At 52.3% G+C, this 56,690-nt stretch carries 55 protein-coding genes and 7 pseudogenes (2 of these 62 only partly in view); 24 read left to right on the top strand and 38 right to left on the bottom strand.

The genetic code is table 11. The features are described from left to right. Positions 1-2,556, bottom strand: partial view of a transcription-repair coupling factor gene (gene mfd / locus ADH66_RS01445; RefSeq protein WP_066536641.1) — the 5' portion only. The gene continues 912 nt to the left of window position 1, outside the view; 2,556 of the gene's 3,468 nt are visible here — the first part of the coding sequence; it begins with the start codon at positions 2,554-2,556; its stop codon lies off the left edge, out of view. A gap of 10 nt (positions 2,557-2,566) precedes the next feature. Next, the gene (gene pth / locus ADH66_RS01440) at positions 2,567-3,166 is read right to left on the bottom strand and encodes an aminoacyl-tRNA hydrolase (RefSeq protein ID WP_066536643.1); all 600 of its coding nucleotides are present in this window, start codon (positions 3,164-3,166) and stop codon (positions 2,567-2,569) included. A 765-nt stretch (positions 3,167-3,931) separates the two neighbouring features. Here pth and ppdK point away from each other — a divergent pair. Next, entirely contained in the window at positions 3,932-6,562 is a 2,631-nt protein-coding gene (ppdK, locus tag ADH66_RS01435; RefSeq protein ID WP_066536646.1) for a pyruvate, phosphate dikinase, read from the top strand. Here ppdK and ADH66_RS01430 read toward each other — a convergent pair. The 5 genes and pseudogenes from ADH66_RS01430 to ADH66_RS01410 all read right to left on the bottom strand — a co-directional run bounded on the left by ADH66_RS01430 (position 6,487) and on the right by ADH66_RS01410 (position 9,365). Then, the gene (locus tag ADH66_RS01430) at positions 6,487-7,020 is read right to left on the bottom strand and encodes a hypothetical protein (protein WP_157130613.1); all 534 of its coding nucleotides are present in this window, start codon (positions 7,018-7,020) and stop codon (positions 6,487-6,489) included. The genes ppdK and ADH66_RS01430 overlap by 76 nt on opposite strands. Next, positions 7,008-7,427 (bottom strand): type II toxin-antitoxin system PemK/MazF family toxin, encoded by a 420-nt coding sequence (locus tag ADH66_RS01425; RefSeq protein WP_084384295.1) that lies wholly within the window; start codon positions 7,425-7,427, stop codon positions 7,008-7,010. Before ADH66_RS01425 ends, ADH66_RS01430 begins: the two co-directional genes overlap by 13 nt. Positions 7,428-7,925: 498 nt before the next feature. Next, complete coding sequence (locus tag ADH66_RS01420) at positions 7,926-8,210, bottom strand: sigma-70 family RNA polymerase sigma factor (RefSeq protein ID WP_236757160.1); 285 nt, start codon at positions 8,208-8,210, stop codon at positions 7,926-7,928. 111 nt (positions 8,211-8,321) lie between these two features. Beyond that, a pseudogene (locus tag ADH66_RS01415) lies at positions 8,322-8,891 on the bottom strand (IS630 family transposase); the annotation flags it as partial. Between the two features lie 21 nt (positions 8,892-8,912). Continuing rightward, complete coding sequence (locus ADH66_RS01410) at positions 8,913-9,365, bottom strand: winged helix-turn-helix domain-containing protein (RefSeq protein WP_084384191.1); 453 nt, start codon at positions 9,363-9,365, stop codon at positions 8,913-8,915. 435 nt (positions 9,366-9,800) lie between these two features. Between ADH66_RS01410 and ADH66_RS01405 the strand changes: the two genes are divergently transcribed. Beyond that, positions 9,801-10,193: a helix-turn-helix domain-containing protein gene (locus ADH66_RS01405; RefSeq protein ID WP_236757159.1), complete on the top strand. Its 393-nt coding sequence runs from the start codon at positions 9,801-9,803 to the stop codon at positions 10,191-10,193. Between the two features lie 57 nt (positions 10,194-10,250). On the opposite strand, the pseudogene ADH66_RS21435 reads toward ADH66_RS01405, so the two are convergent. From ADH66_RS21435 to ADH66_RS20775, 10 genes and pseudogenes are all read right to left on the bottom strand, one after another. Next, a pseudogene (locus ADH66_RS21435) lies at positions 10,251-10,397 on the bottom strand (cysteine-rich KTR domain-containing protein); the annotation flags it as partial. Positions 10,398-10,455: 58 nt separating this feature from the next. Then, entirely contained in the window at positions 10,456-10,695 is a 240-nt protein-coding gene (locus ADH66_RS01395) for a hypothetical protein (protein WP_066536660.1), read from the bottom strand. Continuing rightward, positions 10,692-11,330 carry an ABC transporter ATP-binding protein gene (locus tag ADH66_RS01390; protein ID WP_066536663.1) on the bottom strand — a complete coding sequence of 213 codons (639 nt, stop codon included), beginning with the start codon at positions 11,328-11,330 and terminating at the stop codon, positions 10,692-10,694. The genes ADH66_RS01395 and ADH66_RS01390 overlap by 4 nt, the downstream gene beginning before the upstream one ends. A 13-nt stretch (positions 11,331-11,343) precedes the next feature. After that, positions 11,344-12,780: an ABC transporter permease gene (locus tag ADH66_RS01385; RefSeq protein ID WP_066536666.1), complete on the bottom strand. Its 1,437-nt coding sequence runs from the start codon at positions 12,778-12,780 to the stop codon at positions 11,344-11,346. Between the two features lie 104 nt (positions 12,781-12,884). Next, entirely contained in the window at positions 12,885-13,142 is a 258-nt protein-coding gene (locus tag ADH66_RS01380; RefSeq protein WP_066536669.1) for a hypothetical protein, read from the bottom strand. 20 nt (positions 13,143-13,162) lie between these two features. Continuing rightward, positions 13,163-13,585, bottom strand: a complete 423-nt coding sequence (locus tag ADH66_RS01375; protein ID WP_066536672.1) for a DUF2000 domain-containing protein — start codon at positions 13,583-13,585, stop codon at positions 13,163-13,165. Between the two features lie 10 nt (positions 13,586-13,595). Continuing rightward, positions 13,596-14,408 (bottom strand): helix-turn-helix domain-containing protein, encoded by an 813-nt coding sequence (locus tag ADH66_RS01370; RefSeq protein ID WP_066536674.1) that lies wholly within the window; start codon positions 14,406-14,408, stop codon positions 13,596-13,598. A gap of 28 nt (positions 14,409-14,436) precedes the next feature. Further along, positions 14,437-15,969 carry a response regulator gene (locus ADH66_RS21570; protein WP_084384297.1) on the bottom strand — a complete coding sequence of 511 codons (1,533 nt, stop codon included), beginning with the start codon at positions 15,967-15,969 and terminating at the stop codon, positions 14,437-14,439. A 182-nt stretch (positions 15,970-16,151) separates the two neighbouring features. Beyond that, positions 16,152-16,622, bottom strand: a complete 471-nt coding sequence (locus ADH66_RS01360) for a YbaK/EbsC family protein (RefSeq protein WP_066536676.1) — start codon at positions 16,620-16,622, stop codon at positions 16,152-16,154. Between the two features lie 11 nt (positions 16,623-16,633). Next, complete coding sequence (locus ADH66_RS20775) at positions 16,634-16,810, bottom strand: cupin domain-containing protein (protein WP_236757157.1); 177 nt, start codon at positions 16,808-16,810, stop codon at positions 16,634-16,636. Between ADH66_RS20775 and ADH66_RS20770 the strand changes: the two genes are divergently transcribed. From ADH66_RS20770 to ADH66_RS01345, 3 genes and pseudogenes are all read left to right on the top strand, one after another. Beyond that, entirely contained in the window at positions 16,799-17,113 is a 315-nt protein-coding gene (locus tag ADH66_RS20770) for a DUF7768 domain-containing protein (protein WP_066541720.1), read from the top strand. The two genes, ADH66_RS20775 and ADH66_RS20770, sit on opposite strands and share 12 nt — an antisense overlap. Next, positions 17,097-17,357, top strand: a pseudogene (locus ADH66_RS01350) (DNA cytosine methyltransferase); the annotation flags it as partial. The gene ADH66_RS20770 and the pseudogene ADH66_RS01350, both read left to right, overlap by 17 nt. A 194-nt stretch (positions 17,358-17,551) precedes the next feature. Continuing rightward, entirely contained in the window at positions 17,552-17,806 is a 255-nt protein-coding gene (locus tag ADH66_RS01345) for a hypothetical protein (protein WP_066536678.1), read from the top strand. 151 nt (positions 17,807-17,957) lie between these two features. On the opposite strand, the gene ADH66_RS01340 is transcribed toward ADH66_RS01345, so the two are convergent. The 6 genes and pseudogenes from ADH66_RS01340 to ADH66_RS01320 form a co-directional block, all read right to left on the bottom strand. Next, positions 17,958-18,548 (bottom strand): sortase domain-containing protein, encoded by a 591-nt coding sequence (locus ADH66_RS01340; RefSeq protein ID WP_066536680.1) that lies wholly within the window; start codon positions 18,546-18,548, stop codon positions 17,958-17,960. 26 nt (positions 18,549-18,574) lie between these two features. Continuing rightward, a complete protein-coding gene (locus ADH66_RS19780) occupies positions 18,575-18,733 on the bottom strand; it encodes a hypothetical protein (RefSeq protein WP_157130614.1) in 159 nt (52 codons plus the stop codon). A gap of 37 nt (positions 18,734-18,770) precedes the next feature. Beyond that, a pseudogene (locus ADH66_RS01335) lies at positions 18,771-19,010 on the bottom strand (topoisomerase); the annotation flags it as partial. 76 nt (positions 19,011-19,086) lie between these two features. Next, the gene (locus tag ADH66_RS01330) at positions 19,087-19,464 is read right to left on the bottom strand and encodes a DUF3783 domain-containing protein (protein ID WP_066536682.1); all 378 of its coding nucleotides are present in this window, start codon (positions 19,462-19,464) and stop codon (positions 19,087-19,089) included. Between the two features lie 24 nt (positions 19,465-19,488). Then, positions 19,489-20,124: a hypothetical protein gene (locus tag ADH66_RS01325; RefSeq protein ID WP_084384300.1), complete on the bottom strand. Its 636-nt coding sequence runs from the start codon at positions 20,122-20,124 to the stop codon at positions 19,489-19,491. A gap of 72 nt (positions 20,125-20,196) precedes the next feature. Further along, positions 20,197-20,520 carry a DUF6664 family protein gene (locus tag ADH66_RS01320; RefSeq protein ID WP_066536686.1) on the bottom strand — a complete coding sequence of 108 codons (324 nt, stop codon included), beginning with the start codon at positions 20,518-20,520 and terminating at the stop codon, positions 20,197-20,199. Between the two features lie 251 nt (positions 20,521-20,771). Here ADH66_RS01320 and ADH66_RS01315 point away from each other — a divergent pair, with 251 nt between their 5' ends. The 4 genes and pseudogenes from ADH66_RS01315 to ADH66_RS01300 all read left to right on the top strand — a co-directional run bounded on the left by ADH66_RS01315 (position 20,772) and on the right by ADH66_RS01300 (position 25,874). After that, positions 20,772-21,374, top strand: coding sequence for an MptD family putative ECF transporter S component (locus ADH66_RS01315; protein ID WP_066536688.1), 603 nt, complete (start codon positions 20,772-20,774; stop codon positions 21,372-21,374). 271 nt (positions 21,375-21,645) lie between these two features. Further along, positions 21,646-22,239, top strand: a pseudogene (locus ADH66_RS01310) (ABC transporter ATP-binding protein); the annotation flags it as partial. 104 nt (positions 22,240-22,343) lie between these two features. Further along, positions 22,344-24,125: an ABC transporter ATP-binding protein gene (locus ADH66_RS01305; protein WP_066536693.1), complete on the top strand. Its 1,782-nt coding sequence runs from the start codon at positions 22,344-22,346 to the stop codon at positions 24,123-24,125. A 1-nt stretch (position 24,126) separates the two neighbouring features. Next, positions 24,127-25,874: pseudogene (locus tag ADH66_RS01300) on the top strand (ABC transporter ATP-binding protein). Positions 25,875-26,267: 393 nt separating this feature from the next. On the opposite strand, the gene ADH66_RS01295 reads toward ADH66_RS01300, so the two are convergent. From ADH66_RS01295 to ADH66_RS01285, 4 genes are all read right to left on the bottom strand, one after another. After that, complete coding sequence (locus ADH66_RS01295; protein WP_236757259.1) at positions 26,268-26,975, bottom strand: relaxase/mobilization nuclease domain-containing protein; 708 nt, start codon at positions 26,973-26,975, stop codon at positions 26,268-26,270. Between the two features lie 19 nt (positions 26,976-26,994). Further along, positions 26,995-27,075 (bottom strand): hypothetical protein, encoded by an 81-nt coding sequence (locus tag ADH66_RS20765; RefSeq protein ID WP_236757260.1) that lies wholly within the window; start codon positions 27,073-27,075, stop codon positions 26,995-26,997. Next, on the bottom strand, positions 27,072-27,287 hold the full coding sequence (locus tag ADH66_RS01290; protein ID WP_236757101.1) for a plasmid mobilization protein: 216 nt from the start codon (positions 27,285-27,287) through the stop codon (positions 27,072-27,074). Before ADH66_RS01290 ends, ADH66_RS20765 begins: the two co-directional genes overlap by 4 nt. 270 nt (positions 27,288-27,557) lie before the next feature. Next, complete coding sequence (locus ADH66_RS01285; protein ID WP_066536697.1) at positions 27,558-28,670, bottom strand: AAA family ATPase; 1,113 nt, start codon at positions 28,668-28,670, stop codon at positions 27,558-27,560. Positions 28,671-28,764: 94 nt separating this feature from the next. Here ADH66_RS01285 and ADH66_RS01280 point away from each other — a divergent pair, with 94 nt between their 5' ends. The 11 genes and pseudogenes from ADH66_RS01280 (at position 28,765) to ADH66_RS20465 (ending at position 39,614) form a co-directional block, all read left to right on the top strand. After that, positions 28,765-31,845 carry an RNA dependent RNA polymerase gene (locus ADH66_RS01280; protein ID WP_236757103.1) on the top strand — a complete coding sequence of 1,027 codons (3,081 nt, stop codon included), beginning with the start codon at positions 28,765-28,767 and terminating at the stop codon, positions 31,843-31,845. Beyond that, positions 31,835-32,695 (top strand): hypothetical protein, encoded by an 861-nt coding sequence (locus tag ADH66_RS01275; RefSeq protein WP_066541723.1) that lies wholly within the window; start codon positions 31,835-31,837, stop codon positions 32,693-32,695. The genes ADH66_RS01280 and ADH66_RS01275 overlap by 11 nt, the downstream gene beginning before the upstream one ends. Before the next feature lie 181 nt (positions 32,696-32,876). Next, complete coding sequence (locus ADH66_RS01270; RefSeq protein WP_066536705.1) at positions 32,877-33,434, top strand: DUF3793 family protein; 558 nt, start codon at positions 32,877-32,879, stop codon at positions 33,432-33,434. A 35-nt stretch (positions 33,435-33,469) separates the two neighbouring features. After that, positions 33,470-33,904 carry a flavodoxin gene (locus ADH66_RS01265; RefSeq protein WP_066536708.1) on the top strand — a complete coding sequence of 145 codons (435 nt, stop codon included), beginning with the start codon at positions 33,470-33,472 and terminating at the stop codon, positions 33,902-33,904. Positions 33,905-34,226: 322 nt separating this feature from the next. Beyond that, positions 34,227-35,276, top strand: a complete 1,050-nt coding sequence (locus ADH66_RS01260) for an iron-siderophore ABC transporter substrate-binding protein (RefSeq protein WP_066536711.1) — start codon at positions 34,227-34,229, stop codon at positions 35,274-35,276. Then, the gene (locus ADH66_RS01255) at positions 35,273-36,268 is read left to right on the top strand and encodes a FecCD family ABC transporter permease (RefSeq protein WP_066536714.1); all 996 of its coding nucleotides are present in this window, start codon (positions 35,273-35,275) and stop codon (positions 36,266-36,268) included. The genes ADH66_RS01260 and ADH66_RS01255 overlap by 4 nt, the downstream gene beginning before the upstream one ends. After that, positions 36,265-37,293, top strand: a complete 1,029-nt coding sequence (locus tag ADH66_RS01250) for a FecCD family ABC transporter permease (protein ID WP_066536716.1) — start codon at positions 36,265-36,267, stop codon at positions 37,291-37,293. Before ADH66_RS01255 ends, ADH66_RS01250 begins: the two co-directional genes overlap by 4 nt. A gap of 56 nt (positions 37,294-37,349) precedes the next feature. Continuing rightward, a pseudogene (locus ADH66_RS01245) lies at positions 37,350-38,109 on the top strand (IS5 family transposase). 99 nt (positions 38,110-38,208) lie between these two features. After that, entirely contained in the window at positions 38,209-38,511 is a 303-nt protein-coding gene (locus tag ADH66_RS01240; RefSeq protein WP_066536723.1) for a hypothetical protein, read from the top strand. A gap of 465 nt (positions 38,512-38,976) precedes the next feature. Next, positions 38,977-39,243 carry a hypothetical protein gene (locus tag ADH66_RS20760; protein WP_084384302.1) on the top strand — a complete coding sequence of 89 codons (267 nt, stop codon included), beginning with the start codon at positions 38,977-38,979 and terminating at the stop codon, positions 39,241-39,243. After that, on the top strand, positions 39,144-39,614 hold the full coding sequence (locus ADH66_RS20465) for a restriction endonuclease subunit S (RefSeq protein ID WP_201448094.1): 471 nt from the start codon (positions 39,144-39,146) through the stop codon (positions 39,612-39,614). Before ADH66_RS20760 ends, ADH66_RS20465 begins: the two co-directional genes overlap by 100 nt. A gap of 279 nt (positions 39,615-39,893) precedes the next feature. On the opposite strand, the gene ADH66_RS01225 is transcribed toward ADH66_RS20465, so the two are convergent. The 6 genes from ADH66_RS01225 to ADH66_RS01200 form a co-directional block, all read right to left on the bottom strand. Next, positions 39,894-43,412 (bottom strand): S-layer homology domain-containing protein, encoded by a 3,519-nt coding sequence (locus ADH66_RS01225; RefSeq protein WP_066536727.1) that lies wholly within the window; start codon positions 43,410-43,412, stop codon positions 39,894-39,896. Between the two features lie 107 nt (positions 43,413-43,519). Next, positions 43,520-44,788, bottom strand: a complete 1,269-nt coding sequence (locus tag ADH66_RS01220) for an O-antigen ligase family protein (protein ID WP_207653021.1) — start codon at positions 44,786-44,788, stop codon at positions 43,520-43,522. Positions 44,789-45,046: 258 nt separating this feature from the next. Beyond that, positions 45,047-45,661, bottom strand: coding sequence for a recombinase family protein (locus tag ADH66_RS01215; protein WP_084384304.1), 615 nt, complete (start codon positions 45,659-45,661; stop codon positions 45,047-45,049). Positions 45,662-45,781: 120 nt separating this feature from the next. Then, entirely contained in the window at positions 45,782-46,750 is a 969-nt protein-coding gene (locus ADH66_RS01210) for a MerR family transcriptional regulator (protein WP_066536736.1), read from the bottom strand. A gap of 88 nt (positions 46,751-46,838) precedes the next feature. Then, a complete protein-coding gene (gene arfA / locus ADH66_RS01205; protein WP_066536737.1) occupies positions 46,839-48,362 on the bottom strand; it encodes an arabinosylfuranosidase ArfA in 1,524 nt (507 codons plus the stop codon). Between the two features lie 93 nt (positions 48,363-48,455). Then, positions 48,456-50,006 carry a glycoside hydrolase family 43 protein gene (locus ADH66_RS01200; RefSeq protein WP_066536738.1) on the bottom strand — a complete coding sequence of 517 codons (1,551 nt, stop codon included), beginning with the start codon at positions 50,004-50,006 and terminating at the stop codon, positions 48,456-48,458. A gap of 215 nt (positions 50,007-50,221) precedes the next feature. On the opposite strand from ADH66_RS01200, the gene ADH66_RS21935 reads away from it, so the two are divergent. Both ADH66_RS21935 and ADH66_RS21930 read left to right on the top strand, forming a co-directional pair. Beyond that, positions 50,222-50,683 (top strand): hypothetical protein, encoded by a 462-nt coding sequence (locus ADH66_RS21935; RefSeq protein WP_456236487.1) that lies wholly within the window; start codon positions 50,222-50,224, stop codon positions 50,681-50,683. Positions 50,684-50,698: 15 nt separating this feature from the next. Next, positions 50,699-51,184 carry an MFS transporter gene (locus ADH66_RS21930; RefSeq protein WP_456236486.1) on the top strand — a complete coding sequence of 162 codons (486 nt, stop codon included), beginning with the start codon at positions 50,699-50,701 and terminating at the stop codon, positions 51,182-51,184. Between the two features lie 68 nt (positions 51,185-51,252). On the opposite strand, the gene spoVAC is transcribed toward ADH66_RS21930, so the two are convergent. The 3 genes from spoVAC to ADH66_RS01180 form a co-directional block, all read right to left on the bottom strand. Continuing rightward, on the bottom strand, positions 51,253-51,696 hold the full coding sequence (spoVAC, locus tag ADH66_RS01190) for a stage V sporulation protein AC (protein ID WP_066536740.1): 444 nt from the start codon (positions 51,694-51,696) through the stop codon (positions 51,253-51,255). Between the two features lie 135 nt (positions 51,697-51,831). Beyond that, positions 51,832-53,655 carry an asparagine synthase (glutamine-hydrolyzing) gene (asnB, locus tag ADH66_RS01185; protein WP_066536742.1) on the bottom strand — a complete coding sequence of 608 codons (1,824 nt, stop codon included), beginning with the start codon at positions 53,653-53,655 and terminating at the stop codon, positions 51,832-51,834. A 108-nt stretch (positions 53,656-53,763) separates the two neighbouring features. Next, positions 53,764-54,630 carry a glycoside hydrolase family 25 protein gene (locus ADH66_RS01180; protein WP_066536743.1) on the bottom strand — a complete coding sequence of 289 codons (867 nt, stop codon included), beginning with the start codon at positions 54,628-54,630 and terminating at the stop codon, positions 53,764-53,766. A gap of 118 nt (positions 54,631-54,748) precedes the next feature. Between ADH66_RS01180 and ADH66_RS01175 the strand changes: the two genes are divergently transcribed. Together ADH66_RS01175 and ADH66_RS20560 are read left to right on the top strand one after the other, a co-directional pair. Continuing rightward, positions 54,749-55,567 (top strand): hypothetical protein, encoded by an 819-nt coding sequence (locus ADH66_RS01175; protein WP_066536744.1) that lies wholly within the window; start codon positions 54,749-54,751, stop codon positions 55,565-55,567. A gap of 153 nt (positions 55,568-55,720) precedes the next feature. Continuing rightward, complete coding sequence (locus ADH66_RS20560) at positions 55,721-55,915, top strand: hypothetical protein (protein WP_084384306.1); 195 nt, start codon at positions 55,721-55,723, stop codon at positions 55,913-55,915. Between the two features lie 162 nt (positions 55,916-56,077). Here the strand turns inward: ADH66_RS20560 and ADH66_RS01165 are convergent, their stop codons facing one another. Together ADH66_RS01165 and ADH66_RS01160 are read right to left on the bottom strand one after the other, a co-directional pair. After that, positions 56,078-56,602: a Gx transporter family protein gene (locus ADH66_RS01165; RefSeq protein WP_066536745.1), complete on the bottom strand. Its 525-nt coding sequence runs from the start codon at positions 56,600-56,602 to the stop codon at positions 56,078-56,080. Between the two features lie 9 nt (positions 56,603-56,611). Then, positions 56,612-56,690, bottom strand: the end of a protein-coding gene (locus tag ADH66_RS01160; protein WP_157130615.1) for a NusG domain II-containing protein. Its footprint extends 275 nt past the window's final position; only the last 79 of its 354 coding nucleotides appear in the window; its start codon lies off the right edge, out of view; its stop codon occupies positions 56,612-56,614.

The raw sequence follows: 56,690 nt of genomic DNA, 5'->3' as shown, positions 1-56,690 counted from the left end.
CGCTTCGGGTATGGCCTCCTGGAGCCTTGCCGCCGTGCGGGAGATGGAGGCGGTGTCGTTATGGAGATAGTACACCTGCCCGCCGCGCCGGAGCTCCCTTCTGATGGCGTCACATATCACGCCGTTGTCGTGCTCCATCACATAGGTCTGCACCGGGTGCCGGTCCTGTGGGGCCTCCTCTATCACCGACATATCGCGGATACCCGACAGGGCCATGTTAAGGGTCCGGGGAATAGGTGTGGCCGAGAGGGTCAGCACGTCCGCCCGGCTGCAAAGTGCCTTCAGCTTTTCCTTCTGTGCCACGCCGAAGCGCTGCTCCTCGTCGATTATCACCAGCCCCAGGTCCTTGAACTTCACGTCCTTTGACACCAGCCTGTGGGTGCCCACCACTATATCCACGGCCCCGCGCTTCAGACGCTTTAAAGTTTCCTCCTGCTGCTTGGGGCTTCTGAACCGGGAGAGAAGCCCCACGTCAATGGGAAAGCCCTCCATGCGTCTTAAAATGGTCTGGTAATGCTGCCAGGCGAGAATGGTGGTGGGCACCAAGATCGCGCACTGCTTGCCCCCGGTCACACACTTGAACGCCGCCCGCAGCGCCACCTCGGTCTTGCCAAAACCCACGTCCCCGCATAAGAGCCGGTCCATGGGCACGGCGCGCTCCATGTCGGATTTTATTTCTCCCACACAGCGCAGCTGGTCGTCGGTCTCCTCGAACTCGAACCGGCTCTCAAAGTCCCGCTGCCATTCCCCGTCCTCCGGGAAGGGGAAGCCCTCCTGCTGCATACGCTTGGCGTAGAGCTCTATAAGCTCCTTGGCTATATTCTTTACCGCCGCACGGACCCGCTGCTTTTTCTGCTGCCAGTCCGCGCCGCCCAATCTGCTGAGCCTTATGCCGGAGTCCTCCCTGGGGCCGATATACTTCGATACCATATCAAGCTGGGTAACCGGCACGTATAAAGAGTCGTTGCGCGCATAGCGTATCAGTATATAGTCCTTCTCAATGCCGTTCATCTCCACCTTATGGATGCCCTCAAATACGCCGATGCCGTGGGTGGCGTGTACCACGTAATCCCCGGGAGAGAGCTCCGACAGGCTGGAGATCTCCCTGGCGTTCTTATTCTTCTTTATCTTTTTTACGGCGGCCCCGGCGGCTATCCTTCCTCGGGAAATAAGGGCAAAGTCCGCGTCCGGCCAGTCGAAGCCCGCCGAAAGGGAGCCCGGCACCACCGTCACGGTGCCCTTCGCGGCGGTGGAGGGGTCCTCAATATACGCCGCCGGAAGTCCCGACTGCTTTAAGTCCTCCGCAAGGGCCTTGCCCGCCCGCTCCGTGCCCGAAAGCACCACGCAGGCCCGCCCCTGCCTGAGCAGGGCCGAAAGGTCCTCCTGCAAAAGCTGGACCCCGCCGCCCCAGGCCGGGAACTGCCGGACGGTGATGTTCACAAGGGTTTTGGTGGGTATCTCATAGGTGCCCCGGGCGAACACGTCCATAAAGAAGCTGGGCGCCCGCTGGGCCTGCGAGAGAGCATACTCCCAGGTCTCGGAATATTTGTCCAGCCCCTTGCAGAGCAGCCCGTCCTCAAGATATGAGGTCAGGTCCTCGGACCACTGGACCAGGGTTGTCCTCACCCGCTCCTTTAATCTTGTGCCCTCTGAGAAAACAATCAAGCTGTCCCTTTCGTTGAAGTAGTCGAACAGCGTGGCCGGGCGCTCGTACACCAGCGGGAGATATTTGTCCATACACCCAATACTAAGGCCGTCAGCAAGCTTTTGGGCTTCGGCCATAAGTATCTCTTTGGCCTTGGGGGCCCTCTTGCCCCTGAGGGACTTCGAGAGGGCCTCTATCCTCTTTATAAGCGCGGCGCGGTTCTGAGGTATCACCTCCGTGCAGGGGGCAAGGGTGACCTCCGGGAGTGGGTCCGTGCGCCGCTGGGTGGCGGGGTCGAAGCTGGAGATAGAGTCTATCTCGTCCCCCCAGAACTCCACCCGCACCGGCAGCGGGGCATTGGGGGAGAAAAAGTCCACTATCCCGCCCCGGCGGCTGAACTGGCCCGGGCCCTCTATCTGGTCCTCCCGGGTATAGCCGCAGGAGGTAAGGGCGGATAAAAGCTGGTCTATGGAAAGGGCCTGGCCGGAGCTTAAAGTGAATAACCGCCGGTCCAGCTCCTCCGGGCCCAGAGTGAGCTGCAGTGCCGCGTCTATACAGCTTACAATGCAGTCGCAGGAGCCGTCACGAAGCCGGGAGAGGGCCCGTAAGCGCTGGCGCTCATATTCGTGGGAGGACACGGCGGAGTCCCGGAAGTTAAAGTCCCTCAGAGGGTAATTTGCCGGGTTAAGTCCCAGGCTCTTCAAGTCCTCGGTAAAGCGCTGGGCCTCCGCCTCGTCGGCGGCGACAACAAGAGCCCTTTTGCCGGAACCCTTCATGAGCCCCGCAGTCAGTACGCATTTGTGCACCCCGGACACTCCCGCCGCCACGGCAGGGGTGTCCCCGGAGCTAAGCGCTCTTTGCAGCTGAACGTATTCGGGAGAGCGGGAGAGGGCTGAAAAAATTGACCTCATAATATCGACCTCAGTTATATAAATTCATGGCCCGGTCGGTTTCGCCCCGGACTATGAGCTCTGCGGCGGCCGAGGCCTTGTCAAGGGCGGCATCCAGCTCCTTAAGGTCGGCGTCACTGAATTTTGAGAGCACCCAGTCGGCAAGGTTAAAGTCCGGGTGGGGCTTCTGCCCCACGCCAAGCTTTATCCGGGGGAACTGGTCGGAACCGGAGAGGTATATGATATTCTTCATGCCGTTATGCCCGCCGTCGCTGCCCTTGCGCCGCACCCGAAGCTTCCCCGGCGGCAGGTTTATGTCGTCGAAAATTATCAGCGTGCGCTCAGGCGGAACCTTGTAAAAGCCCATGGCCTCCCGCACGGACTGACCGCTCAAATTCATGAAGGTGCCGGGCTTCAGCAGCAGCACGTGCCCGCCCCCAAGGGCGCACTCCCCGGTGACTCCCTTGAAGCGTATCCTGCGCATATCCGCGCCCATCTTCTGCGCCAGCCGGTCCACGGCCATGAAGCCCGCGTTATGCCTTGTGCCCTCATATTCCCTCCCCGGGTTTCCAAGGCCCGCTATGATAAAGTCCACCGGCCCCGGGGCCGCCTGCCTTCCAGAAAAAAACATCGGTATCTCCTCCTTGAACACGACAACCTGGCGGGAGGGAGGGCCCGCCCGCCTGTGCGTGGACTATTTTAGCATGGTTTTCGGGGGTTTGCAAGGGATATATAGGGGACCTGCGCGGCCTCGCTGATATTATTCTTGCATTTGGCAGGAATATCTGGTATCATGTCGGTAAGGAGTTCGCCAGACACGGTGGACGGTTGGTGGACGCTGGCTTCGCCAGGTCCCGGAGATTTCCCTCGGCTCTGAAAGAGCCGCCCCCGCTTCGCGGGGTATCGGAAAACTCCGCCCTCAACAGGGGGCCTGGACCCTCTGATAACATAGAAACCCGCAAGGGAAGCTATAGTAAAGGGGGCGAGCTTATGTGTGTTCCGATAGGAGATGTACTGGGAATAATGGTGACCTTGATTGGTACCATCGTTTTACTCCTGGTGGAACTGATAAATGCACATAAAAAGTAACCGTTCCAGGCCAAGGGCACGGTTACTTTTAAAAATAACTTATAACCTGGGCCAGCCGTCTATCGGCGGGCTCCGCTTTTTTCTGTCTCTATTATACCCCCGTCCCGCCGTTTTGTCAAGCGGAACCTCTCGTTTGCCGGACAGATTACAGTTTACGCCGCCCAAAAATGAGGTTTTTGCAAAAAAATTTGAAAAACTTACGGTTTCCTATGGAATTTTTCGGAAATCTTTGGTATAATCGGACTGTAATCGGAGAGTAAAGATATTTTCAGATTCCGGTTGAGTATTCTTTAGGAGGTTGTTACCAATGAGCCACAAGTATGTGTACCTGTTTACTGAGGGCAACGGTTCCATGCGCGAGCTGCTGGGCGGCAAGGGCGCGAACCTTGCCGAGATGACCAGTCTCGGTCTGCCCGTGCCCCAGGGCTTCACCATCAGCACCGAGGCCTGCACACAGTATTACGAGGACGGCCGGAAGATCAACGATGAGATCCAGGCGCAGATCATGGAGTATGTTGGAAAGATGGAGGAGATCACCGGCAAGAAGTTCGGCGATAAGGAAAATCCGCTTCTGGTGTCCGTGCGCTCCGGCGCCCGCGCTTCCATGCCCGGCATGATGGATACCATCCTGAACCTGGGCCTTAACGAGGAGGTGGTGGAGTATATGGCCAAGGCCTCGGGAAATCCCCGCTGGGCCTATGACTGCTACCGCCGCTTTATCCAGATGTATTCCGACGTGGTCATGGAGGTGGGCAAGAAGTATTTCGAGGAGCTCATCGACCAGATGAAGGAGAAGAAGGGCGTTACCCAGGACACCGAGCTGGACGAGAACGACCTGAAGGAGCTGGCTGAGCAGTTCAAGGCCGAGTATAAGGAGAAGATCGGCGCAGACTTCCCCACCGACCCCAAGGAGCAGCTCATGGGCGCCGTCAAGGCCGTGTTCCGTTCCTGGGACAACCCCCGCGCCAACGTGTACCGCCGCATGAACGAGATACCCTACAGCTGGGGCACCGCCGTTAACGTGCAGATGATGGCCTTCGGCAACATGGGCGATGACTGCGGCACTGGCGTCGCCTTTACCCGCGACCCCGCCACCGGCGAGAAGAAGCTGATGGGCGAGTTCCTCACAAACGCCCAGGGCGAGGACGTTGTGGCCGGCGTGCGCACTCCCATGCCCATCGCCCAAATGGCCGAGAAGTTCCCCGAGGCCTTCGAGCAGTTCCAGAAGGTCTGCAAGCTTCTTGAGGACCACTATAAGGATATGCAGGACATGGAGTTCACCGTGGAGCACGGCAAGCTCTACATGCTCCAGACCCGCAACGGCAAGCGCACTGCTACAGCCGCCATCAAAATCGCCTGTGACCTTATTGACGAGGGCATGAAGACCGAGGAGGAGGCCCTTTTGATGATCGATCCCAAGCAGCTGGACGCTCTGCTGCATCCCCAGTTCGACGCGGCAGCCCTGAAGGCCGCCACACCCGTAGCCAGCGCTCTGGCCGCCTCTCCCGGAGCCGCCTGCGGCAAGATCGTCTTCACCGCCGAGGACGCCGTTGAGCAGGGACAGGCTGGCGAGAAGGTAGTGCTCGTGCGCCTGGAGACCTCTCCCGAGGACATCGAGGGTATGCACTTCTCCCAGGGCATCCTCACCGTGCGCGGCGGCATGACCAGCCACGCGGCCGTTGTGGCTCGGGGCATGGGCACCTGCTGTGTATCTGGCTGCGGCGCTATAAAGATGGACGAGGCCAACAAGAAGTTTACCCTTAATGGCCGCGAGTACCACGAGGGTGACTATATCTCCCTGGACGGCACCACCGGCAATATCTACGGCGAGGCCCTCCCCACCGTGCCCGCCTCCACCGAGGGCGGCTACTTCGGCCGTATCATGGAGCTCTCTGACAAGTACCGCACCCTCCAGGTGCGTACCAACGCCGACACCCCCAAGGATGCCGCCCAGGCCGTGGCCTTCGGCGCAGAGGGCATCGGCCTTTGCCGCACCGAGCACATGTTCTTTGACCCTGACCGCATCGCGGCCATCCGCGAGATGATCTGCTCCGACACCGTGGAGCAGCGCAAGGCGGCTCTCAGTAAGCTGGAGCCCATGCAGCAGGGCGACTTCGAGAAGCTCTACGAGGCTCTCGAGGGCAAGCACGTGAACATCCGCTTCCTGGATCCTCCGCTGCACGAGTTCGTCCCCACCGAGGAGAAGGACATCGAGCTGCTGGCCGAGGCCCAGGGCAAGACCGTTGAGGATATCAAGGCCATTATCGCCGGCCTGCATGAGTTTAACCCCATGATGGGCCACCGCGGCTGCCGTCTGGCTGTCACCTATCCCGAGATCGCCGAAATGCAGACCGAGGCCGTCATCAAGGCTGCCATCAAGGTGAACAAGGCTCATCCCGACTGGCACATCGTGCCCGAGATCATGATCCCCTTAGTTGGCGAGATCAAGGAGCTGAAGTTCGTGAAGAAGACTGTCGTCGAGACCGCCGACAGGATCATCGCCGAGGAGGGCGCGGACCTGAAGTACAAGGTCGGCACCATGATCGAGATCCCCAGGGCCGCCCTCACTGCGGACAAGATCGCCGAGGAAGCCGAGTTCTTCAGCTTCGGCACCAACGACCTGACCCAGATGACCTTCGGCTTCAGCCGCGACGACGCGGGCAAGTTCCTCTCCAGCTACTACGAGAATAAGATCTACGAGAACGATCCGTTTGCCCGCCTTGACCAGGAGGGCGTAGGCCAGCTGGTCAAGCTTGCCGCCGAGAAGGGCAAGTCCGTGCGTCCCGACATCATCTTAGGCATCTGCGGCGAGCACGGCGGCGACCCGACCACCATCGAGTTCTGCCACAACGTGGGCCTGACCTATGTGTCCTGCTCACCCTTCCGCGTGCCGATCGCAAGGCTGGCCGCGGCCCAGGCGGCTATTAAACAAAAGTAGGCCAATTTCCCGTTAGGGAACATTGTTGTTTCCGTTGACGCAAACTGAATAGCTCTGTCATATGTATGGTGAGGACGTCCGTTGTCCTCACCATATTCTTTTATTTGGACGGTGGCCTTGTTCCTACGGCCCTCCACCTGCCCGATGATGGCCTGTTTTGGGCCGGGGGCAAGGTTCAAATCCCAGCGGAAGTGGGTGTTGTCCAGTGGGGTAATGCGGCACACGAACTTGTCCAGAACCTTTTCATCAATGCTGGGGCCAGAGAAGTCCAACATTTCATTGAGGGCGGCTTCGATAGCGGTCATGTTGAGGGAGTTGTCGCTTTCTCCGCCGACAGCGTTGATTCTCTCCAATTCCTCATTTAAGGAGGCGAGGTCGGCTTCGGCTTTCTGACGCAGGTCTTGGAACTGCTCTTTGGAGATTTCACCGTCGGCGAGCATGGGTATCAGATTTCCCATCCTTTCCTCGGCCCGGGCGATTTTGCCCTGGATAGCGGCGGCAGCGGCCTTGTTATTGTTCGTATCGGACTGATAGCACTCTTGGAGTAGCCGGTAGGCTTCCAGGACGGCGGCTTTAAGTGGCCGATGTACTTGCCCAACCTATGTTTGTCGATGGTGTGAAGCTGCTCCATCAAAATAACAGAGGGCTGTTCCAAACCGTCCTCGCTATCAATAAAATAATGCGTAGGCAACCGCGGCTTTACACCGACCTTGCTGGTAATGGCGGCTATAATAACGGTAGGACTGAACCGGTTGCCCACATTATTCTGGATAATCACCACCGGGCGGTAGCCCTCCTGTTCTGAGCCAACACCCTTGCCGAGATTAGCATAATACATATCGCCGCGCGAGTATGTTCTTTGCATGATAAGACCTCCTTTGAAATTATAGGCAGCACAAAGCCGCCTATGTAAAGCCAAGCAGCAGAGCAGAGTTGGCCTGCTACTTGGCTGAATTTCTATGCAAAAATCCATCAAACGGCTGGCAGCGTACCAGCTCCACGGGAATCTCATCCCCGCATGGTTCTCATGCGACCGCCCCCATTGCCTGCGACGGCTTCACGACCGAAAACCGCTGTCACGCTCGGGCTGTGGCTGGACGGGAGTATCCTTGTCCCCATTACCGGTCATCGCCCCACCGGGAGCTGCCCGGTGGTTATAGCTTGGCTGTGGTCGCTCCCTAGCGGTGAAACAACAGAAGTCAGAAAAATAGTGTCCCTTCGTTGCTTTTCACCGGCAGATCATGGCGCAGCCGCTATGGTGGCTTTTGCTCGTCACAAAGGTAATGGGAAAGTATTTGATGGATGGGTATTCGGTTGTCAAAATTCAGACCTGTTTCCTAACTCAAAAGGCCAATTTAGCCCATCAACTCAAATATTTTTTGAGATTTTCGATTGCCGCGTCAATCGAGCGCTTGACGGGCATAATCGTACACCCCTCCATCTCCGCGATTTGTGCGTAGGTCAACCCACTGAAATAGTAGAGTGTCAAGCGTTTCCGCTGTTTTGCTGGGAGCATGGCGATTGCCCTATGTAGCCTTTCGTTCTCATCGCGCTGCATGACAGTTTCTTCAACCGTTTCCGGCAGTTCAAACGCCCGGGCGTTAATAGAAGCCTCGGTCAGCTCTGAGCGCTCATAATGGTTGTCCACCTCGTTGAGAAAAGAGAGGTCGTCCAGTTCAAACCTGTCCAGTACATCAAAGAGGGCATTGTCAATTTCTAACTCCTGTCGGACACCGGTGCTGTCCGTAAAAGCTATATATTACCCCCGAACAAGAATATAGGAAATCTGATTATGTTGAAAGAAAGCGGAGACCTTATCAGGAGAATGTTGTAATGTTCGCATGAAGGAAGTAGTTTTATGGCGGATATCGTATATGGTCCGAGGTAAGTCGCCAGAATGGACCGAAAGTTTCAGCGCGTGATTGAGATATTCGTCCGGATTGCTCTCGGGAGCATAGGGCGGCAGAAAGAACAGCTCGATTTTATCCCGATGCTTGTCTAGCCAGGCTGCGGCTTTCTTCCCGTGGTGCACCTTTAAGTTGTCCAAAATCAGGAAAACCTTTTGGTTGGAGGTCCGAATCAACCGGTCCATAAATTGGATCAGGCGCTGCTGGTTCATGGAATCCTCGTACATCATAAAGCGAACGTCCCCCTGCCTGCTCAGGGCGGAAAGCATATTCAGCCTCTCTCTTTTCGTTTCCACCGACAGAACAGGAGGCTGTCCTTTGGGTGCAAACCCGCGCTCACAGTTCGAGCAGTTGTCGATTCCAGTCTCGTCTCCCCAGTAAATCACGGCATTTTCTGCCTTGGCCCGCTGGTCGATGGCCGGATATTCTTCCTCCCGCCACCTTTAGATACGGGAAGGATTCTGTTTCCGGGCACGCTTGACCGGACGCTGGCACGTCAAGCCCCAGCGCCGCATATAATCCGACACACTGCCGTCCGAGATCTTTTTCCGATACCTTTTCCAGACGTATGCACACACTTTCTTCAGCGTCCACAGACTCCCAGGAATGCCGAATTCCTCTGGGCGGCGGGTAACAATCGTTTCCCGTATTTCCGCCTGCTCCTCCGGTGTCAGAAGCAGATGCGTCCCCTTCTGGAATCCGTGTTTCTTCGGTTCCAGCGCTTTGTCTCCCTCTCGCTTATATGCCGTCCATATTTCGCTGGCGCGACTCTGCCGTACTCCGGTTAATTCCTCTATTTCTTTCCCGGTTTTCCCCATCTTTTTGAGGCGTACGACCTGCCGGCGTATCTGCTTGAGTTCTCCACTTTTCAGTTTTCGTAAATCTATGTATTCCATACTCTCTATTTTACCACTTTCTACTGCTTTTTTCTAGGTCGTTTTTCAGGAATAATAATAATGAGGCCGGTCGGTATGGGCACCAACCGAGTAAATCTCATACGGGTTATCCTTGCTCCGCCGCCGTTTGGGGCGCGGGTCGCTGCTTTTCGGATAGTGCTTATCCAATGTCTGTTCCTCCAATCAATCTGAAATTTTCGAGTTTCAGATTGATTGGGGAGGGCCACGGCAGCGAAGGATAACAATAGACATAAAAATACACCTACATAGCGGCGTGGGCCGCTGTACAAGTGCATTTATTTCATCGAATATATGGACTGTTAGTTCAGAATCGAGGAGCAAAAGCCCCTGGGCCGGACGATAGATTTTTTTATTTGGTGGGGTCAGTGGAAGTATTCAGTTTGGGAGAGCAGAGAACAATTCGTTCAGTACAGTTTGAACCTATATGCCATTATCAAAACTCCCATAATCGCTATAATGGTTATAGAAAGTGAACCCACAGTGCAGAATGAAGCTGAAATATTTGGCGCGGTACTGAAAAGCGCCCGGCTAAAAGCTGGGCTTACGGTAGAAGCCCTGGCAGAAAGGGTTGGCGTTACGGATAGGTACATATACCGGCTTGAGAACAACGGCAAAACGCCGGGGTATGCCGTCTTGTGCAGGCTGATTCGAGAGTTGGCCATATCGCCGGACTTGCTTTTCTATCCGGAGAAGCCATCGCAAGATTCTGAGGTGGACACCTTGATTCGCAAGCTGGCTACCTGTGACGAGCGGGCCATTAAGGTGGCCAGAGCTACTATTCAATCCTTGATTGACACCGCACCATAGCCTAAAAGCAAGAGAGCCGATGACCTGTGATTGCTCACAAACTCATCGGCTCTGCGTCTATGCGTCTGGCTCTTTGATGACGGTAATTTTTTGTTGTTGCACCTCAATAAGCGTTTCCTGCTTGCATTTTGGGCAAAAGAGTGGGAAATTCACCAGAATGGAATCTTTCCGCAGTTTTACCCGCGTTTGGGTGCCGCAAACAGGTCAATGTATCCTTTGGGTTTCTAACATAAACAGCCATCTTTCTTTTGCCTATGCGATGTCACTCCCTGGGCGTAATCACGATTCCATCGGCATTATCCGGGTCTTTCAGCGTATAAGTAAAATCGCCATCTGATTGAACATCTGAGCTATCCTCCCCGCCCGGCTCCAACGCAGAAGCGTCAATTTCAACAGATTTTGCCCCGGCGTTATCATCATTGCCGCTGTCGTTGTTATTGCAGGCAGACAGCAGCATCAGGCAGACCAGTATGCTCATAAAGATGATTGATAGTTTCTTCATTTATATTCCCTCTCTTTCAAATGTCCAAGTTTGATTTCCAGCACCACATCCGCCTGCTTTGCCACCTCGCGGTCGTGGGTCACGACCACCACGCACTTCCCGAACGCATGGGCGCTCTCCTTCAAAATCGCCGTGATTTCCTCGGCGGTGTCGGCATCCAGGTTCCCGGTCGGCTCATCTGCTAGAATGACCGGGGCATCGGAAGCCAGCGCCCGCGCAATCGCCACCCGCTGCTGTTGTCCGCCGGACAGTTTCAGTACATTCCGGGTGATCTCGTCCCGCTCCAGCCCCAGTCGTTCCAGAATGGGGGCGGCATCCAGCTTGGCAGTAAGCCGCACATTTTCAACGGGGGTCATGTAGTCAATCAGATTATAGCTTTGGAATATCAGCGAGATATGGTTCCTGCGGTGGTGTTCCAGTCCTTTTGCCGTAATGTCCTCGCTGTCAAACAGGACGCTGCCCTGTGTCGGCACATCCAGCCCACCCAGCAGGGACAGTAACGTGGTCTTGCCAGACCCGGACGGGCCGAGGATGGCGTACATTTTCCCGGTTTCCAGCGGCCCGCTGACGTTCTGCAAAACCGCCTTGCCTTTTTCATAGGCGTAAGAAACATTTTTCAATTCCAGTGTAGGCATGATAGTCCCTCCTTCAGCTCATTTTTGACAAGATTTCACGGGGTTTCAGCCGCATGACCGTGATAGACGATGCGCTGACCGCCACAATGATGATGGCAAATCCGATCAAGTAGAGCTGGGCAAGGTTATCCAGCCCAACCGATACCTGGAGGCCGTTTTCAGTGGGTAAGGGCTTTTGCACGAGATTATCCGCGCCTATCTCAACGGAGGCGGCAACGGAAACAACATCGTTATCGTCCTCCGGCCCGGTCTGCATACTCTGCTCCAACAGGTGGTTGCCGATCTGCCCCGCTATGGCGTTGCTGGTGAAGTAGGACAGGCCAAAGGCGAGGACGGCAATCAGCAGCACCTCAATCAAATACTGCCCGATAATAGCCGATTTCCTGATACCCACGGACAGGAATACGCCGATCTCATGGATGCGGGTCTTTGTCCAAAGGGTCAATATCAGGGCCAGAATGATGGCGCTGACAACGATAATCACCACCAGCAGGGTCACGACCAATTCATTCAGCGTAGCCAGCGGAGCGGCGGCGTTCTCGTAAGTTTCATTGTCCATCTCCACGGTAAAGGCGTTCCAGTCAATTCCCGGCAGGGCCTTGACTTCGGCCACCACCCGCGCCATGTCCTGCGGGTCGTCTATGGTAACGTGGAGCGCGGAAAAGCCGTAGTTGATCTCTCCGCCGTCCAATTTCTTTGAGGACTGCAAATCCACAAATACACGGTTCTGGATTTTGTCGTAGGTGGTGACAGTTTCCCCAAACTGCTCCACCGCATGAGGGGTAAACAGTCCAATAATCTGTACCCTGATTTCCGGCCCGGTAAAGCCCTGATCTTCCACGCTGTAACTGTGGGCGGTGAGATAGTCCCCGATCTTCAACTCGTTTCTTTCCGCCAAGTCCTGGCTGATGATTGCCACATGAGTATCGCCGGCGGAGATATGCCGCCCCTCTGCCAGCGTCACTGTGCCGGTGGTAAAAAGTTCCTCGTCCTCCGTGCTGCAAACGCCCAACACCTTTGTGTAGCCCTGATACTTCGCATCGGTTGAGATCGTTCCGGGGAACAGGGAAAGCCCGTCAAACGGGAGAAGATTATCCTGCCTTGCGCTGCAATACTTCACCCCAGAAATGCCCTTAATGGCCGCGATATTTTCCGGGGTAAATTGTACGGTGGAGTACATGAGAAAGCTGCTTGATGTCTTGCCGGTTTCCTCGTTCACTTCATCTTTGACGGGTTCTTTCACTACATAGGGGCTGTTGCTCCAATCCACGAAAACGTCAAATTTACCGCCCAGGCTCTGCCGCAGGTCGAGTTGCGTGGCCTCCGACGCTTTCCAGATGGAGAGGCCCGTCAGGACAAGGGTTGCCATAATCAGCAGGAGGGCGAACAGGAGAAGTGTTTTCCCCCGTTTTCGCGTGATGTACAGAAGTGCTCGTTTGCATATGCTCATACCGCATACCTCCTTATGGGATTTGCCTGCATGATAGCAGCCCAATGTGGAATGGGTATGAAACGGCAAAAGAAAAACTCCCGGAAAGGGAGTTTTCTATAGCTCTATAACGCGCTTCGAGCATCCGCTTTTGTAGGAAAAATACGATTCCCCCAATCGGCTATCATATCTACTGTGAATTTGTCAGCCTTCACCACACAACGAGGAGTCTGAGCCTCCCCAAACAGAAACTTTTCCGCCGATTCCACGCCGCTGTTCCACGCGGGGTTATTGCAGATTTTCCACACGTCTGTACCAAGCGGCACCGGCAGCCGCACCAATAAATTGGCCCTGTCAGCGGCGCGGTAATTCTCCAGCGCCATCTCTCCGAGTTGCTCATAACTTATCGCAAAAGCGGCAGACTGCCGGTCAGCTTATTGACTTTTTTCTTTGTCCCGCAAACGGCCACGCCAAAATACCGCAGGCCGCTTTCAGGCACACCACCCATCTTCTCAATAAACTCATTGTATGTTTTGCAGCCCTGGGCCAGATCGGAAAAGTCCACTATCGTCAAATCCATAAACTCGGGCTGATAAAGCTTTTCTCTTATCGCCTTAATATCCTCGGCTGACCCACGCAGTATTGGTACTGGAAACTCGATAATGCCAAGATGTTTGTTTCCGCTCTGGTCGGTGACGTCAGCGCCCACCACCTCCGGCATTTGCTTTCCAAGGGTGATACCCATGATGGCCGCCGTGTTTGCAATCAAGCCCAGCGGCAGGCTCTCATCGATCACCATCACGCATTTTTCATTTTGCAAGTCCATAGTCGTCCCTCTATCTGCTGAAAATTTCCTGGTACGCTCCCGGCGTTAGCCCGATGAATCGGCTGAAATAATTGGTGAAGTGGCTCTGGTCAGAGAAGCCGGCCTGCAGCGCCGCCTCTACGGGAGGAACACCCTGTTCCAGCAGCTTTTTTGCCCTGCCGATGCGGACGTTTTCCAAATAGCTGTACGGGGTTACGCCCTTTGATTTGGTAAATGCCCGCAATAGCGTGGACTTGCTAAGGCCCACATAACGGCAGATCTCAGTGAGATAAATTCGTCCGGCATAGTGCTGTTCCATGAAAGCACAGGCTTTCTCAATTTCCTCCCGGCACTCGGGAACATAGGCTCCAAAGGACTCGCCGTACTGCTGGACCAGCCGGGAAATCAGCAGCAGGAGATTCTCCTCTTTCCCAAACCCCCTGTCATCATTCATCACCGATTCATGAAGTGTGCGCAGACAGCGGGCGGTTTCCTCGTCAGAAATTACACTTGGGAAAAATCCGGGCAATTCCCGCCTGCCGGTGACTTCCTCGGCCAAGTCCAGCATGACCTCTTTGGTGATGTTGAGGCTGCGGTAGTCCAGGGCCCCCTCGTCGCTCTGCACACAGGCGTGATTATCTCCCGGGTTGAACAGCAGGATATTACCCTTTCGGATGGTGTATTCCCGATTCTTACAGGACAGCGCCCTTTCACCCTTTTCAACAAAGCCAATCACATAGTATTCGTGAAAGTGGTTGGGGAAGGGCTGGGCCAGACCTTCAAAGCGGTACGCTTCCATGTGCAGGTCATCGTCATAGACTACCGTGCGCACTTCCTTTTTCATGGTGTCCCTTCCTTTCTGGACTATTATATCAGCAAAGAGGAGGGCTGGCTTGTAAAATATCTTCATTTTTTGTACGGGAAGTGAAAAGGCCGTAGATGGTAAACCGCATCCCCGCCGGCATCTCCAAAGGCTTAAACGAATAGGGAATATCCATTGATTTCAAAAGCGTATCCACAATATAAAGCCCCAGCCCATTCCCTCCATCCTCTCTGCTCCTGGAAAAATCCGGGCGGTAGAAAGGCTCGAACAGGCGGTGAATTTCGCAATCGGGGATAGGCTCACATTCGTTTTCAATAATTAGCCGCTCACCATCCATATAAACGGAAACGTCCTTCCCCGCCTCCGTATAGGCCACCGCGTTTGCAACAATATTGGACACCGCCTTGCTGAACGGGCCAACAGGCAATTTCGCCGGGCTCTGCTCCGGCAGGTCAAGCGTAAATGTGACTTGATGCGCCGCCGCTATAAGCCGATAGGGTTCGCAAAGCTCCGTCAGCAGCTCAGACAAGTCAACCTTGGCCGGTGATTCACCGGCCAAATTCAGCCTGGAGGTTTCCAGTATCTCTTGTATCATCCCGGAAAGCTGCTCTACCATCTCCTTGCACTCCGGGAGATAGATCGCATAGTCCTGATATTTGCCAACGCCCAAAATCATGTTTTCCAAAGTGGCGTTCAGCGCGGTCACCGGTGTTTTCAGCTCATGGGACGCGGCCCGCAGGAAGTCCACCTTGGCCCGCTCCATCTCCTGCACATTTTCCTTTTCCTGCTCCAAATGCTCAATGGTAGAGAGCAGATTGGAATAGAGCGCATTGACATTTTGCGCCAATGTGCCGATTTCATCCTTTGAACAAACAGGGCAGCTTGCAACCCTGTCCAGCTTCATCATCTTTTCGGTGGAAGTGGAAATTTTCTTTATGGGGTCGGTGACCGCTTTGGAAAACAGCAGCGAACACACAAGGGAGATCAGCAGATTTTTGATGTATGTGTCCACTGTGCGGTCGGTTATAGGGCAGTCCACGCCCCATAGGTCGTCCAGAATCTGCGAGCGTGTCAGCACCAGCCCTTTATGCTCCACCAGCAGACGAAGCAGGTCGATTTCTTTGGGCATAATGTCGATTTTGCCGCTCTCATCGCTGGCAGTGTAGCCCGAAAAATCCACGGTCACATTGCCGAAGGACATTTTCTGAAGCTGAGGACTTTGCCCGCTCCGACGAAGGAGTGCGGTGATACGCCGACCTAACAGCACCATTGAGAAGGGCTTTGTCATATAATCGTCAGCCTGCTGGTCGAAGCTCTTGACTTGGGTGTGTTCGTCCCCGACGGCGGTGAGCATGAGAACAGGTACGGCGCTTTCACTCCGTATTTTTTGCAGGACTGACAGCCCGCTAATTTTCGGGAGCATGATGTCCAGTACCACGAGATCAATGCTGTTCACACCGAAAAGCCGGAAGGCTTCTTCGCCATCGTAGGCGGGAATAAGGGTATGGCCGGCAGGCTTGAGGTATTCACAGATTGCCTCATTGGTCTTGCGGTCGTCCTCGACTATGAGTATGGTTGCCATTTGCGCACTTCCTTTGGTTGATAGTTAACACAGTTCAAAAGAGGTATCCTACCTCTTTTGAACCAGGCAGCGTAGCTGCCCAGCTAAAAAATCAGTATATACCGATTTTTTAGTGTGTTTACTATAGTGTAGCATGGCAATGTGGAGTGGGTGTGAAATGGCTGAAAATTTTTGTATAGCCGTCAGCTCCAGCCCTTACAAACGTCCACCCAGGCCACATAACCGGAATATTTCTCCAACTCCCCGATAGTCAGCTCAATGGCACTGTTGCTGCTGCCGCAGGCAGGGAAAACGGTCTCAAACCGTTTTAAGGACTCGTCTAGGTAGACTGTCACTCCTTCATTGACCGCGAACGGACACACGCCGCCCACCCTGTGGCCCACCAGCGTTTGGGCTTCATCGGGCGTGAGCATTTTCGCCTTTGTGCTAAATTGTGCCTTATACTTGGGATTGTCGATTTTAGCGTCCCCTGCTGTGACAATCAGAATGGCGTGACTGTTTACCATAAATGAGAGCGTCTTTGCGATTCGACAAGGCTCACAGTTTAGCGCCTGTGCCGCCAATTCAACGGTGGCGCTGGACACTTCAAATTCCCGCACCCGGTCTGCCATACCAAATTCTGCGAAATATTCCTTGACTTTTTCGATAGCCATAATGCCCTCCTTTAGTGATGGGGATAGAAAATCGTGTTATAAACCGCGCACCCGCACTTGCCCAAATTCTGGTAGGAGTGTGGAATATCTGCGCGGAACCGGACAGCCTGCTTCTCACCGACATCCACGGTTTTATCGCCCAGGACAAGCCGAAGTGTCCCGCGCAAAACAAAAATGTGTTCCTCCACACCGTCACAGAGATGGGAACCCGCTACAGCCGCATGGCATACGAGGCGGGCTTCTCCCCCGTCTGCCCCGTCCTCTACATGCCGCTGTTCCTCAACGACAGCGTACCCGAAGAGCACAAGGCCGGGATTGACATGCGCCGGGACCTGCTCCGGCGCTCCCATGTGCTGGTGGTCTGCGGCGGGGACGTGGACGAGGACGTGAAGAACGACATAGCGGTGGCCGGGCGGCTGGGGATCGCCGCCACCACCCTTGACGGAATCCTGGCCGTGAAAGGGCTGGGGAAGGATGGCGGCGGACATTAGGCTGGGGAGCCTCTTTGACGGGATAGGGGTATTCCCCCTTGCGGCCTCACGCTGCGGCATACGCCCGGTGTGGGCCAGCGAGATCGAGAAGGCCCCGGTCTCCATCACAAAGAGGCACTTCCCGGACATGCTGCACCTGGGGGACATCACGAAGCTGGACGGGGTGAAGGTCCCTCCCGTCCATGTGATAACCTTCGGCTCCCCCTGCCAGAACCTTTCCCTGATCGGGAACCGCAAGGGCCTTGACGGGGCGAAGTCCAGCCTCTTCTACCAGGCCATGCGTATCATACAGGAAAGAACGCCGTGGATTACATGTTCGACGGCCTCGCCAGGAGGAGCCCCCAGCACTTCGCCGTGCGCCAATATGCCAAATACAAGCTGGCCAGCGGTGATATATGCTCTAAATGACTTCTTAATCACGAGATTTTCTCATGGTTAGTGAAGGACACATTTACCCTGCTTGCCTACGCCAACAAGAAAATCGAGGAACTGGACACACGCCGCCAGAAAATCACAAAGGCGATTGCCGATTTATCCGTGGAGACCATTTCCCAGCAGCAGATTGATTTGCTGTCCGGCTATCTGGATGACTGGGAGAATATCAGTTTTGAGGATAAGAGGAAAGCCACGGACGGCCTGATTTCATCAATCAGCGCGACCAGCGAGTATGTAAAAATAGAGTGGAAAATCTGACTTTTCCACTCTGCATATCTGAAACATTTCTTTATATCGTTTGTAGCCCCTTGTACACTGATGTTTCATAAACCGATTATAACATACAGAAGTCAGAGATTCAACTGTAAAAATGCAAGTATGTACCAGCCGCCTTATGGCGGCTGTCGTTCTAATATGCTGGTGTACCATACCCCAGGATTTCATAATACCCTACGGTATATCGGTTCTCCTGGCACATATCGCCGGAGTTCCCCTCAACAGTGTACACGACACCACCCTCAACTTTCTCCACAGTTCCCACATGGTCGGAATCACCGTCCTGCCCATATTCATCATTCCAGTTAAAGAATGCAAGTTCTTTGCACTTAGCTATAAAATCATCAAAATCCTCGAGTTTATCAGCTTTTACAAACAGGAAATAAGGAAAGCCTGCATTGGAATAAGCTACCGTCTTGAAAGCTGCGACAATCTCATACTCGCCAAAGCCGTCCAGTGTATCAAACCGAATCGTCTTATGCTCCCGGTAGAAATCCTCGCTTTCATATTTGCAGAGGTCGGCAAACATGGAGCCGTCGTTCATGTGGTGCCCATAGATGGTGATATTGTCCGACACGCCCAGCTCACAGTTCTCCTGCACATAAGGAACACCGTAATTGCTGTATTCCTTATCAAAGCTGTGTTTCAGATAAAAATTTGGGTTGTTTGGGGACTGCATAACCGGGTAGTTGATGTTTGTGCCACCAATACTGACCCAGCCCACAAAATCCCTTGCTCATAAATTGCCGCTTACTTATCTGCGGCAGTCACTTGCGGAGCGGATTCATTTATGATATTATCTCCATGGGGCTCACTGTCCTCGCCCTCTGGCGGGATAGTCAATTCCGGCTTATCTACCACAAGATTAGCCAGCGTTTCAATGGCCAGCGCACTTTGCTGCACGCCCATAAGCGGCTCCATCCCGGCGGCGGTCAGCATGACAGGGTACTGCGTCCAGAAAAGGTATTTCTTTTACCTTGATAAGATAATCCAGCGCCGACGTGCCGCCGATTCCCCGCGAGAACCAGCACCATTTTCCATTGGAGATTTTCAGGCTGTCATGCTCACGGGTGCAGTAGGTGTTGCCGCTGAAGTGTACCAGCTCGTCCGGCTCATAGTTGCGCAGGTAGGTCAGTAAGTCCATCTCGCGGGCCTTGGACACGGTTTCGGATGGAATATATGGCATAATTTTCACCTCCGCTTCAAATAAAAATAGCCGGGGGATTTCATGAGAAAATCTCCTGGCTATGTAATTAAAACTACTATTTCTTTTGAAACGCTTGGTGCTCTTTGAAAAGCTCCTCATATAAATCCGCAGCGCTCCAAAATATATTGTGCGGTGTAATGACGGCTTTCAACCCTATAGGAGGTATACCGGATTTTTTGTATTCGCTCAGAAACTGGTCGAGCATATCTGCCATATTAGCAAATACCATCATTTCAGACGGAAACTCCGGGCCAGTGTAGTCGGTATCTTCTCTGAGAAAGCCCGGTATTCCGGCAAGATACGCCAGCTTTTGGGAGTAATCCGCCAGTTTAATTCGGGAAGTGCGTATACTGAGATTTTTGCACAGGCTCTCAATGTGCGCGGCCTTGAGCGACTCTACATGAAATAGTAGGATGTGTGCATTATTCGCCATGAAGATTTCCCTCCGCATGATCTATCATTTTTGCAATCCAAGCTCCCGCTCCACTAAAGCGAAAGTTTTCTCAATGCTCCGGCTATCGTCCCTTAAAATCACCCGAAACCCCGAGTGGAAAAACTCCTCATACACGGCGGAGGAGTTGATACGCTCCAAGCATTGCCGGAAATTCTCAAGCGCCCTCTCCGGCTCCGGTTCCTCCATCATCAGCTTATAGAGAAATTGCTTCTCCTTGTCGGGCCTCTCAAAAAAGCGTTTCACCGAAACCTTCGGGTTAGCCAGCATGATAAGCACATGGTCGTAGTCAGAAATCTCCCGCAGCGTTCCCAGGGAGATGTTGGTGTCCACAAACACCGGTTTATCCGTCGCGGCCAGCTTTTCCAGAATTTGCAGCTCAAGAACCTCGCACTCTTTTGATACGCCCCTTACCCAAGCCTCATACTCATCCGGCGTCCGCCTGATAAAGTCGTGCCAGTCCTGCAAGTCCCGGGTGTAGGTCAAACATGGGAACTCCCGGCTGTCCAAACCGGGCAGCATAGAATCGTGATAATTTTCCTCGCAGGCGATACCGTTGTGCCTTTCAGCCAGCAGCTTCACCATGGTGGATTTCCCAGCGTAGGCCGTCCCATTGATGAAGAACACATTGTTAAATTTCAAGCTGCTCATCTCCTCTATAACCAGCTACCATTATATTGGTATTCCCTCCCAAAGTCAACAGAAACCTCTCCATTAGAGCGCTTTTATCTTCTTTAAATACGCCACCGCGTCCGTATGCCCTCTAAAATAGATTTGCAGCCGCTCCATATCATCCAAGCTAAACCTAAGCCGCAAATACTCCGTCAGCACAGCGTGTTCCTCGGCTGTCAGATGAACCTCTCCGCTGCCATTTAGCACCTGCTCGATAAAGTTGTGCTTATTCTCTATGTCGGAAATCTTACCGCGCAGAGCAGCATAGTCCCCGTTATTCTCCCGCAGGTAAACAATAATCTCATTTTCTATTTCGGGAAAAGAATCCTCCAAACGTTCTGCCAGGTCAAAATATGTGTCGTTCATGGTGAACCTCCTGTTTTTTCTCTTACTATACCCTGTCAAAATGGGAATATCAAATGTGCGCCTTGCTATATCTGTAGTATACGGATATAGCCATTATGTAAGACTCTTTGAACTTATCGTCCAAACGGTGAAAAAATGACCTTTTGGAGAAGAATATGTTTCTTGCTTCTGGTACAATATCTATCAATGCCACCATTGGCATTTTATAAAACGCAACGGTTAGCTATGTCTAACCAAAAGGAGGTTATTTTATGCATCAACAGAAAAACAGCTTGAAGCTCACAGGAAAGGATTTAATCAACATTGGTATTTTCTCCGCGATTTATTTTGTAATCAGCTTTATTGGAATGCTTCTTGGCATTATCCCTATTTTGTGGATTCTCATGCCCGGAGTAATTGCTATTCTTGCCGGGATTCCTTTCATGCTTCTTAGTGCAAAGGTGCAAAAGCCGGGCGTTCCTCTGCTTATGGGAATTATAACAGGGCTTCTTTATTTCATTACGGGGCAATTTACGGTAGTTATCTTGATAACATTTATAATATCTTGTTTGCTTGCAGAACTTTTACGCTTTTTGACGCATTATAGTAGTTTTAAGGGAAATGCTATTGCGTTCATCTTATTTTCTTATGGTATGGTAGGCTCACCGCTTCCTATTTGGCTGTTTAAAAGCAGCTTTTTCATGCAGATTGCAGAACAGGGAATGCCGGAAACTTATGTTACTGCTTTGGAAATGTTGTCGTCTGCCCCTATGTTGATTGTTATGCTTGTTACGCCCATCGTAGGCGGTCTGATCGGGGTAATGATTGCAAGGGCAATGTTCAAAAAACATTTTCAGAAAGCAGGAATGATTTGAAACGGATAAAGAAAACCATAGCAGACATTTACAGATTGACCCCCGAACAAAAATATTATTATTGCTTTTATCAAACTTTATTATTTATGGGAAGCTCTACAGAACTGATTTGGGGAGCTGTCTGCGGCTGCTGTCACAAGAGGAATTGAAAATCCCTCAAAAAAGACAAGTATCATTCGACTTCGGTTCAGAGCAATAGACTACTTGATTTTGACGGGGGAATTATTTTTTGTCTTTGCAGCTTTTGTGATATAATGAGAGGTACAGAACTATGGTAGATTTAGAAAATGTAAATTTCTCCTATGATGAACAGTATGGTACATTACGAGATATTTCTTTGCACATACGACAAGGGGAGTGCCTTTTATTGTGTGGAGAAAGCGGCTGTGGTAAAACAACAATAACGAAACTAATCAATGGCTTAATTCCATACTTTACTCCCGGTGAGTATTTATCGGGGAAAGTATGCGTTAGCGGTAAGGTAGTTGCAGATACAAAAATATATGAGCTGGCAAAAACAGTTGGTTCTGTTTTCCAAAACCCGAAATCACAATTTTTTAATTTAGATTCCGACAGTGGGCTTGCTTTTGGATTGGAAAATGAAGGACTTCCACCTGTGAAAATTGCAGAGCGCATTTCAAAAACCATACATGATTTGCATATCGAGAGCTTAGAACATAGAGGTATCTTTTCTATGTCCGGCGGTGAAAAACAATCATTAGCGTTTGCTTCCGTATTTGCTATGCAACCAAAAGTATTTGTTTTAGACGAGCCATCTGCTAATTTAGATATGAGCGCGATTGAAATACTGCGGAAGCAGATTGCAAAAATCAAACAGAGGGGACACACGGTTATTATTGCAGAAAAAGTGACTGGATAGAGAAGATAAAAAAATCAAATACCATTATAATTTAGATTGGCTGGTGAACAGTCAATCTATTTTTTTACATCAATGAAAGGAGTTTGATTATGAACGACAACAAAAATCAAGAAAGTTGGCTGCATACCCTCTTTAATTTTGTTGCGCCATGTAAAGGGAAAATGCTATTGTCCATCCTCTGCTCGCTTATCAGTGTTGCAGGAAGTTTTATTCCCTACTTTTGCCTTTATCAGATTATTTCCATGTTCCTTTTTGGAACGCCCAGCATGGAAACACTGATTTTCTGGTGCGGTGTTGGATTGTGCGGCTATGTAACCCAAATTGTGTTTTTCGGAATCTCAACGGCAGTATCACATGATTTGTCCTACCATATCCTTTATGGGCTACGGTTGAAAATTGCTGACCGGCTTATGCGTGCGCCGCTGGGAAATGTAACGGGAAATGCAATCGGTCATTTGAAAAGTATTATGCTGGATAAGGTAGAAGGGGTTGAGCGTCCTTTAGCGCATATGATCCCCGAATTGGGTGGAAATCTTGTGCTTGTCATATTGATCTTTGGCTATCTTCTCTCTATCGACTGGCGCATGGCATTAGCTTCTATGGCAACGCTTCCTTTTGCTGCTGCTCCAATGATGGCATCCATGAAAGCCTTTAACACAAAATACACGGAATATATGAAAGCAAACGATCATGTAAACAGCGTTATCATTGAATATGTAGAAGGAATTGAGGTTGTCAAAACTTTCAATCAAAGTACCAGTTCTTATGCAAAATTTGCAAATGCGGTGAACTCATTCAAGGATTACACGCTTGACTGGTTTCAAAGCTCTTGGAAGTCTATGAATTTGATTTTTTCTATTCTTCCTACCACATTTTTAGGGACGCTGCCTATTGGTGTAATCTTGTATAAGATAGGAGCAATTACACCCGTAGAACTTACAATATGCTTGGTGCTTGCATTAAGTCTGTTGCCCCCGCTGATTAAAACTACCGCCTTCATTACTGAGATTAAGGCTATGCAGTATTCAGTGGAAGGCTCAAAAGAACTTCTTGATATGGACGTACTACCGGATAAAAAAGAAAAAGTTAGTCCCCGGAAGTATGATATTACGTTTCATGATGTTGCGTTTTCATACACAGGGAATAATTCGGACAATGTGTTAGAGCATTTGAATTTAGAAATGCCGGAAGGTACTTTTACCGCTTTAGTCGGTCCGTCGGGTGGCGGCAAATCTACGGTTGCTAAACTGATTGCCCGGTTTTGGGACGTATCAAGCGGGAAAATTGCGATTAGCGGGACAGACATAAAGGACATTCCAATTAAGCAGCTTGCCGATTTTGTTAGCTTTGTTACACAGGACAATTTTCTTTTTAACTGTTCCTTAATGGAAAATATAAGGCTGGGGAATCCCAAAGCGACAGATGAAGAAGTCTATGCAGCAGCAAGGGCGGCTTGCTGTGATGAATTTATCCGTGGGTTAGAAAAAGGATATAACACTCCTGCAGGAGAAGCCGGGAAATCTCTTTCGGGTGGTGAAAAACAACGAATATCTATTGCAAGGGCAATATTGAAAAATGCGCCAATCATTATTTTGGACGAAGCCACCGCATTTACTGATCCACAAAATGAGGACAAGATTCAAAAGTCGATTGCAGCATTGACAAAAGGAAAAACCCTGCTTGTAATTGCGCATAGGCTTTCTACAATACAAAACGCTGACAATATCATCATTCTAAGAAAAGGACAGATTATTGACAGCGGAACACAGGGCTATCTGCTTGAAAATTGCCCGTTGTACCGTTCTATGTGGGAAGCACATATAGGTGCAAAAAATTGGGCTGTATCACAGGTTCAGAAAGGAGGCAGATAATATGTTCCATACACTCAAAAGTCTCTTAGATTGGGCTGGTAATTATAAGAAACGTCTGTACATTGGTTTTGTATGCTCTTTTTTAGGAACATGGTGTACGGCAATACCGACAGTCCTTGCGGCATGGGTTTTAGGGCAGGTTATAGATGATATGCGGGGAGTTGCGCCGATCAGTTGGGATATTGCTTGGCTCTCCTTTGCAGGGATTGTTATATCTATTTTACTGCGGTACTTTTTTCTTACTGGAAAGCTAAATTACAGGAAAGTATCGGTTATGAAATTGCAGCAAAAGAACGCTTAGAGATTGGTAATATTCTCAAGAGGGTTTCACTTGGCTACTTTGGGAAAAACAGTATCGGGGATATTCTCACAGCCATTACCACAGATATATCCAATGTTGAACTGCAAGGAATGAAAATGATAGATTCCGTTGTAAACGGCTATATCAATCTGATTGCAATTATATTGTTCTTGTTGTTTGTGTGTCCTGCTGCGGGCATTTCGTGTATCGTCGGAGCTGTCTTATCAGCTCTTGCGTTGAATGGAATCAGCCGTAAAAGCCGATCTAATGCACCGACAAAACAGAAATCACAGGAAACATTGACTGACGCAGCCATTGAATATATACATGGCTTGCCTGTTGTAAAATCATTTGGTCAAGAGGGTGTTTCTATCGAAGAATGGAAAACTGCCAGCGACGAACATAAAAATATCAACATCAAAATTATGAATGGTTTTGTACCGTTTAACTGTTTGCATTTATTAGCTTTGAAAGCTGCGTCCATTGCTTTAATTTTAATTGCGGGAATACTAACGATTGACGAAGCTATGACGCTTCCTATCTTCCTCATGGTATCCATGTTCGCATTTATGATTTTTGGTGGTGTAGAAAGTATCAACGATTCTGTTCACACATTAGGGTTGATTGAAACCTCTATGGATAAATTAGAGCAGATTCAAAAAGCCGAATTTATAGACGAAGCAGGGAGGAACATTCCGCTTTCTCAATTTGATATTGCTTTTCGTAATGTTTCCTTTGGATATGGGAAAAAAGAAATTTTACATCAGGTTTCTTTCCAAATTCCTCAAAATACCACTACCGCCATCGTTGGTTCATCGGGAAGCGGAAAATCTACGATTTGTAATTTGATTACCCGTTTTTATGACGTAAATAACGGAGCTGTCATAATTGGTGGTCATAACGTGAAAGAGTTTAGTTGCGATAGTTTACTTTCTAATATTAGCATGGTATTTCAATCGGTATATTTGTTTAATGATACCATTCTGAACAATATAAAATTTGGTAAGCCGGAAGCTACGGAAAATGAAATAATTGAAGCTGCAAAAAAAGCCCGTTGCCATGATTTTATAATGGCTTTACCTAACGGCTACGATACTATTGTGGGTGAGGGTGGTTCTTCTCTTTCGGGTGGCGAGAAACAAAGGATTTCGATTGCCCGTGCAATGCTGAAAAATGCGCCTATCGTAATTCTTGATGAAGCTACAGCAAGTATTGACCCGGAGAATGAACATTTAATCCAACAGGCAATTAGTGAGCTGATACAAGGAAAAACCATTATCACGATTGCTCACCGATTGGCTACAATCGAAAATGCTAATCAGATTCTTGTTGTAGATAATGGGCGTATCGTGCAAAAAGGAACACATAGCGAGTTAATAAAGCAAAACGGAGCATATCGGAATTTTATTGAGATTAGGGAACAAGCCGAAGGCTGGCATATAGCATAAATCTACTCTGACATACAACGCTTAAATATTTATTATCTGCTCCCCTAATGGGGAAAGAAAAAACCGTTAGAGGAGCAGATATTTTTGTAAAAATATAAGGCTTACTATTGTACCTTGTTATATTTGGAAAAATTGAGAACAAGTGTCCAAAATTCTTCGAATGGTTAAGGAGGTGGTGTCATTGGGACATTAGCTGTATTTGATGTATCGGAATCCGGCAGGCAGATTGGAGAAAAGCTTTTTACAGTTCTTGATCCAAAACAAAAAGCTCGACTCCTTCATACTGCGGATACCGCTTGCGTTTCTTGCGACTAACTCGTCCATAGTGGGCCTCTCTGTACTGTAACTCATACTCTAAATTCTCCTCGTATAATAAGTTTATAAGTTAATAAATCAGGTACCAGCAGGCCGTAAGATACCCGTGGTACAATAGCTGTAGGACAGCAGGATAAGTTCTATTTTCTCCGGTAGAACCGCAAGGTTGCTACAAACAAAGTCCGTTCCCCTGAGCCGGAAGTAAGCTGCAAACTTTAAATATTTATTGTCGTGCAATTTGAGGTCCCGGCACTTCATCTTGTTGGGACAGGTGAACGTAATGTATTTGCGCTCATCTGTCCACCGCACTTGGTAACCGCACCGCTCCATCTCAAAGATGAAGTCCTGCTTGCTGCCGCTGCGGTTCATGGCGGCGCAGATGTCAGCCATCAGTTTGAACTTCCAGCTCTCGCCTTTCAGAGCAGCACGGTACTCCCTCGTGGACATTTTCGTACCAGATTTCTCATAGGGCGGTAGCACCGACAGCCCATGTGCCGCGCAGATTTCGTCATTGATAGCCCGCAACTCAATCAGAGTATTCGGGTTTTGCCGCAGCTTTTTACCGTTCTGAAAGCCAACGGAGTTGATAACGAAGTGTGAGTGCAGATGGTCGGCGTCGCAATGCGTTGCCACCAGAATCTCATGACCAGGCCAAGCGCGCTCCGCAAACTCTCTGGCAACGGCGTGAACCTCCTGTGGAGTGATGTTCTCGTCCGGCGAGAACGACTGAACATAGTGATAAAAATTGATGCCGCTCGTCTTGCGGTACGCCTGTTTCGTCGTCAGAAATTCTGTAAAAGAGTTTTCACCATCGCAAAAAATGCCGCTGACCTTGAATCACTTCCATGAAGTCAGCCGAGCGAAACGCTCCTGCGTTGATTTTCATGGTAATCTGGTTGATGTTGTTGCCGATTTTTTCAGCTCGATCAGCAGAGGTTTGATGTCCTCGGCAACATGAATTTCTGTGCGTAACGTGGTTGTAACGAGAAAATCTGTAATACTGAGTTGAGCCTTCTTTGCTTTTTTCTGAATTATCTCCTTCTCCTTTTTAGTCAGGCGAATGGTCAGAGTTTCCGCTCGTTTTCTGTTGTCCTGCATACCTTTCTCCTTTCAAAAGTGGGTTCGGGCTTCTGCCCGGTTCTCTACGTGCGGGGCGGACAGCCACGCGCTCTGCTTGCCCCAGCGGGAAGCCCTTTCGGCCCTCCCCTGCCGGGAAATCCGGCCCTTTGAACCTTGCCACAAAACCGGGCCAGAATTGCCCCAAAACGGCCTTATCGTGGCCTGGTGGACTTACCCGACTGCCCGCCGTAAAACGCCAACACGGGCCTGCTGTGGCCCCACAGGGGCGCAAGGGCCGAAAGCAGCGGCTCACGCCGGACGGACGTTTTCCTTAGAGAATACAGGGGGTTCGGTCTTGTCAGGGTCGCGAGGGACGGTGAATACGGCACTGCTCAATGTTGCGTCACTTGCGGCACTTCCGTCACTATCGGGTGGGGCAGAAGAAAAAGAAACGGTAACCAGCCTCTGCCCATTGCTTCGGTGGCTACGTAAGAACACACCCTTTTCCTCCAAGACATAGCGCCAGCGGTTCATCATTTGCTTGAGGGATTTGGGCGCAATTTCCTTGCCAGCCAGCTTTCCAACCGTATCGGCAAGCTGCGTATTGCTGCCGCTAAATGTCTGCGCTGAACGCATGAACTCAACCAGCGCCGTCAGTTCTTCCGGCATTTCCAGCGCACGATTCTCCAAACTATCCTGCACCAATTCCCATGAGCAATCGGATTTTGAAAAACGCAAATCCAACTTTCGAGTTTCAATATCCCGACCGGTGCAGACCAGAGTTGCCGCGTCCTCGCTGCGCTGGCCCCGGTCGAGGATAAAAACTGCGTCCATCGCGCCACTGATTCCTGTGGTGCCGGACAGCTTATTCAGCGGATCGCTGGCTCCCTGCTTGCGTAGATGGTGGACAAGCAGAATGGAGATTTGCAGCTCATCAGCCAGCTTTTTCAGTTCTCGCACTTCGGAATAGTCGGAGGCATAGGAGATGTCCTGCCCACCTGAGCGGATGATTTGGAAAGTGTCGATGGTTACCAGCACGGTGTCTGGGTGCTCCCGGACGAACTCTTGAATCTGTTCGCGGAGACCCTGGCCCAACTTCTCTGCCGCTGTCGCAAAGAAGGCGTTGGGAGGAGCCTCATCTGTAAGCTGTAATAGTCGGTCTTGCACCCGGCGGAGCGGGTCTTCCAGGCAGAGGTAGAGGATCGAGCCTTGCTTGACTGGTAGGTTCCACACCGGTTCACCCTTTGCAATCCTCACACACCAGTCCAGCACCATCCAGGATTTGCCGTTCTTGGGTGCGCCACCGAGCATGGAAATACCTTGGGGCAGTAGCGTGTCGATTGTGAATTTGCCCGGCTGGAACCTCATGTCCTGCAGGGTTTCGCCGTCGATGACGGTAAGTTTTTCGATTGGGTTTAACATATACACCAGTCCTTTCAGTAAAATAGAAACGCTCCCAGCTTGAAAAAGTGGGAGCAGTATTCATATTGCAAACCGAAAGAAATTTTGATATAATGTGGAAGAGGTGAAGGCAGTGGCACAAGTCAGGTACAGAATTTTTACCATGTCCGCAGCGGCGCTCATGGCCTACGCGCAGGAAGGTGCCGAGGGTTACTATACCTTTGCGCTGAATGTGAAGGCTACGGAGAAATGCAAGGTGCAAGCCTCGCTCCATGAGCAGCAGGACTGTGCGCTGTTCTTCCAGGCTATGTGCGTACTGCATGAGGACAGCTACCAGATGCCAACGGAAGATACATTGGTCAGCGACCTGTCGGACGTGATCTGCTACGTGGATTTTAGCAACATCTTCGACCGCAATGCCGCGCAGAACCGCCACGCCATCCGCCAGAAGAAAGCGGAGAGTATGTTCCGCCCCGAGGGTATCACGCTAGACTTTGGCGCTGGCCCACACAGATATGTGGCATTCGAGCGCTCCAACAGCATGAGCCGCAAGTCACAGCTTTCTTTCGTCCGGGAAGACTTTTACGAGCCGCTGCGCCAGGGGATCATGCTGGATATGGAAATTGGGCCGTGCCAGTTGAGCAAGCTGTATGCCTATAATGGGCTGATGCTGTCCGGCGGTACTCGAATCGACGGAATAGAAATTGACAGGCCGCACAGGGTTATCGTGATTGATAACGAAGAAGCCGTTGTGCAGAGCGTTCCTGTCATCACGGTTGAGGACGATGGGAGTATAGGAAACGTCCGCAAATATCATCGGGTCGAGCGCAAGGAAAAGATTACGGTCACCTGTTTTGACGGCGAGGGGCTGATTTCAAAAGAGTACGCTAGGGAAGTTGACAAGGCGTACTGTGGCAGGCATATCCACACGTCTTTTCAGATCCGCCTGCCATACGTCAAGGGGATGCTCCATCAGGTAGACTTCAAAGATTTTCTCACCAGCGGCGGCTGTCAAACGATTACCGACATATGGGGCGTGGAGCATAATGTGCGTGACGTGAATATTATTCTGACGAAGTCGATGTTTAAGGGGTTCGGTTGGCTGACTGAAAATAATATGACTTGGAACGATTACTGGAAAGCGTTTCGGAAGCGCCGCCATGCGCTTTACATCACGCAGACTAGCAAAGAAAAGCCAGAGAGGTTCACCACCCTGAACTACCAGTTTCTGAACACGGTTTCCATGACCGCTGACGAGTTTCGTCCCAATGATTTGCCGCTGTGGTGGGATGATTCTCCTGCAAATGATAAGCGTCACTGGCTGACAAAAGAAGCCGAATTAACTTACTATAGTTACTGTTCGGACGATGATTTCCGCAAACAATATTTTCTGTCGGCGTTGGAGCGCAGGTGGTTTTCAAAGAAAAGCAAGGCGTATTACATGGCGAGGGTTTTGAAGAAGAACTCCCTGTTCATAAACGAGCCTGTGTATACAAAGGAGTTGGATTCAAAGGCGGAGAAGGTTCTGAATCAATATGCGATTGGACAGCTTATAGTTGCTGGAGATAATCGGTTTTTATCTGGTGATTTACTGGAGCTTCTTACTTCATTGCTCCCAAAACGAACCCCAAAAGATAAAGCAAAACGAACTTTCTTAGCGGTGGCAATCGGCAATCAATTTGCAAATAATTCTTTCTATGCACCGAAGGCAGCTTATGAACATGGCCGTGAATGTACTCTGCTCCGTAATCCACATATTGCCCGCAACGAGGAAATTCAGCTAAATTGTTACACCGATGTGGAGCAGATGCGCAAGCATTATTTGGGTCATCTCACTGATGTGGTGATGGTGGATTCTCACACGTTGACAGCTGAGCGTTTGGGTGGCGCCGACTTCGATGGTGACATGATAAAGACCATCTCCGATCCAATTCTGAACACCTGCGTAAAACGCAACTACCAAGATTACAGCTCTGACATTACCAGACAGACCAATGGCAATATACCTCTTTTGAAAATACCCACCGTTGAGCCGCAGATTCGTGATGCCAACGACTGGTATGCCCGGTTTGAAACGGTACGCAATACCTTTTCCTCACGGGTCGGACAGATTTCAAACGCCGCTTTAGATAGAAGTGTCATTGCATATAATGAAAACTCCGATTCGGAGTTGCAGCAACGCTGCAGGGAAGAAACAGAGATTCTGGCTATCCTTACTGGGCTTGAAATTGACTCTGCTAAGAGCGGCGTTAAGCCGGATTTGTCGGAGTATCTGAACAAGAAAGTTGTGAATCGAAGTTTGTTTTTGCAGTATAAAAAATTGTTGGAGTCGGCGGAGGTTCGAGGGAAGTGGTATGAGCCTACCTTCCGGGAAAAGCGCAAGGAGTTTTTTGAAAAAACAGATTGGAGTAAGGTGGATTCCAATTTGGAGCGGCTACCTTATTTGGCGTATCAGTTGAGAAGAAACACACCGAAACTCAAACCCAAGCCTGCAAAGGACAGCGAGCTTTTTGATTTTGCACGGGAGCCGGGTTGGACAGAAAAGCTCGACCCACATATTCTTTCTTCTGTATCGGCCTTTTTGAGTGACTACGAGGCCTGCCTATCCCGCATACGCGCTTGCCGAGTACCCGTTCAGAACAAGCAGAGAAAGAACGATATTGAGAGAATTTTGTTCAGTCGGGGGCAGGAGGATACCTACGATTCGGACGAGCTATATGCGGCTTTCCAGGATATTTCCGCGGAGAGAATCGCTGAGATTCGCGCGGTCATTGCAGATAGCAAATGGCATTTTATGGACGGTGAGTCCCGATTTGATTTTCTGGAAAGTTATCTGCCGGAGCTTGAGAATTACCATGAACTGTTTGCGGATTTCAGGTATGGTGGTTACCGCATTCTGGGTGATTTGATTTGTGATATTGACGATGAGAACCGATCGACAGACAGGAAGAAATATCTGCGTAATACGGATTCGGACAGTTTTCATCAGATGATGAACGCTTATCTCGAGCAGCCTTTGCGGCATGATTACAGGGAGATAGTTGCGGATAAGTGCAGAGAGATTTTGGACATAATCGAGAAACCACGATTGGCTGTGCGGTACGTGGTTGCGCTGGGAAAGCGCGATTTGTTATGGGATTTGCTCATCGACCATATCGAGGAGAATGTTCTCAAGGAGGAGTCTCATGCTGAATGAGATTGAAGAGTTTCGTGCTTATACTGAACTGCCAATTTATAGGGCAACCAGCAAACGCGACACGACTTATATGGGGCGTTTCACCTTGGATATGATTCTTAATTTCAACGGTCTGGCTCGCGTCCTGACGATTCTTGCCAGGGGATATCTGTTTGCAGATCCAGACGAAAATCCCCGAGACAAGATTGACTATGCCCGCCAGGCACTCTGCGCGTGGTGTAGCGTCCCGGACAAAAAGAAAGCCAGCCCTAAAGAGGACTGGCAGTTCAAAAGCGATTTTAAGGAGCTGCATGGGGAGTTTCCTGAGTTGGTGGACGAGAATGGTGTTGGTTGGTTCTGCCGTCATGTTCACAACATCGCGCGGTTTATGAAGGATAAGCCTGACAAAATTAGCAAGACGGCATATGGCAAGGCAGATGTCATCGATAAAGAATTTGATGCGGCTTGGCGAAAGAAGGTTGTGCAGTTTCAAGTACCGATTTTCTCACAGGGTACGAGCGGCGCGTGGATTCTGAGGTTTGATGATGTGTTGGCAGATGTATTGGAATTGGGGTCGTTGCGAAACAACAGCATTGATTTGCCGGACGGTGTTCTCAAGCGAATTGAAGAGCTCCGGCCTGTGAAGGTGCCGTTAGAGGTTATCCGTATTTTGGTGGCGTATTACCTAGCGAACAAGCAGGAGGATTCGGAGTGGGTCGTGTTGCCGGTCACAAACTTTGACGCATTTTTTGGCAGTACCATGTTCAGCAAGAAGTGGCTGCCCGCTATTCCTAAGAGCATCCTTGTGCGGGAAAAGGATCACGCTGTAGTGGGTGCTGCCAGAGCGGTATGGATGGAAGCGGTAGAGTAATACTCTCCCTGCTGACTCGCGCCTGTCCTGTTAAAATCAAGCCGATATTTCTTCTCAAAGCGCTTGACAAACCTCCTGGCTTATGATATAGTTTAATTGCCGGTTAGTTATATATAACTGCTTGAACCGGCAATTTGTTTGCCACTTGATTAGTTGCAACTAACCCAAAGGAGGTCATGTAATGTCGGCTGATTCCCTGGTACGCTATTGCTCCCCCACCCTGGCGGGGCTGAAAACCGGTAGCCTCCTCTCCTGTCCCTACTCCAGCCGGGAGGAAATGCACAGACAGCTTCGGCAGTGGAACCTCCTGCTTGGACGGAAGGGGCTGCGGGTGCTGCCCCTTCGGTTCAGCAGGGGCCGGGGGCTGGTCTACGTCTACCGCCCCAGCCGCTTGTGCCGGGATTTGGATTGCGGCGCGGCCCAGGAGCTCCTTCTGGGCCGGGGATACCCTGCCGGGCACCCAAGCCTGTGTATAGCGCATCTGACAGCGCGTCTTGGGGAGGGAGATGCTTTCCCCCATGAGATTGGCCTGTTTATCGGATATCCTCCGGAAGACGTGCGGGGTTTCATCGAGCAGGGGGCGGCGGCCTGCAAGTGTTGCGGCTGCTGGAAGGTCTACGGTGACGTGGAGGCGGCCCAGAAAGTGTTTGCCAAGCACAGGAAGTGCACCTCGACCTATTGCCGCCTTTTGGCGCAGGGAAGGTCTATCGAACAGCTTACGGTGGCTGATTTGATATGAGATTTTCAATATTTTATAGGAAAGGTCGTGTTGATATGAGTAAAATCGCAGTAGTTTATTGGAGTGGCACCGGCAACACCGAGGCTATGGCCCAGGCTGTTGTTGAGGGAGTGCAGGCCCAGGGCGGCGAGGCCGCACTGTTCACTGCTGGGAAATTTGACGTTGACATGGCAGGCGCTTTTAACACCATCGCTTTCGGCTGTCTATCCATGGGATCAGAGGAGTTGGAAGAGAGCGAGTTCGCGCCCATGTTCGCCGCCTGTGAGCCGGAGCTGAAGGACAAACCCATCGCCCTGTTCGGCTCCTACGGCTGGGGGGATGGGGAGTGGATGCGCACCTGGACCGATACCTGCAAATCAAACGGCGCTATATTGGCCTGCGAGCCGGTCATCTGCAACGAAGCGCCAGACGAAGACGCCCTGGCCCAGTGCAAAGCGCTGGGCGGAGCACTGGTCTTAGCAGGGAAATAAGGGAGTAAATATAGATGGAGCCGGCCTTGAAGCCGTTCACGCGGCAGGCCGGTTCCGCCTTTGATGGGTGCGTTTTGCAAGCCCAGAATGTCCGATGTTCAGAACCTACAAATCAAAGTATGGTTTATCGTGCCATCTATCGTGTTTCTACAAAGTTTCAAATTCATTGAGGCCTGCATTGACAATACCGGCAACTGATGATATAATTTCGCTTAGATTAGTCGCAGCTAACTTGATGTTAGGTGTTAATAGAGGTTCAATGCGGATTGCATCGTGAGGTTAGTTTCTGCTAATCAAATTATATCTAAAGGAGACGTCCACCATGAGAAAACTTATCCCCATTCTTCTGACCGTACTGATTCTCTGCTCCGCCATCCTCACTGGATGCAGCTCCACTCCAGAAACAAACTCCAGTGAGCCAGCCTCTACAGCTTCTTCCGAGGGGCAGTCCGAAAGCGTCGCATACCCCATCACGGTTTCACACATCTATGGCGAGACCGTGATTGAGTCCAAACCTCAGCGTGTTGTCAGCATCGCATGGGAAAACTCCGCCGCGCCGCTGGCCCTGGGCGTGACCCCGGTAGGTGTGTCAGAAGCCAACTACGGTCTTGTCACCGAGCACAAAATTCATCCCTGGACAGACGAGGCTTTCCAGTCCCTGGGCGTAGACAGCCCCCATGTTTTCAACGACACAGACGGCTTTGATTTTGAGGCCATCAGCGATGCCGAGCCTGATTTGATCTTAGCTGTGAACTCAGGCATGACCCAAGAGGAATATGACACCTTAAGCGAGATTGCCCCCACTGTGGCCTACCCGGAAAAACCTTGGCAAGTCAGTTGGCGTGATTCTGCCCTCATTGCCTCCAAGGCCATTGGCATGGAAGAAGAAGGGAAAAAGTTGGTAGAGGACACGGAAAAGCTGATTGCGGAGAAAGCGGCCGAATATCCGGCCCTGGCGGGTAAAAAAGCCATCTTCTGCTGGATCAGTCCTGATGACCTGAGCACCTTCTCTATCTACCTTCCCGGTGATTCCCGGGCCGACTACTTGAACGATTTCGGCTTGGAACTGCCGGACAGCATCCGTGAGTTAGCCCAAACTACCAGCGATTTCTACATAAATGTCAGTCGAGAAAACGCAGACCAGCTCAGCGATGTGGAAATGATCGTAGTCTACGGCGATGCCGCCAACCTGGAAACGATCCAGGCCGACGCCTTAATGAACCAGATCCCCGCAATCAAAAACGGCGCGGTGGCCTTTATTGACGACACCTCCGCTCTTGCGGGCGGGGCCTCTCCCAGTGTGTTGTCCATCCCCTACAATATCGATACCTATCTGAAACTGCTGAACGATGCAGCTGAGGCAGTGAAATGATCAGGAGGCGCACATTATGCCTGCTGTCCCTGCTGGTTTTCCTGATTCTGTGCGCTGTGGCCTCCGTATCATATGGAGCCAAGCCCGTCAGCCTCCACAGTATATTTGCGGCGTTGGGGCTGGGCAGCGGCCCGGAGTTTGAGGTCAGCGTGGTACAGGCCCGCATCCCCCGCACACTTTTCGGGGTGATCGCCGGGGCGGCCCTGGGCATCTCCGGCGCACTGATGCAGGCCCTTACCCGCAACCCTATTGCTGACCCCAGTATTTTAGGTATTAACACCGGGGCCTCTCTATTTGTGGTCAGCGGCATGGCGTTTTTCCACATCAGCAGCAACAGTCAATACATCTGGTTGGCCTTTGCCGGGGCCGCGCTGACCGCCGTTGCTGTTTACGGGCTGGCATCCTTAGGCCATGGCGGGGCTACGCCCATTAAACTTGCCTTAGCCGGGGCGGCGGCAAGCACGGCACTTCAGTCCCTGGTGAATACGGTAATGCTGCCTGACACCCAGGTGATGGATCGCTTCCGTTTCTGGCAAACGGGCAGCATTGGCGGGGTGACTTGGGAAGACATTGCCGCCCAGTGGCCCTACCTGGCCGTGGGGTTCATAGCCAGCCTGCTACTGGCCCCGGCACTGAACACCCTGGCCCTGGGGGACGAGGTCGCCACAGGCCTGGGCCTGAATGTGGCTCTGGTGCGGGGTACAAGCGCTTTGACCGGTGTGCTGTTGTGTGCGTCTGTCACGGCGCTGGCAGGGCCGATCGGCTTTGTTGGGCTGATGGTGCCCCACTTTATGCGGCTGCTCCTTGGGCCGGATATGCGCTGGGTAATGCCTATGTCAGCCTTGGGCGGCGGAGGCTTGCTGCTGGCCGCCGATGTGCTGGGCCGTGTGCTGGGCGGTGCCGGGGAGGTTGAAGTGGGCATTATTACGGCCCTGCTGGGCGCGCCGGTGTTCATCTTCATTGTGAGAAAGGTCAAGGTGCGTGCCCTATGAATAATCAGCAGACCCCTATCTTTTTGGGTTTTCAAAAAAGACGCAGGCGCTATATTGCTGTGTGCGCGGCGCTGGCTGTGCTGGCGGCGGGGCTGGTCTGCTTCGGCATGGTTTTCGGTCAGACCTTCTACAGCCCCCAGACCATCTTCCGCGTCCTGAACGGTGAATCGGTCAAGGGCGCGACTTTCACCATCAAGACCCTGCGCCTGCCCCGGGTGCTTACGGGACTGCTGGCCGGGCTGTGCTTTGGCATGGCAGGCAACACCTTCCAGAAGCTGCTACGAAATCCCCTGGCCAGCCCGGATATAATCGGCGTAACCTCCGGGGCCAGCGTAGCGGCGGTGTTCGCCATTTTGGTATTGGGCTGGAGCGGTGCGCTGGTGTCTGTTTCCGCCGTGGTTTCTGGCATCGTGGTGGCAGGAGCAATCTGGTTCTTTTCCCAGGGTGCGGGTTTCTCCAACGGACGGTTGATTTTAGTGGGCATCGGGATGCAGGCGTTCCTCAACGCGGTCATCTCTTGGACCCTGCTGAAAGCCTCGGAGTACGATGTACCCAGCGCCATGCGGTGGCTCAGTGGGAGCCTGAATGGGGTCAAAATGGAAAATGTGCCCCTGCTCATCGGGGTGCTGGCCATTGCTGGCGGCGGGATTATGCTGCTGAACCAGCACCTCTCCGTGATGCAGATGGGCGAGGAATACGCCCAAACCCTGGGCGCACATCCCAGCCGGACACGCCTGCTGCTCATCCTGTGCGCCCTGTGCCTGACAGCCTTTGCCACAGCTTCCACAGGGCCCATCGCCTCAGTGGCGTTCTTATCTGGGCCTATTGCTGACCGCCTTACCGGCGGAGGGAAGGGCAACATGGTTTCTTCCGCGCTTGTGGGCGCGGTGCTGGTGCTTGCCGCCGACCTCTGCGGACAATATGCCTTCCCCGCCCGCTATCCGGTGGGCGTGATAACCGGTATACTGGGCGCGCCATATCTGCTGTTTTTATTGCTGCGTATGAACAAAAAAGGAGGGAATTAGAACTTGTTTGAAAAATAAAAGTTGCACAAAAAGATAAATCGTGCGACAATAGAAGCATGAAACGATATGAATTGACAAAGGAACAATGGGAACGAAGCAAGAGGCTGCTGCCACCAGAAACAACAGGGAAACGTGGACGGCCCCGAAAAGATAACCGGAGGAGGCTGAAGGGAATGCTCTGGATCGCGCGAAGTGGTGCACAATGGAGGGAACTGCCGGAGGCTTACGGTCCTTGGCAGTCGGTGTATGCCCGCTTTGCCAAATGGCGTGACGATGGCACTCTGGAGATGGTATTTCGTGAGCTGTCTGCGGATGCAGATATGGAAAACCTGAGCATAGACTCCACTTGTATCAAGGTGCATGAAAGCGCCAATGGCGGGGGGAAAAACAGAGAATAAGGCAGTTGGACGTACCAGAGGCGGTCTAAATACCAAATTACACGCGATAGTGGACGGCCTTGGCAATCCGGTGACATTTCTTCTGTCTGCTGGAAATGACCACGATTCCATTCATGCGATCGAACTGTTGGATAAAATTGAAATCAGCGGCAGCCATGTGTTGGCAGATCGTGCCTATGGAGCGCAAGCGATCCGGGACTACATTTCAGAGCATGGAGCCAGCTATGTGCTCCCGCCTCAAAGCAATATTGCTGAGCCCTGGCCGGTAGACTGGCATCTATACAAGGAGCGCCATTTGATTGAGTGTTTCTTCCAGAAAATTAAATGGTTTCGCAGAATTGCCACGCGTTATGACAAGCTCGATGCCTCTTTTCTCGCCTTTGTCTATCTCGCATCCATTGCCATTTTGTTGATTTAGCCGATTTCCTGCCTTTTTTCAAACAAGGCCTAAGAGCTTTGATATGGATTTGGCTGGGGTGTGTAAGTTTCTTGATATGAGCGAGGAAAGTGTAGCGTTTTGCGGGAACTTGGGCAGTTTGCAGAAGATTACCCTGGAGCATTAGACGCACTTTTTGCCAGCGAGGATTTCCGAGTGGTCATGAAGAGTATGCTAAAATACTGCTTTAGCCTACAAGATCAGAGGGAGGCAGACAAGGAAACGAAAATCAAATGGACGAATTCGGCTTTCATTGAACAATTTATTGTCACGAATGGGCTGGGAAATGTTATTCGAGTTTGGGAAGCCGAAATCATTGGGGGAAATAAAAGCGTTTCTGACAGTATATACAAGGCCATAAAAAATGGGCAGGGTAAGGATTGAAAGATTCTCCATCCACGATAAAAACGTCATTTTGTTGGTTTTAGAACGTGGCGGAAAGAATTTCCGTCACCGTCTGTACACAATATTTTGTGCCTAAAATTCAAATTTCCTCCTAAGGCTTCGTTGCGCGGTTGAAATATCTCTGCGAATATGGTATAATTATTCATATATAGTGAGGTTTGCATCAGTGCCCTGAAACAGCAATCTACATATACCCAGAGTCGAAAAGACAGAAGTTGAAGGTCCGGCACATCACGCTGGACCGGCTGTGGGACTGCTACGCTATCCGCCAGCCGGACAAGGTAAAGCGTGGGATCGCGCCCCAACTGGTCGACCGGGTGCCCTCGTCCGATTCGAGCTGGGCGCGGTGGAGACGCTGGCCCCTTTCGCCGAGCGGGTCAACTACAACTTCCAGCAGTGCTCCTTCCGCCGTAACGCCGGGCCCTCCACTTCACTGATGAGCAGATGGAGTGGCTGCGGCTCATCAAAGACCACATTGCCGCTTCCATCAGTGTGGAGCTGGAGGACCTGAGCCCATTCGACCGAAGGAGCGGTTCTATGAGGTGTTCGGGGAGGATTATGAGCGTTTTTAGAATGTCGATACAGCTTTTGGTGTATTTCTCGGTCAAGAACTGTTATCCAAATATTTATTCTATTTTTGCCTGTCCTTTAATTTTAAGGCGTTGGATAAGTCTACTACCATTCCTAGCCTTGCGAAGAGAGACTTATTGAATATTGAAATGCCTGTTCCGGTCATTTCGGAGCAAGAGCGCATTGTTGCCAGCATTGAGGAGCTGTTCTCCCATCTGGACGCCAGCGTGGCCGAGCTGAAAATGGCAAAGGAAAGGCTGGGGGTACTGAAGGAGGCGTTTGACACGGAGACAAGTGTAACAGTTTCTTGCAAAAAAGCAAACGAATTAGATTCGTATAAACTTAGAAATAATGATATCGTTATGGGTCGTCGTGGCGAAATGGGGCGATGTGCTGCTGTAACAGAAAAAGAAGATGGCGGGCTATGCGGAACTGGTGGTATCCTATTTAGGCTTAAGTCTGACTTTGATGCGCCATTCTATTGGTGCGTTGCGTCCGCCCGGAGCCCATGAAGACCGGGGGTTAAGGCAAATGTAATCTTCTTCGACAAGTGTCCCGCTGGGCCTCGGCGGCAGACAAAGGAGGTGCAGATATACGATTTCCGCACCAATGGCCACTTCACGCTGAAACAGCACCCAATGACCGATGCGGATCTGGACGTGTTCTATAATTAAAGATATAAATACCCACGCTTAGCAAGCGCCAGTAAACGTTAACTAATACAAAAACAGGGACGGAAGCTGCTGCCCCTACCCCTGTTTTTACACATTATATCTAGCTATAAAACCCCATTACTCGGCAATAAGTTTCACAAAGCGCTCCAGAATGGCGGAGACTTCCGCTCTGGTAGCGGTATCCTTAGGAGCAAGATTGGTACTGCCACCGGCAGGTTTTCCGAAGATGATTCCGGAACCATAGGCCCATTTCATGGCATCACTGGCCCAGGAACCGACGGAGCTTGCGTCGCCAACACCGCTGTATTCCTTGGAGGTACCTTTGGCTCCCGTCACTTTGTTCATATACTGGTAGAGCATCATAACTATCTCCTGGCGGGAGATGTTGCGGTTGCCCTGGAAGCCCGCGCTGGTACCGGCAACTATGCCGGTCTGCTTGCCCCAGGCGGCTGCCTCCGCGTACCAAGAGCTGTCAGAAACGTCATCAAAGCTGCTGTTGCCCGCATTAGGCTTGCTCTCCAGGCGGTGCAGCATGGCAACCAGCTGTCCGCGGGTCGTGGGCTTGTTCGGCGCAAAGTTGACCGTGCCGCTTGCGTCCTCAATGCCCGCAATCAGGCCGCGGCTGGAGGCAAAGCTCGCCTTTGCCCAGCTGGGTATTTTTGTGCTGTCACCAAAGGGCTTGCTGTTGTCCTTATAAACGATGGTTGCCTTGCCTGTATTCAGCAGGACATTCAGACTGCCGTCAGTCATGACGGACTTTGGCAGCAGGGTCTCCCGGCCATCTATTACCATAAAAGCCACGGTGCCCTCGCTTGCAGAATCGTCCATGGGAAGCGAGACTTTCATATCCATATCGCCGATAGAGGCGCTGTCGCGCTTTACATCAATAGTCACAGCGTTGTCACCAACGGAAGTTGTAACGTTCACGTTTTTGCCGCCCATAGCCTTTAGCGTTTTATTTGGCAGAGTAATTTCCGCAGCAGGGGTGGACACAGTGACGCTGGAGTTGTCGCGAGAGGACATATCCTCAATAACCTTGCCGGGAACAGTAGCGGTTACGCCGACTCTGACCTGTGTGCCGTCATTGGTGACAGTAACCTGTATCTTCGTGCCGGGAGCTTCCGCCGTGCCGGAGTCAGCTTGAGCCACCGTAACAGTAACGGTGCCGTCAATCTTGCCCAGCTCCTCCAGGGCCTCCTGGGGAAGAGTAACGTTTGTAACAGGCGTGGAGATTGTCAAATCCGCATTTGTCTTGTCTGCCAAATCTTTTAACGAAGCAGCGGGCAACTCGGTATTCACCTGATCTGCGTTCCCGGGAGCATTTACGTCAACGACGACCTCTTCCGTTTTGGAGTCAGCCTTATTGATAAGGCCGTCAATGACCGAGCTATCCACCTTGCCGGTAGCCGTGCCGTCAGGGGACACGGAGGGCTTCACCGAAGCGCTGGGTGTGGTGGGGACATCCGGAGGCGTGGGGGGCGTGGGTGGTGTGGGAGGCGCAACGCTCCCCGAGCCGCCGCCTGAGCCGGAACCGCCGCCGGACGGCGCAGTAATATTGAAGGTCAGTCTTATGTGCCCCGCCAAATAGTTTGTACTCTCCTTAGCGTGAATTATTGCTGTGATTGTACCGGCTTTTATTCCTTTGAAAGAAATGACATTTCCGGAATAATTCACATCCAGGAAATGATAGAACCGTATGTCGCTGTCAAGATCTTCACTGTTAACCCAAACCTCCGCTGTGTCATCCGTGACAACGGTGACGGACACGGTGGACCCAACCGCGACACGAAGCGATGTATTCGCAACCGATGGAGTGGCCTTGTCGATTGTAAACTCTTTAGTAACCGTTCCGGCATAATTGCCTGTGCCGACCACAGTAACGGTTGCCGTTCCGGCATTGGTATTATTACTGTAGGTCACGGTGAAGTCAGTGCCCTTGGTCAAGGCAGCTTCGCCAACAGTGACAGTGACATTGGGTTCCTGCGCCTTGCCCGAGTACGTAAACTGACCCTCGGCCAGGCTAACACCACCCTCCGCGATGACAGTGCTGCCAACATTGACAGTGTTGCTTGTCACCGGGGAGCTCACATAGTTGCCGTTCTCTTCAGGTATAAAGGTCAGCGCAATGTTCGCGTCACCATCAGCAACGGTATAAGTGGCTTCGGCTGCGCCCTCTTTGACTTTTCCGTTAATGGTCCACTGGTATGTGCCCTCCGCATCCGCAGGAAGGTTGGTGGCTTTCAGTACAGTTCCTGTTTCGATTTTTGCAGCCTCCGTATTTTGCGGGGCAATAAGAAGGCTCGTAATGGTCGCCGGTTCAATCGTATAGTTGAACGTGAGCTTGCCGTCTGTCAGGCCAGTTAAGTTTACACTGTCAGAGTCGTATTCATCTTTAAGGCTAACAGCGGCAGTTGCGGTGTATGTGCCAACATCCTTGGGGGAATCTACTTGAGTACCGTCCTTTGTGTAGGAATAAGTTATATCCACCCATCTGCCGCCATCATAAGATAGTGTAGGTTTATGAATCTCACTGTCATAAACAATGTTGGGTTTAGTATCCCAGGTCTCTTTCGATAAGTCAAGTTCAAATTTCTGAATTGTAATTTCAGCGGTTATTTCTCCTGTGTAGCTAAGCTTGCCTGTGGCTGTAACGATATATTTGCCGGCTTTTATAAGTTCCGCAGGCTGACCATCTTGTGTAATAGAAATTTCGTAGTACTTTCCATCGATATAATCATATTCATTGGGATCCTTGTGGCTGACCCGAATAAAATTACTCAAATCCTCACCTTCATAGTCGAGAAGGAGCAAATCACTGCCGGAAACACAGATTTGTGCAGTTTTGATATCAGTAGGGGGTGCGACTTCTACTTCAACGGTTATAACGCCCTCCTTAACTTCATAACTTTCGAAGGGACCGCCAAAGTTGAATGTCGTGCCCTCTGGCAGTTCATAACCTTCGTCAGTAGTTACGGTAATGGCAGCGATGTAAGTACCGCCTTCCTCCACACAGTCTACTTCTTTCCCATCCCTTGTCCATGTGGTTTTTAAGATTATATGCTTCGATTCACATGTGGCCACAGGCAGAGATTTTGCACCCAATATAACCTGGCTTCTATCCATGGTAATATAATGATAGTCACCGAGGTTGACTGAAGTCTTCGGAACAACTACTTTTACGTAAGCTGTTTCGAACACATCAGCATTGTTCTCGTCTTGACTATAAATCTTTAGTGCAATGTAATAGACAGTTTCTTCTTTGACGAGGCCTTTAAAGGTCATTTTCAGCTTATCAGGTTGTGGTGGGAGGTTTCCATCTGTTTCTGCCGGATAAAAAGTTGCAGTCACGTTTTCTGCCTCAACGAGATATTGACCGTCTGAATCAGGAACGAAAACTGTCAAGCCATCAAAGTTTTTTCTTATTGTGTCCAGAGCCTCCCCTGAGATTGGCAGCCAATAGTCCAGCGTCAGGCCAGATGCATCTTCGAATTCAGACCAGTCACCCTCACCACTGGCGATGGGCACGTCTTGAGGTATTTCAATTTGTGCCGTTTCCTCCTGCGCCAGCGCCGACAGAGGCACCATGGACAAGACCATGAGCACGGCCAGGATACTTGCTAATAGCTTTTTTGCCATTCTTAAAACCCTCCTAAATGTTTAATGTGTCTTTCGTTTCCCCGGCAGGCCCCGGGCGGCACCCGGGCTTACCGGGTCGGGCCCGGTAAGAACTTAATTCGTGGCTATCACTCCTTTCCTTTGGCGGGATCAATTCTGCGGGCCAGCAGCCCCAGCGCCGTCCAGAAGAACGGCGCGGTAATGCACATACTGAACCCGAAGAATGCCTGCGCGCAGTAGCCTATAATACCAGCGCCAAGAGCCAATGCGGCGCCGTCTGCCGGCGCGGCGGCTGTCCACCGTTTCACCAGCAGTACCAGCAGCCATATGTAAGCTCCCAGCGCGAGTATCCCCTGGTGGTACCAGATATTGAGATATTCGTTATGGGCAGTGTCTATCATTGCCACTATCTTAATGCCCAGCTCCGCGTCATAGCGCGTAAAGGGCTCAAGCCCGCCATTTATCATGGTATCGGGACCAGAGCCCAGCAGCGGGCGGGTAACGGCAGCGGCAGCAACTTCTTTCCATATATGTATGCGCCCGCTGCCGAAGGAACTGTCAAAATCTCCATGCAGTATATTGTGGATTTCGTGCGGCATCCCGACGGGCGGGTCGGCAATGTATAGAGTCAGCAGCGCCGCAAGCAGCAGACCTGCCAGAGCTGCCGCGCATATAAGCCGCGTGCGCTTCTCTCTAAAGCCCATTGGCAGCGCCAGCAGCAAGCCTGCCGCAATGCCCACAAAACCTGCCATAACGGATATCCTGACAAGGATATAGGACGACAGCGCAAAGGCGGCCAAGAGTGCAAGGCGCTTGACCCCTTTCATATATGCCATGCCATATGCCAGAATGGGTACGGCAAGGCAGTAAAAGGCCGCCAGAAGGTCAGTGTTCCCCAAAGTGCCCAGGTATTCCCCTCCATATGCCTTTCCCGCATCAAAATAACTGTATCCTTTGGGGTACAGTCCGAAAGGGTTTTTCCCCGTAAGCTGCACAATGCAAAGAAGACTCTCTAACGTAACCACTGCAACCAGCGCCCACAGGAGCAGCCGGTCAGCCTCCCCATAGGCCGCAACCAGTAGAAAGCATAGCACGTACAGGGTTATAGTAAACGCTCCCTCATACCTGCTGGCCCCAAGAACGGTCTCCGGCCAATATGGGGACGCAAACGCAGATATCCAGGTGACAGACAGGTACAACAGGGCGGCCCGCTGTGGCCAAGAAAGTTTTTTTAACAGAGCTACCGCTGATAAAGGCCGACATACCCTGGCCGCGGCAATGCTCGCTACAGCCATAGAGACGACATATGTGCAGGATAATAGGGAAAAGGCGAGGAATTTTGACAGGGTTATATCCGCATACCCTTTTGCCCCGGTGAAGAACAGGAATGCTGTCATTAATAAAATAATATATGCCTGAGTGATAGCTTTCTGCGGGTTCATAAATATCGCTTTCAAAGGTGTCTCCTTCGCTCCAAGTGCAATAAAGTGTACTTTTTGAGAAATACAACATTTGACAGCTCAGCAGCTGCTGCAAGGAAAATGCTTTGTAATTATGCACTCAAATAGATGTTGCAAAATCTTGCTTTGTATGGTAAAATTACTTAAATAAAAGGAACTATCAAAAAGTACACAATTTGATAGGGGTTGCGTTGATTATTTGGGGGTGTTTCCTAGGCGCAGCTCCCGCAGGCGGCGGTAGAACGTGGCGTTGCTCATGCCGCACAGCAGGAGAACGTCCTTGATGTTCAGCTCCTGCCGCTCCCACCGGCGCACAATCTCGGAAAAATCCTCGGGCACCGGCTTCTCCGGCCTGCCAAAGCGCACGCCCTTTGCCTTTGCCGCCGCGATACCCTGTTCCTGACGCTTTTTGATGTTTACCCGCTCGTTCTCCGCAACAAAGGAGAGTATTTGCAGCACCAGGTCGGCGATGAACGTCCCCATCAGGTCTTTGGCGGTTCTGGTGTCCAGCAGGGGCATATCTATCACGCAGATGTCAACGTCCTTGATTTTGGTAAGGATCCGCCACTGCTCCTGTATCTCCTTGTAGTTGCGTCCCAGCCGGTCGATGCTCAGAATATAGACCAGGTCGCCTGGTCTCAGCCTTTTCACCAGCTCACGGTACCGGGGCCTTTCGAAGTCCTTGCCGGACTGCTTGTCCATATAGATGTTGCGCGGCAGTATATCCTTTTGGCCGAGGGCGACGCGCTGGCGGTCCTCGTTCTGGTCGGTGCTGGACACACGGATATATCCATAGGTTTTCATGGGCATAGCTCCTTTCTAAATTATTAAAATGGCTTGATACCGTCTATTTTATTAGATAGAGCCCACCCCAGGCAAAAGAAAAGGGACAGTCCACCCATGGACTGTCCCTTTTTCTTATTATATGTCTCAGTCTGCCGTGCCGTTCCCTTTTTCCCGGACCTTTACCGGCACGTACAGGTCCATCTGGTCATACCCCAGCGCCCTTTTGATCTCCTCCGTGGGGTTCAGCATATGCCCCATGGTCCTGTGCCCCGGCCGCTCGTCCAGCTCAAAGCCGCTGTCCTCTATCCACTTGAGGATGCCTGCGTGGACCCGGTTGCCGATGTCGTCGTCACCGTCCACCGACATGGCCGCGGCATAGAGCCCGCCCTCAAACTCGATGAGCTCATAGGGGGCCACCTCCTCTGCCGTGACACCGTCCTCCACCGCCCATATCCAGGTGGCCCTGTCCTCCTCGAACCAGAGGAAATCCGGCGCGCCGTATATCATCTTCTTCACCAGATGGTTGTGTGCCTCCTGCCACTCCTGAAAGGGGCCCATCACGTTTTCGATGGTATCCGCGCCGGAGGTAAAGGCCTTGAAGGGGTTTATCTGTACAAGGCGCACCTCCGGGGCCTTTTTGAGCTTCTCAGAGATGTCAAACAGCCGGTTCACCTTGGAGGCGTTGCCCTCGTAGGGGATATCCTCTATGCGGGTCTCCACCGTGGCGGTCCGCTCATAGAGCAGCTTCACATCGGAGTCGCTGCTGAAATCCATCTTTCTTATCTGCTCGATGAACTCCAGGATTATGTCCCGCAGGTCCCGGAGCAGGGCTACCTCGTGGTTGATGTCCTCTACCTTCCTTCCTAGCACGTCCAGGACAGTGTCCGACCCGGCGGCCTGGAAGATCAGCTGGATATCCTTGATGCTGATGTTCGGCTTTCTGAGGATCAATATCTGCTCCAGCCGTTTAAGCGCCCGCTGGTCGTACAGCCGGTAGGCGTAATCCGCCACCCGGGCGCTCTCGATAAGCCCCATGTCCTCATAGTACCTAAGTGTGCGCGCGGGGATATTGTACCGCTCCGTGACCTCCCTGATTTTTACTACGTCTGTCATTTTTAACACCCTTTCCGTGGTTTTGAATTTATTGTACACGCTTACCTAACGGAAGAGTCAAGGGGTGAGCGGAAAATTTTTTCCGGGCTTACTTTCTTTTCTTCAGGCGTATCACGTTCCAGGAGGCAGGCGCAAGCCTGGATTTGAGCAGACCACCGTCCAACTCGTCCCGGTCAGTGACAGTGTGTGGAGCCACCGTCTCTGCCGCCGCCGAGTTCACGGCCTTGAAATCTCCATGCTCAAGGACGATATGCTCTGTAAGCTCATAGCCCGCAAAGCCTCGCAGGTCGGTCTCAAGGGTTATGCTGTCCTCTAAATCCCGGTTCACGGCGAAAACGGTTAGCTCCTCCGCCTCGTCGTTCCACACGGCGGCGGCCTCCACGTCCGTCACGTCGGTGAACTCCCTGGTGTCGTGCCTTGAGGAGCGAAGGGCGGTGTTCAGAGCCACGCCACGGCCATATTTTGACGCGTGCAGATAGGGGTAGTAGATGGTCTGCCGCCAGGCGGGGCCGTCCTCCTCGGTCATGATGGGGGCTATCACGTTCACCAGCTGGGCAAGACAGGCCATGCGCACACGGTCGCTGTGCTTGATGAGGGTTATGAGCATAAGACCTACTAAGAGCGCGTCCTCGAAGTTGTACTGGTCCTCCAGCAGATGCGGGGCCACGGACCAGGGGCGGTTGCCCATGGTGTCGCTGTCCGCCGCGTCGCTGTGGAACCAGACGTTCCACTCGTCGAAGCTGAGCATGATATCCTTTTTGCCCCGCTTCTTTGCTTTAACAAAGTCGCAGGTGGAGATAACTGTCCTGATAAAATGGTCCATATCGTCAGAGTAGGCCAGGAAGTTGGCGGTGTCGTTAAGCCTGTTGCCGTAGTAGGTGTGCAGGGAGATATAGTCCACGCTGTTATAGGCCTCCTCCAGCACCGTGGCCTCCCACTGGGGGTAGGTGGCCATGCCGGTATTGGAGCTGCCGCAGACTACCAGTTCCACCGTGGGGTCTATCTGCCGAAGGGCCTTGGCGGTCTCGTCGGCCAGACGGCCGTACTCCCGGGCGGTCTTATGACCCACCTGCCAGGGGCCGTCCATCTCGTTGCCCAGGCACCAGGTTTTGATATTGTGGGGCTCCTTCACCCCGTGGGCTATGCGCAGGTCGCTGTACTTGGTGCCCGAGGGGTGATTGCAGTATTCCAGAAGGCCGCAGGCTGCGTCGATGCCCCGGGTGCCCAGATTCACCGCCATCATCAGCTCCGTGCCGGCCTTCTTTGCCCAGCGGGCAAACTCGTTCACACCCACCTCGTTGGTCTCGGTGCTGCGCCATGCCAGCTCCAGGCGGCGGGGGCGCTCCGAAACCGGGCCCACGCTGTCCTCCCAGTAGAAGTTTGAGACGAAGTTGCCACCGGGATAGCGCACAATGGGCACCTGAAGCTCCCGCACCAGGTCCAGCACGTCCCTTCTGAAGCCCTCCTCATCGGCAGAGCCATGCCCGGGTTGATACACGCCGCCGTACACCGCACGGCCCAGGTGCTCCACAAAGGAGCCGTACACGCGCTTGTCGATGCGGCTTATCTGAAAATCCGGGTCCAGGGTCAGGCGGGCAAATTTTGTATCCATAGTCAGATCCTCCATATAAAAAGTCAAATTAAGGGCATTGGATTCATTATAGCTATATCGCATAAAAAAGCAAGGACCTTTTCAGTTTCCGATTCAGCGGGGAAGCTGCCGGTACTGGAACTCCTCAAACCTGGCGCTGCCCTCTCCCTGACAGAACAGGCCCACAAAGCAGCCGGTAAAGGTGCCCCTGGTGCACTCTGTAGAGAGCAGCTGTGTGCGTCCGACACCCACCAAGGTCCTGCCCCCGGCGCCCTCCGCGAAGAAGCGGTATTCAAGCTTGTCCGATTCCACCTCCAGGAAAACCGGCCCGTCTTCGCCCAAAAAGACCGGCGCGGACTCCACGGCCATATCGCTCACCCGCCGCCGGAGCACGGCGCAGCGCCGGCCCTCCCGGCGGGTAACGGCCAGATCGTAGTGCTGTTCGTTGGTGTGAAAGACGGTTAGCCCCGCCTGCTGCTTTTCCGAAGGCGTACAGTCCATTCTGGTTGTGGCCGCCATAAAGAGGTGCTGCTGCCGGAGGCCGGTAAAGGTTGGGGACCCCAGGTCGTCCAGGGACTTTTCCCCGGCTGTAAGCGCCAGCCCGCCATCAAAGCGGTAGTTCTCCTCGTAGGGATTGCGCAAATACACCCAGCGCGGGGACAGTGGCCCGCCCTTTGTAAAATCGGCAAATAGGTCAAAGCTCCTCTGCTCTGCAAAGCCCTCCCCCGGGCGGCCGGGTAAGGGCATCGCTGCCGTTATGGGCTTGCCGCCGTTGACCACGGGCCAGCCCTCGCCGTTCCAGCCGACAGGAGCCAGCATGGTTTCCCGGCCTATGTGGTGCAGCTGCCCCTGGGTGGGGCGTATGCCGTGGAAGACCATCCACCACTGCCCGCTGCCGTCGCAGGTCAGGTCCCCGTGGCCCAGGGCCTGGAAGGAGCCCGGGCCGCCCTCCTGCCCAAAGCCGTCCACCACGTCCCTGTGGCTCAGGATAGGGTTATGGGGACAGGAGACGAAGGGCCCCCATACCGAGTCCCCTTTGGCAAGGGTCACCATATGGCCGTATTCGGTGCCGCCCTCGGCAATCATCAGGTAGTATTTCCCGTCGATATAATACATATGGGGCCCCTCCGGGCAGCGGCCGCCGGTTCCGTACCAGATTATCTTGGTTTCAGAGAGCTTTGCCCCGGTGGAAAGGTCTATCTCAAACTGGCCGATGCAGGAGCGGCCCTCACTGTCGGTATGGGTGCCGGTATAGTACGCCCTGCCGTCCGTGTCCCAGAAAAGGGAGGGGTCAATGCCCATATGGTCAATATGTATGGGCTCGGACCAGGGGCCGTTAATGTCGTCCGTCCAGACAAGGAAGTTGTCCAAAGGGCGCTGGCGGGAACCGCCCACGCTGGTGGTTATCATGTAGAACCGGCCGTTATGCTCCCGTATGGTGGGGGCGAACACTCCGCCGGAGGTGCCGCACTCCCCAATGGGCAGCTGGCTCTGCCTGTCCAGCACGTGGCCCAGCTGCTCCCAGTTGACAAGGTCCCTGCTATGGAAGAGGGGCACCCCGGGAAAAAACTCGAAGGAGCTGGTTACAAGATAGAAATCGTCTCCCACCCTGCATAGGCTCGGGTCGGAGTAGAACCCTGGAATAATCGGATTGCGGTAGTTCATCACCTGGTATCTCCTCTCAGACACGGGATTTTCATATGTTAACATTATACCTGCTGCCACTCAGTTTTTCAAGCTTTTAGTTTCTAAAATCCCCTCCCCCAAAGGATTGTTATAGTATTGCGGAATAGTGTTATGGATTTTTTGAATAGGTGTAGTATAATTATATCCATGGGCCTTTCTCAGTCAAGGACTCTTTCTCGCGGGAGGAAACCGTTATGGTATCACTACTATTGGCAATCATCTATATGGCTTTCCTCAGCCTTGGCCTGCCCGATTCTCTTCTGGGCTCCGGATGGCCGGTCATGCGCCTGGAGCTGGGCGCGGGCGCGGTGGGCGCGGCGCTTAATAACTATGTAGCCGTACACTACTCCTCCCGACAGATGAGCTGGCTCCATGCCTTCTGGGGCGTTGGGGTCACCATCAGCCCGTATATCATGAGCAGCTGCCTTACCGGCGGCCTGGGCTGGCAGACGGGGTATCGCCGGGTTTCCCTCCTACAGATCGTTTTGACGGTCATACTGTTCGCCGCCCTCCCCCTCTGGAGACGCTCCGGCGGGGCTTCAGACGGAGCGGCCGCCGACGTGCCCCTCTCAAAGGCGGTGAAGATCCCCGGCGTGCCCTTTGTGATGCTGGCTTTCCTGGGCTTCTGCGCCCTGGAGACCACCGCCGGGCTCTAGGCCAGCAGCTACCTTGTGGGCGCAAGAGGAGTTGACGCCGAGACCGCCGCTAAGTTCACCGCGCTGTTTTATATGGGCGAGACAGTGGGCCGGGTGGCCAACGGCTTTGTTGCCGATCGTTTTGGCGACAGGAACATGATACGCGTGGGCCTTGTCCTCATTTTGGCGGGCATAGGGAGGGTGCTTGTGCCCATAAACACAGTGGCCCTGGCCGGGCTTGTTGTGGTGGGGCTGGGGGCCGCGCCGGTATACCCCTGTATAATCCACGCCACCCCCTATAATTTCGGCACAGAGAATTCCCAGGCTCTGGTGGGCATACAGATGGCAAGCGCGTATACCGGGTCAACTTTAATGCCGCCGCTGTTTGGGCTTATAGCCCAGCATATCAATGTGGGGCTGTACCCGTTTTACCTGCTGCTCTTTGCCGGGCTGATGCTGGTGATGACAGAGCTTTTGAACCGGGCCGTAGGCAGAAGGAGGCAGGAATCCGGCCGGCAGTAGCGCGCTGGTCCTCTCAAAGAAGATATGGAAAAGACGGCCCGCCCACAGGGGCAGGCCGTCTTTTCCGGCTAAATGTGAAAAATGAAAATGATCAGTCCATACACCACGCTGGCCGTTACGCCGAAGACCAGCACCGGCCCGGCCACAGTGAAGAGCTTTGCTCCAAGGCCGGTGATGAAGCCCTCGCTCTTAAACTCCATTGCCGGGGACACCATTGAGTTGGCAAAGCCCGTGATAGGCACCAGCATCCCTGCTCCGGCGTGCTTGGAGAGGTCGTCATACCAGCCCAGGGCGGTTAAAGTAGCGGATATCAGTATCAGACTGACAGATACTGCCATGCGGGCCTGCGGCAGCTCCAGGCCAAGGCTTTGGTATAAATTACACAGCGCCTGACCTATGGTACAGATAAGTCCGCCGGAGAGAAACGCAAGGACGCAGTCCTTTACTACCGGCGAAGGCGGCGAAGCGGCCTTTACAGCCTTCGCATATTCCTGCGGCTTTGCAGTTTTCATAATGGATCCTCCCTTCTGAAAGCGGTTGATAAGCTGGTATTATCATGGACGCCGCCCGGGAGGAATATACGCCGCTCAGGAAAAGTGCAAAAAGTTGTGGCGCCGGCAAGCTGTGAAACAGAGCTGTCCTCTCTTTTACCGATTTATAAAAAACTCTTTATACCAGACAAGGAACGTATAAACCGTCCAGACCCGCCTGCTGTTGTCCTTCTTCCCGGCCTTATGCTCGTCCAGCAGAGCCAGGAGCTTATCAGTGTTAAAGAACTCCCGGGCTGTCTCCCCGGTGAACTCCCTTTTCACCCTGTTATAATACTCGTCCTCCTTAAGCCAGACCCTTATGGGTACCGGGAAGCCCAGCTTCTTCTTCTTCGCCCACTTCTCGGGCATCCTTCTAAGCGCGGCCCTTCTCATGGCGAACTTGGTGTTCTCGCTGTTCACCCTGTACTTCGTGGGTATGCGCCCGGCAAGCTTCATTATCTCCTTGTCCAAAAACGGCACCCGGAGCTCAAGGGAGTTCGCCATGCTCATTTTGTCAGCCTTTAGGAGTATATCCCCCACCATCCACATATTAAGGTCCACAAACTGCATCCGGGTCACTGGGTCCTTGTCCTTCACCATGTCGTAATAGGGCTTTACAAGCTCGCTGGGATCCGGCACGCCCAGGGGGCTTTTCAGTATCTCCCGGCGCTCCTTTTCCGTAAACATATAGGCGTTTCCGATAAAACGCTCCTCCAGGGTCTTGCCCCTTCTCACAAGGAAGTTGAGCCCCCTATGGGCCGGAAGAAGGCCCGCCGCCTTGCCTATCAGCCTGCGTATAGGCATAGGGATATTGTCGTACCAGGCCCATTCCAGCGGCTCCTTATAGATGTTATAGCCGCCGAAAATCTCGTCCGCGCCCTCGCCGGAGAGCACCACCTTCACATGCTTACTGGCCGTATTGCACACAAAGTACAGGGCCACGGCGGAGGGGTCCGCCAGGGGCTCGTCCATATGGTACTGTATCTTCGGGAAGTTCCCCCAAAACTCCTGGGGGCTTATTACCTTGCTGATGTTCTTGACAGGTATCAGCTCGGAGAGCTCCTTTGCGTAGCTGGTCTCGTTATATTTTTCGCCGTTGTCAAAGCCCACGGTGAAGGTCTTGTCCACATTGGCCGAGCAGGCCACATAGCTTGAGTCCACGCCGGAGCTGAGGAAAGAACCCACCTCCACGTCGCTGACCTTATGGGCCTGCACGCTGTCGTCAAAGACCCGCTCTATCTCGTCCACCCAGTAGTCCAGGCTCTTGTCCTCCTCGGCGTGGAACTCCGGGAGCCAATAGCGGGTTATATTCATTTTGCCGTCCCTATAGGTGAAATAGTGGGCGGGGGGCAGCTTGTACACATTTTCAAAGAAGGTCTCCGGCCCCGGGGAATACTGGAAGCTGAGATAGCTCTCCAGCGCCCGGCGGTTGAGCTCCTTCTTAAAGGCCGGATGGGGCAGGAAACTCTTTATCTCCGAGCCGAACATGAAGGTACCGCCCATCTTCGCGTAGTACAGCGGCTTTATGCCGAAGAAGTCCCTGGCCCCGAAGAGCTCGCCCCGCTCCCGGTCCCAGAGGGCAAAGGCGAACATACCCCGCACCCGGTCCAGAATCCCCGGGCCGTACTCCTCATAGCCGTGCAAAATAACCTCGGAGTCGGCCTCCGTCCTGAACTTGTGCCCGGCCTCTATGAGCTGCCGCCTTATATCCCGGTAGTTGTATATCTCGCCGTTAAAGACCAGGGCCTTTGACTCGTCCTCGTTCAAGAGGGGCTGGCGACCCCCCTCAAGGTCGATGATGGACAGCCGCCTAAAGCCCAGTGATATGCCCGGGGACTCGTAGTAATCGGCGTCGTCCGGCCCCCTGTGGGCTATAGCCGTGGTCATGGAGCGCAACACGCCCTGATCAGGGTCGCCGGTGAAGCCAACAAATCCGCACATATTTACGTCCTCCTTTAAATAACAGGAAAGTTTCTTTTTTACATTGCTTTTATTATATCACATCATGGTGAAAAATGGTAGTTTTTATTTTCAGGAGGTACCCTGTTCCTAATCCTCCCCCAGCTCCCTGTCTATCAGCTCCAAAAGCTTATCCAGCACATACAGCACCCGCACATAGGTGGCGCTAGCGTTCAGCTTCACCTCGTCCTCTGTGCCCGTGCCCGTGAGCCCCAGCCGCTCATAGACATCCTCCGCCGATTCCCTGGCCCAGGAGGGCACCTCCTTGAAGGTCTTATACCTTGCCTCGTTGCTGTTATACACGGCTTGAGCCTCCTGCCGCGCCAGCTCCTGCACCTGTTCCTTTGTCATGTCTGTCCAGTCCTCCCCTCTTATTATGGCCGGGTAATCCCGGTACGCCCTGTCCATGTCGAAATATCTGCCGTTTATTACGCCCTTATCGGTGTACTGCCACATGCCTGCCCCGGTATACTGGAGCTCCGCGTTCCACTGGGCCACCCAGCGGTCGATATGGGCGAGCCTCGGGCTTGACAGCCGCCCCTGCATCCAGGACACGCTGGAATACAGCCCGCAGTAGTACCCGGCCTTGCGAAGCTCGTCACAATAGGTAAGGCAGTTGTCTATAAGGGTCTCGCCCGTGGGCAGGGTGCGGTCCTCCACGTCGTACCACACGCCATATAGAGGGGTAAGCCCCTTTATAAGCCGCAGGGTATGCTGGGCCTCGCTTAAAGCCATGCTTCTGTTGCGGGCGTAGGAATACAGGTATACCCCAAAGGGCATCCCGGCCTGTTGGCACTTTTGCACGTTAGTGCGGTACTGGGCGTCGTCCTGGCTCTCATAATCCCCGCCGTAGCCGCAGCGGATAATTACAAAGTCTACCTTCCCCTTCATGGCGGCAATGTCCACATTACCGTTAAATTCAGAAATGTCTATCCCGGTTGCCAAAACCTTCGGCAAAGCCCTCACTTCCTTTCGCCCCATATTATGCCCGCAAAACTTTTTTGTTCGCCCTTATTTTACCTTTATCCTGTGCCGATTAATAAGATATATAAGAAATTGCAGAGGGGGTACGGCTATGATAACCATGATGGGCTCCATGGGCACGTATATGAAGAACCTGAAATTGCAGACCCAGTTCCAGATAAAGCAGGACCGAGGGGAGCTGGGCAGTCACAAGTCACTTGAGGACTACATCAACATAACCAACGCGAAAGACCTGCCCGGCCACGAGAACGATAAGGACCGCGAAAAGCTTTCAGGCATCAAAAACAAGCTGCTCCAGGGCGGCAAGCTCACCGCCGAGGAGCGCAAGTACCTCCAAGCCAAGGACCCGGAGGCATACCAAAAGCTCAAGGTCTCGGAGCAGGAGCAGAAGGCCTTTGAACAGCGGCTCCGGCAGTGTCGCACAAAGGAGGAGGCGCAAAGGCTCAAGATGACCTATATCAACAGCTCCCTGGTAACGTTAAAAAGCGTTGAGCACAACTCCGCTATCCCCCAGCAGAAGAAGCTGGAGATATTCATGCAGGAAAAGCAGAGGTGTGACAGGATAGAGGAGAGCTCCCGGGAATTCGTGCGCCGCGGGGACTATGACAGGCTGCCCACAGAGGCCGAGGAGACCAAGGCGGATAAGGACGCCCAGGAGGCCAAGGAGGCTCAAAGGCCCAAGGTCCCCGAAAGGAAGGAGCCTTTGAAGCCCGCAGAGAAGCGTAAGGAGAAGCCCACTGAGGAAAGGCCATCTGTCCATGTGGAGAGCCGCGAGGAGAAGAAGGTCAAAAGGGCGAGGGCCAACGCCCATCGGAACCCTGGCCCGGGCTTCACCCAGGTAGTGGCCGCGTATCATGCAAACATCGGGCAAGCCGATATCACGAAATCTAAAATTGACGCCAAGGGGTAATTTCCGGCGGTACTAAAAGGGAGACGCTTCGTAAGGGGGGTGTTTCCCTTTAGCTTTTGTAATCAGTCTATAACGGGGGATTTTTAAGGGATAAGTATATTTATCCCTTCCCTATGGGAAAAGGAAATTCGGAAAGACCCGTACAGCCGCAAAATGACGGTCTGTGAGCTTACCGTGAAGCAGAACCGCCACCGTGGGAATACGCGGCACAACACCGTAAAAAGCCGGGAACGGCTGATGAAGCTATTGGAGAGCGACCCGCTGGGCGCGTGTCCTGGTGAAAGCGTAAAAATCGCGAAAGAAGGCAATGTCATTAACTTAAGGAGTCTTTTACATTTTAAATTGTAAAAGGACCCTTTGGTATATTTGATTTCACAGGCATCTTCAAAATTCCTGGCAGTATGAGAGAAAAATAGTTTCCATACGATTTTTCTGCGAGGAGGGGATATACAAGCAAAAAGGCACGGCAGTATTTTCTTAAAGAAAACAACTGCCATGCTTTTATGCGATCTAAGTGAAGGGGCCCCCTTGCTTTCTTCGCGCTAATAGGTTCCTGCTCCTTCTTACCACAAGCTGCGCTGCCAGCCCGGTACAGGCTCCGGCGCAAATACCTGATACCATCAATACCGGCAAGTAAGAAACCACAGTCCAGGTACCTGTCACAAAAATTGCTGCTGCAATCTGCCCGGTGTTGTGGGCAATCGCGCCGATTACACTGCACACCCATATCTGCTTTTCTGTTACTATCCTGTGCAAAATTTGCATTACAGCATAACACAGCACCCCACCCGAAAAGCTGTAGATCAACGCGGCTACTCTGCCGGAGAGGAGGCCGCCCAGAAAAATGCGGGCCAGCAGGATATATGCCGCATCTACCGGCCCCAACAGGAAAATTGCAAAAATAGTTATGATATTTGCCAGCCCCAGCTTGACACCGGGTATAGGAACAATAGACGGTATTTGCAGCTCAACCGTAAAAATCGTCAGGGCGAGGGCAGTGAGCAGGGCATCTAAAGAAATACGCTTTGCCTTCATGTCAGTCTCCTAACCAGCCAGAGCATCTGTGCCGGCGTCAGTAAATTCAATCACCAATTTGTGCGGCAGGCAGATGATAGGCTGCCCG

Origin of the sequence: Acutalibacter muris (assembly GCF_002201475.1) — a bacterium.
In the GTDB taxonomy this organism is placed as follows: domain Bacteria; phylum Bacillota; class Clostridia; order Oscillospirales; family Acutalibacteraceae; genus Acutalibacter; species Acutalibacter muris.
This window is presented reverse-complemented; position numbering and strand designations above follow the sequence as displayed.

Bases quoted from the DNA above. Each gene is read 5' to 3' on its own strand.
- ADH66_RS01380 (WP_066536669.1), bottom strand. From the start codon at position 13,142: ATGGCGCTGGAGAATTACCGCGCCGCTGACAGGGCCAATTTATTGGTG.
- ADH66_RS01320 (WP_066536686.1), bottom strand. From the start codon at position 20,520: ATGAACGACACATATTTTGACCTGGCAGAACGTTTGGAGGATTCTTTT.
- ADH66_RS01165 (WP_066536745.1), bottom strand. From the start codon at position 56,602: ATGAAGGCAAAGCGTATTTCTTTAGATGCCCTGCTCACTGCCCTCGCC.
- ppdK (WP_066536646.1), top strand. From the start codon at position 3,932: ATGAGCCACAAGTATGTGTACCTGTTTACTGAGGGCAACGGTTCCATG.
- ADH66_RS01200 (WP_066536738.1), bottom strand. From the start codon at position 50,006: ATGAACTACCGCAATCCGATTATTCCAGGGTTCTACTCCGACCCGAGC.
- ADH66_RS01370 (WP_066536674.1), bottom strand. From the start codon at position 14,408: ATGAAAAAGGAAGTGCGCACGGTAGTCTATGACGATGACCTGCACATG.
- ADH66_RS01210 (WP_066536736.1), bottom strand. From the start codon at position 46,750: ATGACAGACGTAGTAAAAATCAGGGAGGTCACGGAGCGGTACAATATC.
- ADH66_RS01265 (WP_066536708.1), top strand. From the start codon at position 33,470: ATGAGTAAAATCGCAGTAGTTTATTGGAGTGGCACCGGCAACACCGAG.
- ADH66_RS01270 (WP_066536705.1), top strand. From the start codon at position 32,877: ATGTCGGCTGATTCCCTGGTACGCTATTGCTCCCCCACCCTGGCGGGG.
- ADH66_RS01395 (WP_066536660.1), bottom strand. From the start codon at position 10,695: ATGAAGAAACTATCAATCATCTTTATGAGCATACTGGTCTGCCTGATG.
- ADH66_RS01305 (WP_066536693.1), top strand. From the start codon at position 22,344: ATGAACGACAACAAAAATCAAGAAAGTTGGCTGCATACCCTCTTTAAT.
- ADH66_RS01250 (WP_066536716.1), top strand. From the start codon at position 36,265: ATGAATAATCAGCAGACCCCTATCTTTTTGGGTTTTCAAAAAAGACGC.
- ADH66_RS20560 (WP_084384306.1), top strand. From the start codon at position 55,721: ATGACGGTCTGTGAGCTTACCGTGAAGCAGAACCGCCACCGTGGGAAT.
- ADH66_RS21570 (WP_084384297.1), bottom strand. From the start codon at position 15,969: ATGGCAACCATACTCATAGTCGAGGACGACCGCAAGACCAATGAGGCA.
- ADH66_RS01275 (WP_066541723.1), top strand. From the start codon at position 31,835: ATGCTGAATGAGATTGAAGAGTTTCGTGCTTATACTGAACTGCCAATT.
- ADH66_RS01220 (WP_207653021.1), bottom strand. From the start codon at position 44,788: ATGACAGCATTCCTGTTCTTCACCGGGGCAAAAGGGTATGCGGATATA.
- ADH66_RS01430 (WP_157130613.1), bottom strand. From the start codon at position 7,020: ATGGGAAATCTGATACCCATGCTCGCCGACGGTGAAATCTCCAAAGAG.
- ADH66_RS21935 (WP_456236487.1), top strand. From the start codon at position 50,222: ATGGTATCACTACTATTGGCAATCATCTATATGGCTTTCCTCAGCCTT.
- ADH66_RS01260 (WP_066536711.1), top strand. From the start codon at position 34,227: ATGAGAAAACTTATCCCCATTCTTCTGACCGTACTGATTCTCTGCTCC.
- ADH66_RS01425 (WP_084384295.1), bottom strand. From the start codon at position 7,427: ATGCAAAGAACATACTCGCGCGGCGATATGTATTATGCTAATCTCGGC.
- ADH66_RS01285 (WP_066536697.1), bottom strand. From the start codon at position 28,670: ATGTTAAACCCAATCGAAAAACTTACCGTCATCGACGGCGAAACCCTG.
- ADH66_RS01410 (WP_084384191.1), bottom strand. From the start codon at position 9,365: ATGGAATACATAGATTTACGAAAACTGAAAAGTGGAGAACTCAAGCAG.
- ADH66_RS01225 (WP_066536727.1), bottom strand. From the start codon at position 43,412: ATGGCAAAAAAGCTATTAGCAAGTATCCTGGCCGTGCTCATGGTCTTG.
- ADH66_RS19780 (WP_157130614.1), bottom strand. From the start codon at position 18,733: ATGGGCGTGCAGCAAAGTGCGCTGGCCATTGAAACGCTGGCTAATCTT.
- asnB (WP_066536742.1), bottom strand. From the start codon at position 53,655: ATGTGCGGATTTGTTGGCTTCACCGGCGACCCTGATCAGGGCGTGTTG.
- ADH66_RS20760 (WP_084384302.1), top strand. From the start codon at position 38,977: ATGGAGTGGCTGCGGCTCATCAAAGACCACATTGCCGCTTCCATCAGT.
- ADH66_RS01330 (WP_066536682.1), bottom strand. From the start codon at position 19,464: ATGGCGAATAATGCACACATCCTACTATTTCATGTAGAGTCGCTCAAG.
- ADH66_RS01375 (WP_066536672.1), bottom strand. From the start codon at position 13,585: ATGGACTTGCAAAATGAAAAATGCGTGATGGTGATCGATGAGAGCCTG.
- ADH66_RS01255 (WP_066536714.1), top strand. From the start codon at position 35,273: ATGATCAGGAGGCGCACATTATGCCTGCTGTCCCTGCTGGTTTTCCTG.
- ADH66_RS01175 (WP_066536744.1), top strand. From the start codon at position 54,749: ATGATAACCATGATGGGCTCCATGGGCACGTATATGAAGAACCTGAAA.
- spoVAC (WP_066536740.1), bottom strand. From the start codon at position 51,696: ATGAAAACTGCAAAGCCGCAGGAATATGCGAAGGCTGTAAAGGCCGCT.
- ADH66_RS01290 (WP_236757101.1), bottom strand. From the start codon at position 27,287: ATGCAGGACAACAGAAAACGAGCGGAAACTCTGACCATTCGCCTGACT.
- arfA (WP_066536737.1), bottom strand. From the start codon at position 48,362: ATGGATACAAAATTTGCCCGCCTGACCCTGGACCCGGATTTTCAGATA.
- ADH66_RS01385 (WP_066536666.1), bottom strand. From the start codon at position 12,780: ATGAGCATATGCAAACGAGCACTTCTGTACATCACGCGAAAACGGGGG.
- ADH66_RS01390 (WP_066536663.1), bottom strand. From the start codon at position 11,330: ATGCCTACACTGGAATTGAAAAATGTTTCTTACGCCTATGAAAAAGGC.
- ADH66_RS01360 (WP_066536676.1), bottom strand. From the start codon at position 16,622: ATGGCTATCGAAAAAGTCAAGGAATATTTCGCAGAATTTGGTATGGCA.
- ADH66_RS01215 (WP_084384304.1), bottom strand. From the start codon at position 45,661: ATGCCCATGAAAACCTATGGATATATCCGTGTGTCCAGCACCGACCAG.
- ADH66_RS20765 (WP_236757260.1), bottom strand. From the start codon at position 27,075: ATGAAAATCAACGCAGGAGCGTTTCGCTCGGCTGACTTCATGGAAGTG.
- pth (WP_066536643.1), bottom strand. From the start codon at position 3,166: ATGTTTTTTTCTGGAAGGCAGGCGGCCCCGGGGCCGGTGGACTTTATC.
- ADH66_RS01315 (WP_066536688.1), top strand. From the start codon at position 20,772: ATGCATCAACAGAAAAACAGCTTGAAGCTCACAGGAAAGGATTTAATC.